The organism is Dietzia sp. NPDC055877 (assembly GCF_053615975.1).
In genome coordinates this window covers 1-55,548 of the sequence record NZ_JBSHCV010000008.1, presented here as the reverse complement: position 1 = coordinate 55,548, position 55,548 = coordinate 1, and the positions used below count along the sequence as shown (strand labels likewise).

Annotated in this window: 53 protein-coding genes and 1 riboswitch (1 of these 54 only partly in view); of the genes, 26 read left to right on the top strand and 27 right to left on the bottom strand. The window is 70.2% G+C overall.

Translation table 11 applies throughout. The features are described from left to right. Both pta and ACWGLC_RS10590 read left to right on the top strand, forming a co-directional pair. On the top strand, positions 1-377 hold the final stretch of the coding sequence (gene pta, locus ACWGLC_RS10595) for a phosphate acetyltransferase (RefSeq protein WP_452099936.1). The gene continues 1,981 nt to the left of window position 1, outside the view; the window shows 377 of its 2,358 coding nt (coding positions 1,982-2,358); its start codon lies beyond the left edge, outside the window; it ends in the stop codon at positions 375-377. Then, positions 374-1,591 carry an acetate/propionate family kinase gene (locus tag ACWGLC_RS10590; protein WP_452099875.1) on the top strand — a complete coding sequence of 406 codons (1,218 nt, stop codon included), beginning with the start codon at positions 374-376 and terminating at the stop codon, positions 1,589-1,591. Before pta ends, ACWGLC_RS10590 begins: the two co-directional genes overlap by 4 nt. Before the next feature lie 70 nt (positions 1,592-1,661). On the opposite strand, the gene ACWGLC_RS10585 is transcribed toward ACWGLC_RS10590, so the two are convergent. Genes ACWGLC_RS10585 through ACWGLC_RS10575 form a run of 3 tightly spaced genes read right to left on the bottom strand, consistent with a single transcriptional unit; the run spans position 1,662 to position 6,708 of the window. Beyond that, on the bottom strand, positions 1,662-4,160 hold the full coding sequence (locus ACWGLC_RS10585) for a tetratricopeptide repeat protein (RefSeq protein WP_452099874.1): 2,499 nt from the start codon (positions 4,158-4,160) through the stop codon (positions 1,662-1,664). Beyond that, on the bottom strand, positions 4,157-5,314 hold the full coding sequence (locus ACWGLC_RS10580; protein WP_452099873.1) for a glutamate ABC transporter substrate-binding protein: 1,158 nt from the start codon (positions 5,312-5,314) through the stop codon (positions 4,157-4,159). Before ACWGLC_RS10580 ends, ACWGLC_RS10585 begins: the two co-directional genes overlap by 4 nt. Then, positions 5,311-6,708: a hypothetical protein gene (locus tag ACWGLC_RS10575; protein WP_452099872.1), complete on the bottom strand. Its 1,398-nt coding sequence runs from the start codon at positions 6,706-6,708 to the stop codon at positions 5,311-5,313. The genes ACWGLC_RS10580 and ACWGLC_RS10575 overlap by 4 nt, the downstream gene beginning before the upstream one ends. Before the next feature lie 164 nt (positions 6,709-6,872). On the opposite strand from ACWGLC_RS10575, the gene ACWGLC_RS10570 reads away from it, so the two are divergent. Together ACWGLC_RS10570 and ACWGLC_RS10565 are read left to right on the top strand one after the other, a co-directional pair. After that, a complete protein-coding gene (locus ACWGLC_RS10570; protein ID WP_452099871.1) occupies positions 6,873-7,964 on the top strand; it encodes an NUDIX domain-containing protein in 1,092 nt (363 codons plus the stop codon). 132 nt (positions 7,965-8,096) lie between these two features. After that, positions 8,097-10,001 carry an alkaline phosphatase D family protein gene (locus ACWGLC_RS10565; RefSeq protein WP_452099870.1) on the top strand — a complete coding sequence of 635 codons (1,905 nt, stop codon included), beginning with the start codon at positions 8,097-8,099 and terminating at the stop codon, positions 9,999-10,001. Between the two features lie 164 nt (positions 10,002-10,165). Here ACWGLC_RS10565 and ACWGLC_RS10560 read toward each other — a convergent pair whose 3' ends face one another. Continuing rightward, positions 10,166-11,005 carry a thiamine phosphate synthase gene (locus tag ACWGLC_RS10560; protein WP_452099869.1) on the bottom strand — a complete coding sequence of 280 codons (840 nt, stop codon included), beginning with the start codon at positions 11,003-11,005 and terminating at the stop codon, positions 10,166-10,168. Positions 11,006-11,044: 39 nt separating this feature from the next. On the opposite strand from ACWGLC_RS10560, the gene thiO reads away from it, so the two are divergent. The 3 genes from thiO to thiG all read left to right on the top strand — a co-directional run bounded on the left by thiO (position 11,045) and on the right by thiG (position 13,408). After that, positions 11,045-12,262 (top strand): glycine oxidase ThiO, encoded by a 1,218-nt coding sequence (gene thiO / locus ACWGLC_RS10555; RefSeq protein ID WP_452099868.1) that lies wholly within the window; start codon positions 11,045-11,047, stop codon positions 12,260-12,262. Positions 12,263-12,303: 41 nt separating this feature from the next. After that, positions 12,304-12,504, top strand: a complete 201-nt coding sequence (gene thiS / locus ACWGLC_RS10550) for a sulfur carrier protein ThiS (RefSeq protein ID WP_295647725.1) — start codon at positions 12,304-12,306, stop codon at positions 12,502-12,504. Between the two features lie 133 nt (positions 12,505-12,637). Beyond that, positions 12,638-13,408 (top strand): thiazole synthase, encoded by a 771-nt coding sequence (gene thiG, locus ACWGLC_RS10545; RefSeq protein ID WP_295647757.1) that lies wholly within the window; start codon positions 12,638-12,640, stop codon positions 13,406-13,408. A 95-nt stretch (positions 13,409-13,503) separates the two neighbouring features. Here the strand turns inward: thiG and ACWGLC_RS10540 are convergent, their stop codons facing one another. After that, complete coding sequence (locus tag ACWGLC_RS10540) at positions 13,504-14,181, bottom strand: DUF1707 SHOCT-like domain-containing protein (protein ID WP_452099867.1); 678 nt, start codon at positions 14,179-14,181, stop codon at positions 13,504-13,506. 127 nt (positions 14,182-14,308) lie between these two features. Between ACWGLC_RS10540 and ACWGLC_RS10535 the strand changes: the two genes are divergently transcribed. Genes ACWGLC_RS10535 through ACWGLC_RS10525 form a run of 3 tightly spaced genes read left to right on the top strand, consistent with a single transcriptional unit; the run spans position 14,309 to position 16,584 of the window. After that, positions 14,309-14,860: a hypothetical protein gene (locus tag ACWGLC_RS10535; RefSeq protein ID WP_452099866.1), complete on the top strand. Its 552-nt coding sequence runs from the start codon at positions 14,309-14,311 to the stop codon at positions 14,858-14,860. A 48-nt stretch (positions 14,861-14,908) separates the two neighbouring features. After that, positions 14,909-15,823, top strand: coding sequence for an ABC transporter ATP-binding protein (locus ACWGLC_RS10530; protein WP_452099865.1), 915 nt, complete (start codon positions 14,909-14,911; stop codon positions 15,821-15,823). Next, positions 15,820-16,584, top strand: coding sequence for an ABC transporter permease (locus ACWGLC_RS10525; RefSeq protein ID WP_452099864.1), 765 nt, complete (start codon positions 15,820-15,822; stop codon positions 16,582-16,584). Before ACWGLC_RS10530 ends, ACWGLC_RS10525 begins: the two co-directional genes overlap by 4 nt. Before the next feature lie 398 nt (positions 16,585-16,982). Here ACWGLC_RS10525 and thiC read toward each other — a convergent pair whose 3' ends face one another. After that, a complete protein-coding gene (thiC, locus tag ACWGLC_RS10520; RefSeq protein ID WP_452099863.1) occupies positions 16,983-18,857 on the bottom strand; it encodes a phosphomethylpyrimidine synthase ThiC in 1,875 nt (624 codons plus the stop codon). Then, a riboswitch (TPP riboswitch) is annotated at positions 18,853-18,968 on the bottom strand. It overlaps the preceding gene by 5 nt. Before the next feature lie 78 nt (positions 18,969-19,046). On the opposite strand from thiC, the gene ACWGLC_RS10515 reads away from it, so the two are divergent. Beyond that, positions 19,047-19,343: a GNAT family N-acetyltransferase gene (locus ACWGLC_RS10515; RefSeq protein ID WP_230928530.1), complete on the top strand. Its 297-nt coding sequence runs from the start codon at positions 19,047-19,049 to the stop codon at positions 19,341-19,343. A gap of 88 nt (positions 19,344-19,431) precedes the next feature. Further along, on the top strand, positions 19,432-19,896 hold the full coding sequence (locus ACWGLC_RS10510) for a CD225/dispanin family protein (RefSeq protein WP_452099862.1): 465 nt from the start codon (positions 19,432-19,434) through the stop codon (positions 19,894-19,896). Positions 19,897-19,977: 81 nt separating this feature from the next. Here the strand turns inward: ACWGLC_RS10510 and ACWGLC_RS10505 are convergent, their stop codons facing one another. The 6 genes from ACWGLC_RS10505 to ACWGLC_RS10480 form a co-directional block, all read right to left on the bottom strand. Continuing rightward, complete coding sequence (locus tag ACWGLC_RS10505) at positions 19,978-22,368, bottom strand: arylsulfatase (RefSeq protein ID WP_452099861.1); 2,391 nt, start codon at positions 22,366-22,368, stop codon at positions 19,978-19,980. Between the two features lie 109 nt (positions 22,369-22,477). Further along, positions 22,478-22,894, bottom strand: a complete 417-nt coding sequence (locus ACWGLC_RS10500; RefSeq protein WP_452099860.1) for a CoA-binding protein — start codon at positions 22,892-22,894, stop codon at positions 22,478-22,480. Positions 22,895-23,180: 286 nt separating this feature from the next. Continuing rightward, positions 23,181-24,074: a polyphosphate kinase 2 gene (gene ppk2 / locus ACWGLC_RS10495; protein ID WP_452099859.1), complete on the bottom strand. Its 894-nt coding sequence runs from the start codon at positions 24,072-24,074 to the stop codon at positions 23,181-23,183. Between the two features lie 62 nt (positions 24,075-24,136). Then, positions 24,137-24,937: an exodeoxyribonuclease III gene (locus ACWGLC_RS10490; protein WP_452099858.1), complete on the bottom strand. Its 801-nt coding sequence runs from the start codon at positions 24,935-24,937 to the stop codon at positions 24,137-24,139. Positions 24,938-25,042: 105 nt separating this feature from the next. Then, a complete protein-coding gene (locus tag ACWGLC_RS10485; RefSeq protein WP_452099857.1) occupies positions 25,043-26,140 on the bottom strand; it encodes a GNAT family N-acetyltransferase in 1,098 nt (365 codons plus the stop codon). Continuing rightward, positions 26,133-26,810, bottom strand: a complete 678-nt coding sequence (locus ACWGLC_RS10480) for a peptide deformylase (RefSeq protein ID WP_452099856.1) — start codon at positions 26,808-26,810, stop codon at positions 26,133-26,135. The genes ACWGLC_RS10485 and ACWGLC_RS10480 overlap by 8 nt, the downstream gene beginning before the upstream one ends. Positions 26,811-26,970: 160 nt before the next feature. On the opposite strand from ACWGLC_RS10480, the gene ACWGLC_RS10475 reads away from it, so the two are divergent. The 3 genes from ACWGLC_RS10475 to ACWGLC_RS10465 all read left to right on the top strand — a co-directional run bounded on the left by ACWGLC_RS10475 (position 26,971) and on the right by ACWGLC_RS10465 (position 28,580). Then, positions 26,971-27,333 (top strand): DUF3263 domain-containing protein, encoded by a 363-nt coding sequence (locus tag ACWGLC_RS10475; RefSeq protein WP_452099855.1) that lies wholly within the window; start codon positions 26,971-26,973, stop codon positions 27,331-27,333. 15 nt (positions 27,334-27,348) lie between these two features. Beyond that, complete coding sequence (locus tag ACWGLC_RS10470) at positions 27,349-28,101, top strand: LytR C-terminal domain-containing protein (RefSeq protein ID WP_452099854.1); 753 nt, start codon at positions 27,349-27,351, stop codon at positions 28,099-28,101. A 122-nt stretch (positions 28,102-28,223) separates the two neighbouring features. After that, on the top strand, positions 28,224-28,580 hold the full coding sequence (locus tag ACWGLC_RS10465; RefSeq protein WP_452099853.1) for a hypothetical protein: 357 nt from the start codon (positions 28,224-28,226) through the stop codon (positions 28,578-28,580). A 140-nt stretch (positions 28,581-28,720) separates the two neighbouring features. Here ACWGLC_RS10465 and ACWGLC_RS10460 read toward each other — a convergent pair whose 3' ends face one another. From ACWGLC_RS10460 to ACWGLC_RS10425, 8 genes are all read right to left on the bottom strand, one after another. After that, positions 28,721-29,089 carry a cation:proton antiporter gene (locus tag ACWGLC_RS10460; RefSeq protein ID WP_452099852.1) on the bottom strand — a complete coding sequence of 123 codons (369 nt, stop codon included), beginning with the start codon at positions 29,087-29,089 and terminating at the stop codon, positions 28,721-28,723. Then, on the bottom strand, positions 29,086-29,379 hold the full coding sequence (locus tag ACWGLC_RS10455; protein WP_452099851.1) for a monovalent cation/H+ antiporter complex subunit F: 294 nt from the start codon (positions 29,377-29,379) through the stop codon (positions 29,086-29,088). The genes ACWGLC_RS10460 and ACWGLC_RS10455 overlap by 4 nt, the downstream gene beginning before the upstream one ends. After that, on the bottom strand, positions 29,376-30,005 hold the full coding sequence (locus ACWGLC_RS10450) for a Na+/H+ antiporter subunit E (protein WP_452099850.1): 630 nt from the start codon (positions 30,003-30,005) through the stop codon (positions 29,376-29,378). Before ACWGLC_RS10450 ends, ACWGLC_RS10455 begins: the two co-directional genes overlap by 4 nt. Before the next feature lies 1 nt (position 30,006). Beyond that, complete coding sequence (locus tag ACWGLC_RS10445) at positions 30,007-31,629, bottom strand: Na+/H+ antiporter subunit D (protein ID WP_452099849.1); 1,623 nt, start codon at positions 31,627-31,629, stop codon at positions 30,007-30,009. Continuing rightward, positions 31,629-32,219, bottom strand: a complete 591-nt coding sequence (locus ACWGLC_RS10440) for a Na(+)/H(+) antiporter subunit C (RefSeq protein ID WP_452099848.1) — start codon at positions 32,217-32,219, stop codon at positions 31,629-31,631. The genes ACWGLC_RS10445 and ACWGLC_RS10440 overlap by 1 nt, the downstream gene beginning before the upstream one ends. Continuing rightward, positions 32,216-35,260 carry a Na+/H+ antiporter subunit A gene (locus ACWGLC_RS10435; RefSeq protein WP_452099847.1) on the bottom strand — a complete coding sequence of 1,015 codons (3,045 nt, stop codon included), beginning with the start codon at positions 35,258-35,260 and terminating at the stop codon, positions 32,216-32,218. The genes ACWGLC_RS10440 and ACWGLC_RS10435 overlap by 4 nt, the downstream gene beginning before the upstream one ends. Positions 35,261-35,365: 105 nt before the next feature. Further along, complete coding sequence (locus tag ACWGLC_RS10430; protein WP_452099846.1) at positions 35,366-35,947, bottom strand: hypothetical protein; 582 nt, start codon at positions 35,945-35,947, stop codon at positions 35,366-35,368. 175 nt (positions 35,948-36,122) lie between these two features. Beyond that, complete coding sequence (locus tag ACWGLC_RS10425) at positions 36,123-36,617, bottom strand: TetR/AcrR family transcriptional regulator (protein ID WP_452099845.1); 495 nt, start codon at positions 36,615-36,617, stop codon at positions 36,123-36,125. Positions 36,618-36,662: 45 nt separating this feature from the next. On the opposite strand from ACWGLC_RS10425, the gene zapE reads away from it, so the two are divergent. Beyond that, on the top strand, positions 36,663-37,646 hold the full coding sequence (gene zapE, locus ACWGLC_RS10420) for a cell division protein ZapE (RefSeq protein WP_452099844.1): 984 nt from the start codon (positions 36,663-36,665) through the stop codon (positions 37,644-37,646). Positions 37,647-37,648: 2 nt separating this feature from the next. Here zapE and ACWGLC_RS10415 read toward each other — a convergent pair whose 3' ends face one another. From ACWGLC_RS10415 to ACWGLC_RS10405, 3 genes are all read right to left on the bottom strand, one after another. Further along, positions 37,649-40,006, bottom strand: coding sequence for an AAA family ATPase (locus ACWGLC_RS10415; RefSeq protein WP_452099843.1), 2,358 nt, complete (start codon positions 40,004-40,006; stop codon positions 37,649-37,651). Positions 40,007-40,107: 101 nt separating this feature from the next. Continuing rightward, the gene (locus tag ACWGLC_RS10410) at positions 40,108-41,334 is read right to left on the bottom strand and encodes an alpha/beta hydrolase (protein WP_452099842.1); all 1,227 of its coding nucleotides are present in this window, start codon (positions 41,332-41,334) and stop codon (positions 40,108-40,110) included. Between the two features lie 130 nt (positions 41,335-41,464). Then, entirely contained in the window at positions 41,465-42,928 is a 1,464-nt protein-coding gene (locus ACWGLC_RS10405; RefSeq protein ID WP_452099841.1) for a M20/M25/M40 family metallo-hydrolase, read from the bottom strand. 81 nt (positions 42,929-43,009) lie between these two features. On the opposite strand from ACWGLC_RS10405, the gene ACWGLC_RS10400 reads away from it, so the two are divergent. Further along, on the top strand, positions 43,010-43,696 hold the full coding sequence (locus ACWGLC_RS10400; protein WP_452099840.1) for a hypothetical protein: 687 nt from the start codon (positions 43,010-43,012) through the stop codon (positions 43,694-43,696). A 68-nt stretch (positions 43,697-43,764) separates the two neighbouring features. Here the strand turns inward: ACWGLC_RS10400 and ACWGLC_RS10395 are convergent, their stop codons facing one another. The 3 genes from ACWGLC_RS10395 to ACWGLC_RS10385 are packed head-to-tail and all read right to left on the bottom strand — an operon-like array spanning position 43,765 to position 45,566. Then, positions 43,765-44,487 (bottom strand): hypothetical protein, encoded by a 723-nt coding sequence (locus ACWGLC_RS10395; protein WP_452099839.1) that lies wholly within the window; start codon positions 44,485-44,487, stop codon positions 43,765-43,767. A gap of 7 nt (positions 44,488-44,494) precedes the next feature. Continuing rightward, positions 44,495-44,968 (bottom strand): SRPBCC family protein, encoded by a 474-nt coding sequence (locus ACWGLC_RS10390; protein ID WP_230928508.1) that lies wholly within the window; start codon positions 44,966-44,968, stop codon positions 44,495-44,497. Positions 44,969-45,020: 52 nt separating this feature from the next. Next, positions 45,021-45,566, bottom strand: coding sequence for an SRPBCC family protein (locus ACWGLC_RS10385; protein WP_452099838.1), 546 nt, complete (start codon positions 45,564-45,566; stop codon positions 45,021-45,023). Positions 45,567-45,820: 254 nt separating this feature from the next. Between ACWGLC_RS10385 and groL the strand changes: the two genes are divergently transcribed. The 7 genes from groL (at position 45,821) to ACWGLC_RS10350 (ending at position 51,368) form a co-directional block, all read left to right on the top strand. After that, the gene (gene groL, locus ACWGLC_RS10380) at positions 45,821-47,443 is read left to right on the top strand and encodes a chaperonin GroEL (RefSeq protein ID WP_452099837.1); all 1,623 of its coding nucleotides are present in this window, start codon (positions 45,821-45,823) and stop codon (positions 47,441-47,443) included. Between the two features lie 236 nt (positions 47,444-47,679). After that, positions 47,680-47,823, top strand: coding sequence for a hypothetical protein (locus ACWGLC_RS10375; protein WP_295647705.1), 144 nt, complete (start codon positions 47,680-47,682; stop codon positions 47,821-47,823). Between the two features lie 49 nt (positions 47,824-47,872). After that, positions 47,873-48,025 (top strand): hypothetical protein, encoded by a 153-nt coding sequence (locus ACWGLC_RS10370; RefSeq protein WP_452099836.1) that lies wholly within the window; start codon positions 47,873-47,875, stop codon positions 48,023-48,025. 453 nt (positions 48,026-48,478) lie between these two features. Then, on the top strand, positions 48,479-48,622 hold the full coding sequence (locus ACWGLC_RS10365) for a hypothetical protein (protein ID WP_452099835.1): 144 nt from the start codon (positions 48,479-48,481) through the stop codon (positions 48,620-48,622). Positions 48,623-48,738: 116 nt separating this feature from the next. After that, positions 48,739-48,900, top strand: a complete 162-nt coding sequence (locus ACWGLC_RS10360; RefSeq protein WP_452099834.1) for a hypothetical protein — start codon at positions 48,739-48,741, stop codon at positions 48,898-48,900. A 370-nt stretch (positions 48,901-49,270) separates the two neighbouring features. Continuing rightward, on the top strand, positions 49,271-50,389 hold the full coding sequence (locus ACWGLC_RS10355) for an alpha/beta hydrolase (RefSeq protein WP_452099833.1): 1,119 nt from the start codon (positions 49,271-49,273) through the stop codon (positions 50,387-50,389). A 106-nt stretch (positions 50,390-50,495) separates the two neighbouring features. Beyond that, a complete protein-coding gene (locus ACWGLC_RS10350) occupies positions 50,496-51,368 on the top strand; it encodes an alpha/beta fold hydrolase (RefSeq protein WP_452099832.1) in 873 nt (290 codons plus the stop codon). Positions 51,369-51,399: 31 nt separating this feature from the next. On the opposite strand, the gene ACWGLC_RS10345 is transcribed toward ACWGLC_RS10350, so the two are convergent. After that, positions 51,400-53,565: a prolyl oligopeptidase family serine peptidase gene (locus ACWGLC_RS10345; RefSeq protein ID WP_452099831.1), complete on the bottom strand. Its 2,166-nt coding sequence runs from the start codon at positions 53,563-53,565 to the stop codon at positions 51,400-51,402. Between the two features lie 184 nt (positions 53,566-53,749). On the opposite strand from ACWGLC_RS10345, the gene ACWGLC_RS10340 reads away from it, so the two are divergent. After that, positions 53,750-53,890, top strand: coding sequence for a hypothetical protein (locus tag ACWGLC_RS10340; protein WP_452099830.1), 141 nt, complete (start codon positions 53,750-53,752; stop codon positions 53,888-53,890). Between the two features lie 155 nt (positions 53,891-54,045). Beyond that, positions 54,046-55,437, top strand: a complete 1,392-nt coding sequence (lpdA, locus tag ACWGLC_RS10335) for a dihydrolipoyl dehydrogenase (RefSeq protein ID WP_452099829.1) — start codon at positions 54,046-54,048, stop codon at positions 55,435-55,437. Positions 55,438-55,548: the final 111 nt, after the last annotated feature.

Below are 55,548 nucleotides of genomic sequence, written 5' to 3'. Positions count from 1 at the left end.
ACTCGTCCGCCTCCGCGGCCGACCTCCTCGTGGACGGTCCATTGCAGTTCGACGCGGCCATCGACCCGACCGTCGCCAAGAAGAAGATGCCGGACTCCCCGGTCGCGGGCCGCGCCACGGTTCTGGTTTTTCCGGACCTCAACACCGGTAACAACACCTACAAGGCCGTACAGCGTACGGCGGGCGCGGTGGCGATCGGCCCGGTCCTGCAGGGCCTGCGCAAGCCGATCAACGACCTGTCCCGCGGCGCGCTGGTCGAGGACATCGTCAACACGGTCGCCATCACGGCAGTCCAGGCCCAGGGCGTCGCCGAGAACCCCGCCCCCTCCGGTGACACCTCCTCCGGCCCCGCCGACAAGAACGGAAGCCGCTCATGACCCGCGTGCTCGTCATCAACTCCGGATCGTCCTCGCTCAAGCTGCAGATCCTCGACACCGCCGGGGAAGAGGAACTCGCATGGGCCCTGGTCGAGCGGATCGGTGAGCCGACCGGCTCGCTCACGGTTCGCCGCACCGCGATGACCGGGGAGTCGGCCGACGAGCGCACCGCCGACGAGGCATTTCCGGACCACACCGCCGCCCTCGGCCGCGTCCTCGAGCTCGCCGGGGAGTTGCACGTCCACCCCACGGACCTGGGCGTCGAGGCGATCGGCCACCGCGTGGTCCACGGCGGGCCGGAGTTCCACCAGCCGGTCCTCGTGACCCCCGAGGTCGAGGCGGACATCGAGAAGCTCGAGCTCCTCGCCCCGCTTCACAATCCGGCCAACCTGCGTGGCATCCGCGTCGCCCGAGAGCTGCTCCCGGGCCTGCCGCACGTGGCGGTGTTCGACACCGGCTTCTTCCACACCCTGCCGGCCGCCGCCCACACGTACGCGATCGATCGCGAGACCTCCCGCCGCTGGGACCTGCGCCGCTACGGCTTCCACGGCACCAGCCACGAGTTCGTCTCCCGTCGGACGGCCGCCGTCCTCGACCGTCCCTACGACGAGCTCAACCAGATCGTCCTCCACCTCGGTAACGGCGCCTCGGCGTCGGCGATCGCTGCGGGCCGCGCCGTCGACACCTCCATGGGCCTGACGCCGCTGGAGGGCCTGGTCATGGGCACCCGCCCCGGCGACCTGGACCCGGGCCTGATCATCCACCTGATCCGGGACCGCGGGATGTCGCCGGGCGATGTCTCGACCCTGCTCAACCGCCAGTCCGGGTTGGAGGGCCTGTCGGGCGCGCGTGATTTCCGCGAGTTGCTCTCCCGTGTCGACGACAACGACGACGACGCCGTCCTCGCCTACGACGTGGTGATCCATCGCCTGCGCCGCTATATCGGCGGCTACTGGGCGGTGCTCGGTCAGGTCGACGCGATCACGTTCACGGCCGGCGTCGGCGAGAACGTCGCCCGGCTCCGCGCGGACGCGCTGTCCACGATGGGGGACTGGGGGGTGCAGATCGACGCGGAGGCCAACGAGAACGGTTCCGGCGAACGCCTCATCTCGGCTCCGGACAGCCGCGTGAAGGTGCTCGTCGTTCCCACTGACGAGGAGCTGGCGATCGCCCGCGCCTGCGACGACGTCCTCGGCCTCGGCCCCGACGCCTGACACCCTGGCCTGACCCGCCGACCTGGCCCCGGCCAGGTCGGCCCGTCGAACGTCGACACGTCCGAGGGCTCTAGAACAGGGTGCGCGGCCGGATGCTGTTGGCCTGATCCACCAGCCGGAACCGCTGCTGGCGGGTCTCGGTGGACCTGGCGAGCGTGCGCAGCACGGTCTCGGCGCCGCTGCGCAGCCCGAAGTCGGTGAACGGCACCCCCCGCATGAGCGGCGACGGCGACGGCTCGTTACCCGGCAGTTTGGTCCAGTCCAAGGCCGTGGTGAGCACGGTGAGCCGGATCTGGAAGGCGCGGTGCTCGCCGGCGGGCAGCGAGTTGACCCGCCGGGCGGCTTCGCGGAGGTGCGATTCCTCGGTCTCCTCCAGCGGCCGTCCCTGGCACAGCAACAGGATCGAGGTCAGGCTGGCCAGTGAGGAATAGCGGGAGCTGGGCGAGACCCGGTCGAGTTCGGCGATGGCGGCCGCGACCTCGCCGCGTCGCTGCAATTGCCGGGCCAGGCCGAATGCGGAGCTGATCACCGAGCGATCCACCGACCACACGGTTCGGTAGAAGTGCTCGCTGGAGCGGGCCCAGCGGTTGCGGTCGCTCTCGGGGCACACGTCGAGGATCAGCTCGGCGGTCGCGGCCAGTGCGAGCTTGGGGCCGTTCTCGCCCGGCATGGCGGTCAGCACCTGTTGGAACTTCGGGTAGGCCCCCACCGGGTTGCCCTTGAGGAGGTCGATCACCCCGACGTACCAGATCAGCCGCCATTCCGATGCCAGTCGGTCCGAGTTCGACTCCAGCAACGCCTCGGCGGCCGCGAGGTCCCCGCTGTCGAGGTAGGCGCGGGTGAGGGACATGATGACGCCCACGCTCTCCCGCGCCTCCGAATCTTCGGCGGAGTACAGCTCGAGCAGTGTGTCGATCCGCTGCTCGACGGAGGTGTACGAGGTGGCGGCGAGGATCCGGCTCGCGGGGTCGGTGGATTCCATGAGCGGCACGGGCAGGGCATCGACGAGCTCGGCCCCGGTGAGGGTCGTGTCGCGGGCGTGGCCGTCGACGAGGAAGTCGGTCGGCTCGACGGTGAACAAAGTGCCGAACGTCGATCGCTGGGGCGAGAACACCTGCGAGAACGCAGGGTGCGGAACCCCGGTACGTAGCGCCAACACCTCGCGCAGCACGCCCATGAGCTGCCCGGCCATGCCGGTCGCGCTGCGGAACCGCATGGTGGGGTCGTCGTTGGTGGAGCGCAGCAGGAACCGGTACAGGGAGTCGTACCGGCTGAAGACGGGCTCTTCGACGGGGGAGGGGATGCCGTGCGCGTACCGGCCGTCCACCACGGGCAGTCTCACGATCAGCGACGCCAGGGTGCGGCCGACGGTGTAGAGGTCGGAGGCGATCGTGGGGCCGGTCTCGGGGATCTCGGGCGCCTGGAAGCCGGGGGTGCCGTAGATGTGACCATAGTCGCCGACACCGGAGACGGCACCCATGTCGATCAGCTTCACGTGATCCTCGGTGAGCATGATGTTCTCGGGCTTGAGGTCGTTGTAGACCAGCCCCACCGAGTGCAGGTACGACAGGGCCTGGAGGACCTCGAGCACGTACGCGATGGCCTTCTCGACCGGCAGCACCCGCCCGGGCGCGGACCGCCGAACGTCCCGCAGGCTGGGGCCGCCGACGTACTCCATGACGATGTAGCCGCCGTGGGAGGGTGAGGTGGCCCAGTCGTCGTGGATGAAGTTGTAGATTCGCACGATCGACGGGTGGGACAGCTCGGCGAGGATCTCCCGCTCGGCGACGGCCACCTCCTGCGCCTCGGCCTGATCGGCGTGGAGCAGGCCCTTGAGGACGACCCACCGGTCGGAGACGTTGTGGTCGACCGCGAGGTAGATCCAGCCCATCCCGCCGTGCGCGAGCGCGCCGCGGACTTCGTACTGGTCGGCCACCAGGTCGCCGTAGCGCAGCTCGGGGCGGGGGAGACGACCGTTCGAGGCAGCACACTCGGCTTCGATCTCGTCGGGCGTGAGCATGGCCGAGGTGGGGTCCACCGGGATGATGTACGGCAGGTCGACCAGACCCTCGGCGGCCAGACTGGGCTTGTCCTCCGGCTTGTCGGGGTGGCGCAGCCGGAAGGGGCCGGTGCTCGACCGCTCGCCGGGGCTGGTGTCGGTCGTGCGGCTCGACGACGCCGGGCCGGGCACGGCTTCGGTGAGGGGCTCGGGGTCGTCGTCCTCGTGCCGGCGGCCGGGGTCGGTGTCCCCGAGGAAGCCGGTCATGGAGACCGCGCCCGTGACGTCCACGGTGCCGGTCGAGGGCATCGCGCCGGTGTGTTCCATCCCGCCGGTGGACGGCATCCACCCGGTCGCCTCCATCGCGCCGGTGTGTTCCATCCCCCCGGTGGACGAGATCCCACCGGTCGACGCCATTCCGCCCGACGCCCCGGCGCCCCCGGTCGCCGCTGTGCCCCCCGTGGCCTCGACGGAGCCGGTCACGGTGACGGCCTCCGTGTGCATCGTGGCCTGTGTGCCGACGCTGGGCTCGTCGCCCTCAGGCCCCTCATCCCACTTGCGGTAGCTCATTGCTGCGGCTCCGGGAGGTAGGTCGGCGCCGGCATGCCGGGGCTCGAGCCCAGGCCGGAGAGCCACGTCGAGTACATGCGGTTCCACGTGCCGTCGGCGCGGATCCGCGCGAGGGTCGAGTTGACCTGCCGGACCAGCCCGTCGGTGTTGTGGCTCGGCGTCGACTTGGCGATCCCCACCCCGTACGGCTCGGCCGCGAGCTGCGGGCCCACGATCTCCAGGTACGGGTCCTGGGCGGTGATGCCCACGAGGATCGCGTCGTCGGTGGTGATGGCGTCGACCTGGTTCTGTTGGATCGCCACCAGGCAGTCCGCCCACGTGTTGACCGACAGCACCGTGATCCGGTCCAGCTCCGCCCACAGCCGCGCGGCGGACGTGGTCCCGGAGGCCACGCAGACGCGCTTGCCCTCGAGATCCTCGAGGTCCTCGATCCCGGACCCGCGCACCGCCAACACCCGCTGATAGGCCTGGTAGTACGGGGCGGAGAAGGCCACCTGCTCTCGCCGCTCACACGTGATGGACATCGACCGGATGACCAGATCCACCTGGTTGTCCTCGAGCGCCTCGATGCGGTTCGCCGACGTCAGCGACCGGAACTCCACCTGGTCGGGATTGCCGAAGATGTCGTCGGCGATCTCTCGCGCCAGGTCCACGTCGAAGCCGGTCAGCTCGCCGGTGGCGGGGTCGCGGAAGGAGAACAGATTGGATCCCTGGTCCAGGCCCACGATGAGCCGCCCGCGCTCGATGATCTTGGGGACGCGTTCCTCCGGGTCGGCGTCGTCGGGCCGCAGGCTGGCGAGGGGATTACAGGAGTCGTCCTCCGCCGGCAGCTCACCCGGGATTCCGGTGCTGATCACGGCCCCCGCGGGTAGCGGCATCACCGCGTCGACGTCGGGGATCCCCGCGTCGGCCGAGTCGATCGACGTCGAGTCCGCGGGGGCGTCGGGGAGGCCGCCCTCGTCGTCGTCGACACCACAGGCGCTCGTCACCGCCAGCGCAGCCACCAGCGCACTCCCGACCAGCCCCCGCACGGCGCGGCCCACCACGACGCGGCCCCGCGCCGCGCCGCCCAACACATCGCCAACCCGCACCGCGCCGCCCCGCATCGCGCCGCCCAACACATCGCCAACCCGCACCACACCCCGCCGATTCACAGGTACTCCCTGATCCGCGGCGCGACCCCCACCACGACCGCGAACGCGGCGAGCGTGGACAGCGCCATGATGAGATCCGGCCCGGCCGACGACGTGCGGCGCGCCTTGTCGATCCGGGTGCGCAGCGTCTCCCGCGCCTCCTCGATGGCCTCTTGCATCGACTGGTCGAACTCGTCGAACGCCGCGCCCGAGTCGCCGGCCTCCTGCCCGGACGAGATGCTGATCGCGCCCTGGTAGTCGCCCTGCTGGTACAGCGAGTCGGCCCGGTTCTGGGCGGCCACCCACTGGTCGAGGAATTCGATCGCCGCGGTGACCGCACCGTTCTCGTCGAGGCTGATGTCGGCGCCGCCGCCGGGCTCGTCGTCGCCCAGGTAGACCGTGAGCGTGTCCCGCACCCCGCCCAGCGTGGCGGCGCGTTCGGCGGCCGAGCCCTCCGGATCGGTGCGCCGGACCAGGTTGAGCGTCTCCTGCGCGCGCACCTTCTGCGCGTTGATCCGCTGCCGGGTCAGCTCGTTCATCGGCGCCGCCCCCTCGGACAGCCCGCGCGCGTTGTCGTTCGCGGCGAGGAACCCGGCGATCATCGTCAGCAGCATCGTCGCCACCATGAGCAGCGACGCGAGCGCCAGCGCCGGATTGATCCGCCGCCCGGTGAGCCGCCACAGCCATTGCTGAAGCACCACCAGCACGGTGATCGCCAGCCCCAGCAGGAAGAACGACCCCCACGGCGGCGATGACCACTCCCGGTCCGACTCTCCCACGGATGTGGACTGCCGGTCGTACAGGTCGGCGGCGGCGGGCAGGATCGTGTCCTGCATCAGCGATGACGCCGACGCCAGGTACGCCGAGCCGACCGGATTGGCGACTCGGTTGTTGGTGCGCGCGGTCTCCACGAGCCCGGTGTAGGTGGCCAGCTGCGCGTTGATGTTGGCGAGCTGGTCGATGGATTCGGAGTCGGTGCGGTCGAGGCCCTGGGAGGCGGCGATGATCGCGGCCGACGAGGAGGCGATGGCCTGCAGGTAGCGGTCGCGCAGCTCGGCCGGCTCGATCCCGCCGGTGATGAACGCCGTGTTGGCCGCGGAGTCGGCGATGGTCAGCGAGCTGTACAGGGTCTGGGAGGCGTTGGCGACCGGCTCGACCTCCGCGAGCAGCGTCTCGTGGTGGCTCTGCCGCTGCGTGATGGTGCCGGACGCGACGATCCCGCCGGCCAGCACCGCGATGATCGCCAGCACCGCGAACACCGACATCCGCCCGGGCGTGGTGAGCACGTCCGACCACATCCGGGCCGCGCGCCGGCGCACGTGGCGGCGGGGTTGGACGAGCGTGGAGGACTCCGCTTCCGCGCCGGAACCGGTGCCGGCGGGGTACTTGGCTCGGGGCAGGGTGGGGGCGCTCATCGCGTGGTTCACCTCCCCGGTCCCGGCCCGCCGGGACGCGGATCCGACGGGAGTGTGTCCCAGGTTAGTGAAGTGGCGGCGCCGCGTCGGGCAGACTGGTCGGCGAGTAGGCAAGGTCGCGCCCGAACCGTGGGGCGGGCAGCGCGCAGGAAGGTGGTCGGCCGGTGGTCGTGCAAGAGGGAGACGGCAACGGCTGGGTGGTGTCCGACGCGGGCGACCGCCGGTGGGGGCGCTTCGGCGCGGCCGGGTTGTTGCTGCGCGCCGCCGACCCCACCGACCCCGACATCCCGCTGGTGTTGCTGCAGCACCGCGCGGTGTGGACGGCGTCGGGCGACACGTGGGCGCTGCCGGGCGGCGCGCGGGATTCGCACGAGGACGCGGCCGTGGCCGCGCTGCGCGAGACCGAGGAGGAGGCGGAGATCCGCCCCGCCGACGTGGTGGTCCGCGCCGAGCGGGTGACCTCCCGGATGCCGGGCACGGTCTGGCACCGCCCGGGGCTGGACATGCGGCATGTGGCGCGGGTGATGAGCCGCCTGCGCCCGGATCAGAACCACCCCGAGTCCGACGACGACAACGCCACCACCGACACCCGGTCCACGTCCGGGGCCGCGGCGCAGGCCTCCTCCGGGCAGCCCGATGCCCCCACGCGGGGCGGTTCACCGATCCCACCGCTCGTGCAGATATCCGAGGACCGGGTGGAGTGGACGTACACGACCGTCGTGGCGGACGCGCCCAGTGCACTGGAGACGGTGCCGAACAACGAGAGCCTCGAGCTGCGCTGGGTGCCCGAGACACTGGTCTCGGAGTTGCCGCTGATGCCCGCGTTCGCCGCCGCCTGGGCGGACGGATTGCGCACCGAGCCGGTCGAGCTGGTCGTGGACGTGGCCAACGTGCTGGGCTCGCGGCCCAACGGCTGGTGGAAGGACCGGGCCGGCGCCACCGCCACACTTCTCGACGAGCTGGGGGCCGGGATGCCCCGCACCCTCGAACTTCCGGCGGACGCCGGCGACCCGGTCCGTTTCGGCTGGGTGGCCCGCGCGCACGCCGTGATCGAGGGTGCCGCCCGCGCGGCCGAGCACTCCGGGCCGTTCGTCGTGCACCGCGCCGCCGGCGAGGGCGACGACTCGATCGTCGACCTGGCCGCCGAGCTGGATGGCGGGCCTCGACGAGTGGTGGTCGTGACGGCCGATCGGGGACTGCGGGCCCGGTTGCCCGAGGGCGTTGTCGTCGTCGGGCCCCGCGCCCTACTCGGCTGACCCGCGCTCGTTCCACGCTGACCTTCCACGCTCGTCGCGCGCCGCCTATCCGCGCCGCTCACCTGCCCGGGGCCGCCCCTTCCCACCCCGATCCGAGGGCCGTCCGCGTCGCGCGCGTGCACACTGGTCGGCATGAGTCCGCGTCCCGAGATCCTCGTCGGCCCGCTGCTGCGGTACGTCGACGCCACCGATGCCACGGTGTGGGTCGAGGTGTCCGCCCCGTGCAGGGTGACAATCCGTGCCGGCGGCGAGGAGGTCACCGAGGCGAGCTGGGGCGTGTTCGGGCATCACTTCGCGATCCTGCACCTGCGGCAGCTGCGCGCGGGCGTCGAGACGCCGTACGAGCTGCAGCTCGACGGCCGGACCGTCTGGCCGCTCGATCCGGACCGACCCAGCGTGATCCGCACGCCGCGCGCCGACGACACGGTGCGGCTGGCGTTCGGCTCGTGCCGGCGCGGCGAGAGCCAGACCCCGGCGGCGCTGCGCAAGATCGGGGCGGACGCGCTGGTGGCGCTGTCGCATCAGATGGCCCACACCGACCACGACAACTGGCCCGACGCGATGCTGCTGCTCGGCGACCAGGTGTACGCCGACATCCCCAGCCGTGAGATCGCCGAGCGGCTGGCCGAGCGTCGGCGCGCGGGTGGCGGCCCGCAGGCGGTGCGCGACTCGGCCGGGGCGGGCGGCGACCGCGACGTCTCCGGCGAGATCTGCGACTTCGAGGAGTACTCGTGGCTGTACCACGAGTCGTGGCGGGACCCGGACGTGCGCTGGCTACTGTCGACGGTGCCCAGCTGCATGATCCTCGACGATCACGACCTGCGCGACGACTGGAACTCCTCGCACTCGTGGCGCCGCGAGATGACCGCGCAGCCGTGGTGGCGCGACCGGGTGATCGGGGCGTTCGCCAGCTACTTCGTCTACCAACACCTCGGCAACCTGGCGCCGGACGAGCTCGACGAGAACTCCGTCTACCAGGCGATCAGGACGGCCGACTCGGACGCCGAGCGCGAGCGGATCCTGTCCGACTTCGCCGTGGCCGCCGACTGCGAGCGGGGCGCCTCCCAGTGGAGTTTCAAGCGCGACTTCGGCCGGGTGCGCGTCGTGATGCTCGACGTGCGCGCCTCCCGCCACCTCGAGCCCGGGGATCGCCGCGTGATGGACGACGGCGAGTGGGAGTGGACGCGCCGCGCCTGCCTGGACGCGGACGTGGACCATCTGGTGATCGGCTCGTCGTTGCCAGCGTTCATGCTGCCGGCGCTGCATCACGTGGAGGGTTGGAACGAGGTGACGGCGCGGGATCGGCCGAACAAGCCGGTCAGCGCGCGGGTCGGGGAGTGGATACGACTGACGGTCGACCTCGAGCACTGGGCCGCGTTCCGCAGCAGCTTCGACGACCTCGTCGGCCTGCTCACCGAGGTCGCGGCTCGCGAGGGCGGGCGCGCGCCGGCATCGATCCTCATGCTCGGCGGCGACGTCCACTGCTCCTACCTCGAGGAGATCGACCTCACCGCCCCGGCCGCGGCCGACTCGCCGACGCGTGTACACCAGCTGGTCATGTCGCCGTTCCGGAATCCGCTGCACCAGCCCATCCGCGTGGTGAACCGCCTGTCGGTGCGGGAGCCGGTGCCCGCGCTCACGCGCCGTCTGGCCCGAGCGGTCGGCGTGCGCGAACCCGCCGTGCGGTGGCGGGTGACGGACGGGGTGTGGTTCGACAACGGCGTCATGACCCTCGTCCTGCGCGGCCGTCGCGCGTCCGTGCAGGTCGACCACGCCGTCGTGGAGTGGCCCGCACGCGGCCTCGGGAAGCTGCTGACGCTGGTGCCGAACCTGGCGCCGGACTCGTGGGGCCGGCGCGGTGGCGGCGGGGCCGAGGGTGGCGAGCGCGGCGGTGGCGAGCGGGGCGGTGAGCGCGGCGGTGGCGCACCGCGGCAGGGCGGGACGAGCCCGAGGGCACGACGACAAGACGGCGATTCCCTCGAGCGCAAGCCACGTCAGGTGCTTCGTCGCACGGTGACCAAGGATCTCACCGGGTAGCGGAAGCGTTTCGCGCCCCGCCCGGGAACTTTGTCTGCATGGCTGCGAGAAGCGTCGGCACCACGTTGAGGATCGAGGCGAATCTTCGCAGTGGTGCCAACAAGGTTTCGCCAGCGGCCAGCGGCCGGCAGCCGGGCGGTCCGGCGGGCTGCGGTCGTGGGCGGTCAGCCGAGGGCGTCGCGCAACCGGCGGGCGGCGGCAGTGGGGTCGGCGGCGTCGGTGATCGCGCGGACCACCACGGCCCGGCTCGCGCCCGCGGCCAGCACCTCGCCCAGGTTGTCGGAATCGATCCCGCCGATCGCGAACCACGGCTTCCCCGCCGCAGTCGCGCCCGCGACAATGCCTGCCGCCGCAGCCGCGCCCGCGTCAATGCCTGCCCCCGCGTCAGCATCCGCGTCAGCGCCCGCACCTGCTCCAGTCTCCGCGCCCGCACCTGCACGGCTGCCGAGCCCGGCGGCGTGCCGCACCAGCTCCAGCCCGGGAGCGTGCCGTCCCGGCTTGGTGGGCGTGGGCCAGACGGGCCCGGTGCAGAAGTAATCGAACAGCGGGTCCGCGGCGGCGGCGTCGACCTCGTCGGACGCATGGCAGGAGATGCCGAGAATCATGTCGTCGCCGATGATCCGGCGCGCCCATTCCTCCGGGAGGTCGTCCTGGCCGATGTGCAGGATGTCGGCGCCGGCGGCCGCGGCGATGTCGGCGCGATCGTTGACCGACAGCAGCGCGCCATGGGCGTCGCACACCTCGCGCATGACGGCCAGAGCCTGAAGCTCGTGCCCGGCCTCCAGCGGACCCTGCTCCCGCTCACCGCCCGAGTTCTTGTCCCGTAGCTGCACGAGGTCCACCCCGCCGGCCAGCGCGGCGGTAACGTCACGCCGCAGCGCCGGATACTCGCCCGTCCAGCCCTGCTCGCGGGCCTGATCGTCGAGATGCCGTCGCGCGTCAATACAGAGGTAGAGGCGGGCATCGGCGAGGCGGGCGCGAAGGCTGGCGGCGCGGGAGGTCATGGGCTCAACCGTAGGCCACGCCCCACTAGGCTGGCCGTCATGAACGCGCCCGACCCCATCGCCGACCCAGCGGCCGCCGAGGCCATCCGCGAGACCGCCGACGATGCCGATACCGGCGCCGCCGGTGTCGGGGCCCGCCGGGTCGTGGTGATCGGCGGCTCGGTGATCGGCCTGGCCTGCGCCTGGACGATCGCCCGCTCGGGCCTGGCCTCCGAGGTCGTGGTCCACGAGCCCGACGACTCCGGCCCCGACGGCGTCCCCACCTCCGGCGCGGGCTGGGTGGCCGGCGGGATGCTCGCCCCGTTCAGTGAGGCCTGGCCGGGCGAGGAGTCCGTCTTCGCGCTGGGTGTGGCCTCACTGCGCCGATGGCCGGAGATGCTGAGCGCACTGGAACCGCACACGCCGCCCGGCCCGCCGATCCGCAGTGCCACCCACACGCACATGCTCGCCGTGGACGACGCGGACGCGCGCGACCTGGACATGGCGATGTCGTGGGCGTTGGGCAACGACGTCGTCGTCGGGGGAATCAACGACGCCGACCTGCGGCGCGTCACCCGCCGCGAACTGCGCGAGGCCGAGCCCTCCCTGGCGCGCGTCGCGCGCGCCGCCTACCGGATGGACTCCGAGGGCGCCGTCGACAACCGGATCCTGCTCGCCGCGCTGACCCGGGCCTGCCGCGCAGAGGGGGTGACGTGGGTGCGCAAGGAGGTGACCTCGCTGGACGACGACATCGACGCCGACCGCGTCGTCCTGGCCGCGGGCTCCGGCTCCGCGGTTCTCGCCGGGCTGCCGATCCGGCCCGTCAAGGGGGAGGTCCTGCGGCTGCGGGCCAGGCCCGGCTGCGAGGACCCACCGCGGGGAGTTGTCCGGGCGTTCGTGCGGGGGCGGCCGCTGTACCTCGTGCCGCGCGACGGCGGACTCGTGGTGGGCGCCACGCAGTACGAGCACGGCGATGACCGGCAGGTCACCGTGGCCGGCGTGCGCGACCTGCTGGCCGACGCCGAGACGATCTTCCCCGGCATCGGCGAGTACGAACTGGCGGAGATGATCGCCGGGCTACGGCCCATGACGCCGGACAACCTGCCGATCCTCGGCGTCGACCCCGACGACCCGCGGCTCATCCACGCCACCGGGCACGGCCGCAACGGAATCGCACTGACCCCGATCACCGCGGCCACCGTGGCGGCAGAACTGCAGGGGGCGCCCGTCCCGGAGGCGGCGCGGGCGGCCCGGGCCGACAGGTTCCGCCGCGGGTGACTACCGTGGTGGACAGGCACTTGTCGTATCCAGGAGGCTTCATGATCGTCACCGTCAACGGTGAGGACCGCACGCTCACCGACGGCGCCACCGTCCGCACCCTGGTCACCGCGATGGACCTGCCCGACGATGGTGTGGCCATCGCTGTGAACGGCATGGTTGTGCCCGGCTCGAGCTGGGACGACACCCCGCTGGGCGCCGGCGCGGAGGTGGACATCCTCACGGCGGTCCAGGGTGGCTGACCCGGCCGGCGCCGCCGCAGTCTCCGCCGCAGGTTCCGGGTCGAGTTCCGTGTCGAGTTCGGTGGCGGGTTCCGTGGCCACCGCGCCGAGCGGGGCGTCCCTCGACCCGAACGTCGCCTCGCAGGTCGCCGCGGTGCTGGACTCGCCGCTGGTGATCGCGGGCGAGGAGATCAGCTCGCGGCTCATCACCGGCACGGGCGGGGCCGGAAACCAGGAGGTGTTGCGCGAGGCGCTCATCGCCTCCGGCACCGCGCTGACGACCGTCTCGATCCGTAAGGTCGACATGCGGCTGGGCGCCGGCGGGCCGGGCCTGCTGGGGATGCTGCGCGAGCTCGGCATACGCGCCCTACCCAACACGGCCGGCTGCCGGGGCGCGGCCGAGGCGGTCAAGACCGCCCGGTTGGCTCGCGAGGCGCTGGGCACCAATTGGGTCAAGCTCGAGGTGATCGCCGACGAGCGCACCCTGTTGCCGGATGCGATCGAACTCGTCGAGGCGGCGGAAGACCTGGTCGATGACGGTTTCGTCGTCCTGCCCTACACCACCGACGACCCCGTGCTCGCCCGCCGTCTCGAGGACGTGGGCTGCGCGGCGGTCATGCCGCTGGGCGCGCCGATCGGCACCGGGCTGGGCATCTCCAACCCGCACAACCTGGAGATGATCGTCGAGCGTGCCGGCGTGCCGGTGATCTGCGACGCCGGGATCGGCACCGCCTCCGATGCGGCCCTGGCCATGGAGCTCGGCTGCGACGGCGTCCTGCTGGCCACCGCCGTGACCCGGGCCGAGAACCCGCCGCTCATGGCCGCCGCGATGCGCGAGGCCGTCCGTGCCGGGCACGCCGCCAGGCTGGCCGGCCGCATCCCCAAGCGGTTCTGGGCGCAGGCCTCGAGCCCGCCGATCGACTGACGCTCCGGGCGGGGCCCGGCGTGCCCGGCGGGGTGGGTGCGTCGGCGCCGGTCAGCGAGGCCGGTCCACCGCCGGAGCGGGTGCGTCGGCGCCGGTCAGCGCTCCGGGCGCGGCACGCGTCGCACCCCGACGCCGCCCATCAGCGCCAGGCCGGTCACCCGGACGGTCGGCGCTCCGGGCGGGGCCTGCCGTACCGGCCGCGGGTCCTCCTTCCAGGTGCTTCGGTCCTCGGCGAACCCGCCCATCAGGCCGAACCCGTCCATCACGAGGTGGATGTCGTCGGGGACGATGATCTCGATCCCGCCCCACACGGCGAACGCGCGGATGGTGGTCTCCCGCGACTGCAGGTCGGCCTCCCGCAGGTCGATCGAGATGCCGCCCATGACCGCCACCGCGGTGTGGGAGTCGGCGATGGTCCACACGGCGGAGCGCTCGCATCCGCTCATCACCGCCACCGACGCGCTGGTGCCGGGCTGGCCGCTCACGCGGTTCGCGGGCATCCAGTCGTGGCGCGGCTCGGGGCGCACGTCGGACTCTGGAGCCGGTCGGGGGTCGAACTGCCGCCGGGCCGGCGAGAGGTCGACCGTCAGCTCAGCGAGGTCGGCCCGGAACAGTGCCCGGTAGGCCTGGGTGGTGCGTTCGTCGAACTCGGCGACGGTGAGCCGACCCTCGGAGAAGGCCTCCTGCAGGATCCGGGCGGTCTCGTGGCGCTCGGCATCCGAGGCCCGCACCGCGGTGATGTGGTCGGGGTCCGAGGTGGCGTCGTCGTCCATGCTGAGAGTTTAGGCTCCGCAAGCCGGGCCGCGGGCCCGGTGCGCATCGGATACCCGTTCACTGCCACCGCCGTGCCCCGCGTCGAGAACCGCCGATCGGCGAGGAGAATGCAGCATAATAAGGACCGTGAACATTGCCACGAATCCTGTTCCGGGACCGCTGCGACGCCGCGTGCGCGGAACGAGATTCGTCCCGGTCGCGTCACTGGCTGTCCTCCTGACGAGCGGGTGCGTTGTCTCGGAGGTCACGCACACGCAGAACGGCGAGACCGTCACCGAGAGCGTGAGCGAGGCGCCGAACACCGAGGACATCGATCCGTGCGGACTGGATGAGTCGTTCCTGGTCGGACTCTCCTTGGATCCCGCCGACCTGGTTCGGGGTCGAGGGGCCAGTTCCTCGCCCACGTGCACCTGGGAGGAGGGCCCGTACAGCGAGACCAGTCTCTATTACTGGGTCGAGGGCCAGACCCCTGCGGACCCGGCGAACGAGGTCACAACCCTGGATAACGGCCAAGAAGTCGAGGTCTTCTACGATTCGCCGGGCATGGCGAGGTACATCCTGCGGAACGACGACCTGACGTTGAATGTCAACTACTCGGCCCCCGCATCCCTCGAGCCCACGGCGCCCGAGGGAGTGGCCGCGGTGATGGACCAACTCCTGTTGATGTACGGCGGTTGATGAAGGGCGGCTCCCTGTCACGCCGCCGGGGCAGGCACACTGGACCCCATGATCGAGGTACGGAATCTCACCAAACGCTTCGGCGCGGCCACCGCCGTCGACGACCTCTCCTTCTCGGTGCGACCAGGTGTCGTCACCGGATTCCTCGGCCCGAACGGGGCCGGAAAGTCCACGACGATGCGCATGATCGTCGGTCTTGACACTCCTACTTCAGGGGAAGCGCTGGTCAACGGTGTCTCGTTCCGGGAGCTGGACGCTCCCGCGCGGACGGTGGGCTGTCTGCTCGACGCGTCCTGGACCCACGCCAACCGTTCCGCCGGCTCACATCTGAAGATGATCGCCGCGGCGGCGGACATTCCCGTCTCGCGAGTCGACGAGGTGCTGACCCTGGTCGGTCTCGCCGACGTCGCCGGTCGAAAGGTCGGCGGTTACTCACTGGGTATGCGCCAGCGCCTGGGCCTGGCCACGGCCATGCTCGGCGATCCCGAGATCCTCATGTTCGACGAGCCAGTCAACGGCCTGGACCCGGAGGGCATCCTCTGGATCCGCCGGTTCATGCACGCCCGCGCGGCGGAGGGCCGCACGGTGCTGGTGTCCTCGCATCTGCTGTCGGAGATGGCGCAGACCGCGCAGGACCTCGTGGTGATCGGCCGCGGTCAGCTGCGCGCCCAGACGTCGGTCGAGGAGTTCCTCTCCCAGGCCAGCTCGGCGGTCGTTCTGCGTACCCCGCACGTTGACGAGTTCGCGTCGGCGGCGCGCGAGGAGGGGGTCAATGCCAACTTCGACGCGCAGCAGGGCGTGTTTCTGATCGACGGTCAGAGCGCCCGCCAGGTGGGCGATCTCGCCGCCAGCCTGGGGATCACGATCCACGAACTACACGAGAAGCGGGCGTCGCTGGAGGAGGCCTTCATGGCCCTCACCGACCAGGACGTCGAGTACCACGGTCAGGAGTCCGCCCGATGAACCTTCTCAAGTCCGAGTGGATCAAGGTCACCACCACCAAGAGCGCCTACTGGCTGTACGGGATCGGGATCGCCCTCGCGCTGGGGATCGCCGTTCTCCTGGGCCAGCTCGAGCAGTCCTCGGGCGGCGAGCCGGTCGCGGGCGCACCGGGTGGCGGGAGCTCACCGCTGTTCGCGATCACAGGCGTCAGCGCCTTCACGGTGCTGCTGGTGTGGATCGCGGCGATCGTCGCGGTCACCGGCGAGTACCGCTACCACACGATCCGGTCGACCTTCCTGGTCACGCCCGCGCGGTGGCCGGCCGTGGTGGCCAAGACGGTGCTGTTCGTCGTGCTGTCGATGATCGTGGTGGCCGTCGCGGTGATCGTCTCGCTTCTCGTGGCGGGCGTGCTGTCCGGCAACGACGAGTGGACCCCGTTCTCCGGAGAGGGGCTGACGCTGCTGTGGCGCTTCCCGGTTTATTCCGCGCTGGGCACGGTCGCGGTGATGGGCCTGGCGTACCTGATGCGTAACGCGGCCGGCACGATCTCGTTGTTCCTCGTGTGGATCCTGGCGGTCGAGGGCATGGTCTCGCTGATCCCCAGGATCGGCCAGGATATCGCCGCCTGGATGCCGTTCTCCAACGGTGACTACTGGACGCAGGGCGAAGCCATGCGCGGGTTCGTCACCTGGGGCCAGTGGCCGGCGTTCGCCTGGTTCGCCGCGGTGTGTATTGCCCTGTGGGTCGTGGGGTTGGTGGTGACCCTGCGCCGCGACGCCTGATCCCGGCCCCCGCGGCCCCGCCGCCGCCCACCCCCGCCGCTCTGCCGCCGCCCAGCCTCTGCCGGCGTCCCGCAGCCGCCCCGCCGGCCGGTAGGTACGACTTACGCGCCCGGAACGCCCGATCTTGGTGCACTTACGCGCCCGGAATGGACCATTCCGGGCGCGTAAGTGCAGGTGATGTGTGCATTCCCGGCGCGCACGTCCCGCCGGGGCCGGGCCGAAGCTGGGCGGGGCTTGCGCGGACCACATTCCGCCGAGTGGTCTGACCCGCTCACAATTTCCCAGGGCAGGTCCCGGCGTCAGCATGATTTGCGACCACGCGAGACAGAACGGTCGGCAGCCGGTTAGCTCGAGCTGGCGCCGGGCCGTCGCCCCGCCGGGCCGGCGGCTGGGCAGGGTCAGGCGCCGCTGAGGGGCAGATAGACGCGCCCGCCGGCGTCGGCGAACTCCGCGGACTTCTCCGCCATCCCCGCCTCGATCGCCTCCACTGTCTCCAGCCCGTGCTCGGCGGCGTAGTCGCGGATGTCCTGCGAGATGCGCATCGAGCAGAACTTCGGGCCGCACATCGAGCAGAAGAGGGCGGTCTTGGCGGGTTCGGCCGGCAGGGTCTCGTCGTGGAACTCCCGAGCGGTGTCCGGATCGAGGGCCAGCGCGAACTGATCCTTCCACCGGAACTCGAACCGGGCGCGGCTCAGCTCGTCATCGCGCTCCTGCGCGCGCGGATGCCCCTTGGCCAGGTCGGCCGAATGGGCGGCGATCTTGTAGGTGATCACGCCGGTCTTGACGTCGTCCAGGTTCGGCAGCCCGAGGTGCTCCTTGGGCGTGACATAGCAGAGCATCGCGGTGCCGGCCTCGGCGATCCGGGCGGCCCCGATCGCGCTGGTGATGTGGTCGTACCCCGGCGCGATGTCGGTGGCCAGCGGCCCGAGCGTGTAGAACGGTGCCTCCTCGCACCACTGCTCCTCGAGTCGCACGTTCTCCACGATCTTGTCCATCGGCACGTGGCCGGGCCCCTCGATCATCACCTGCACGCCGTGCGCCTTGGCGATCCGCGTGAGCTCGCCGAGGGTCCGTAGTTCGGCGAACTGGGCCTCGTCGTTGGCGTCCGCGATCGACCCGGGCCGGAGCCCGTCCCCCAGAGAGAACGTGACGTCGTAGCGCGCAAGGATCTCGCACAGCTCGGCGAAGTGGGAGTAGAGGAACGACTCCCGGTGATGGGCCAGGCACCACGCGGCCATGATCGACCCGCCCCGCGAGACGATCCCCGTGACCCTCGTGGCCGCCAGCGGGACGTACCGCAACAACACCCCGGCGTGGACGGTCATGTAGTCCACGCCCTGCTCGCACTGCTCGATCACGGTGTCGCGGTACAGCTCCCACGTCAGCGCGGCCGGGTCGCCGTTCACCTTCTCCAGCGCCTGATAGATCGGCACGGTGCCCACCGGTACGGGCGAGTTCCGCAGGATCCACTCCCGGGTGGCGTGGATGTCCTTGCCGGTGGACAGGTCCATGATCGTGTCGGCGCCCCAGCGGGTGGCCCACACCATCTTCTCTACCTCTTCGGCGATCGAGCTGGTCACCGCCGAGTTCCCGATGTTGGCGTTGATCTTGGTCATGAAGCGTTTGCCGATGATCATCGGCTCGCTCTCCGGGTGGCGGTGGTTGGCGGGGATGACGGCCCGGCCCGCGGCCACCTCCTCGCGGACGAGCTCCACGTCGACGCCCTCACGTGCGGCGATGAACCGCATCTCCGGCGTGATCAGACCGGCACGCGCCCACGCGAGTTGGGTGCGGACCAGGGGCGCAGGCGCAGGCGCGGGAGCGCCCGACGACGTGGCTGCGGGCGACGGTGACGAGTGTGACGACGACGCCGTCACCGACGACGCCGTCACCGACGACGCCGTCACCGACGACGCCGACACCGACACGGGAACCGGCCGCGGGTGTGGCCATTCCTCACGGGTGCGGGGCAGGCCCACCGCGAGATCGTGGCAGTCGGCGGCGGTGGTGTAGCCGGTGTACGGGCCCGAGGTGTCGTAGACGTCAAACGAGGTGCCGTCGGTCAGCTCGATCCTGCGGGCCGGCACCTGCATGGTGACGCCCGAGCCAGCGGGGTTGTTCTCGGTGAACGGGGGCGGGGTGGTGGCGTTGTCGTCGTCGTACCCCGGTGCCTCTACACCCAGGTACGTCTTGCGGCTCGCATAGATGGGGCCGCACGTCACGTCCTCGACAGAAGTAGAGGGGCGTGCGTCAGTAGATGCGTGATCAACCATGAGATTTCCAGAACTCCCTACGCCGGCATGATCCGGACAGGTTCTACGGTCGACGACCCGGCCGGTCGTCCTCTCAGCCCGCGCTCCGAGGCGGGCTCCCGTGTGGATGGGTTATGAAGTTGTGCCGTCCGAGGGTAGCGCGGGGAGTAGGGTCTCCGGAAGTAGCACCGTCGGCCCGAAGGAGTCGAGATGTCCACCGCCACGTCGTTGAAGCTGGTCCACAACTCGGATCGCGATCGGTTCGAACTGTGGGACGACGAGACGTTCATGGGGCTCGTCGGCTATGAGATGGACGGCGAGGTCTTCATCCTTCTCCACACCGTCATCGAGGAGCGATTCGGGCAGCAGGGCATCGCGCGGCTGCTGGTCAGCCTGGTGCTCACCCGGATGCGGCTCGACGGGGCCAGGATCCGTCCCGTGTGCAGCTACGTGCGGCGCTTCCTCGTCCGGTTCCCCGAGTATCAGCTACTCGTCGCGGCCAACTGACGCGCGCGGGTCTCATGCGCGCGGCTGAGACGCAGGTGGCGGGCGTAGTCTGGGCGTTCGAGTGAACCGCCACGAACGAAGGATCGACATGACCTACCCGCCCCAGGGTGACAACTCCGGCCAGGACAACGGCTACACCGACTACTCGTCGCAGACCGGGTACAACGCGCAGTCCGCGTACGGGCAGGGGGCGCCCGGCCAGTCGGGCTACGGGCAGTCGGGTTTCGGCCAGCCGGGCTACGCCCAGGCCGACTACGCCGCACAGAACCCGTCGTTCGGCAGCGCGGGTGCGACGCAGATCGGTCCGCCATCGAACGTGGGATGGGCGGTCGCCTCGATCCTGTTCTTCTGGCCGCTGTCGTTCGTCGCGATGACCCGCGCACTGCAGGTCTACCCGCTGTGGGCGGCTGGCCGGCACGCCGAGGCGGAGGCGGCCAGCGCGACCGCCAAGAAGCTCGGGATGATCTCGCTGGCCCTGGTGGTACTGCTGATCGTGCTCTACGTGGTGTTCATCTTCGTCCTGGTCGGCGCGGCTGCGACGGCCGGGTACTGACCCGAGACGCCGTCTGACGACGAAGGACGGGGCTGCTCCGGGTACGGAACCCGGGGCAGCCCCTTCTGTTGTGTGGCCGCCCTATTGCGTGGCCGCGCCCATCGTCCGGATGACATCGAGGAGCTGAGACGGCGCGTCCGGCGAGAACGCACCAGGCCGGATGGTCACGGTCTCCCACGTGCCCGAGTAGGGGAACATGCCGTGCGCACGGTAGAGGTCGGCGGACACCGGTGATCGGTGCATCCGGCCCGCCGAGATCCCGCTGAACGGCACCAGCCACGACAGCTGCGTCAACTCGATCCCCTCCGCGACCGGGACACCGTCGATCTCGAGAGCCACGATCCACCTGCTTCTGCCCGGAGCGTCGACGCGGAGGCCGAACCGTGTCGCGCCCGCCGGTATGTCGGCCGGCTCCGAGGTCAGGGCCCGGCCCCAGGCGTTCTGCTCCACCTGAAGGGCGCCGTCCTTCACGAAGAGGACCACGCCCGCCTCCTGGCCTCCATGGGCGTAAAGAACTCCCTCGTCACTGGCCCGGAAGCCGTCCGCGCCCAGCGCCACCTCGACGGTGAACCCGCGGCCGTCGATGAGCTGACTCGCCCGGAACCGCTCGAGCGGCGGGGTCTCCGGGACCATCACGGTCTCCACCGCCAGACGCTGCTCGGCCGGGTCACGCTGGAAGAAGTGCAGCGGACTGCCGTTGGACATCGGATACACCATGTTGTCCCGGGCCGCCGTCTCCCAGCGGGCCACGAGATCGGCCACCACCTCCGGGTGCTGGTCGGCCACGTTCTCGAGCTGCACCGCGTCGCTCTCGGGTCGGAAGAGCTCCCATCGGTCCGCGGAGAACGGCGTCGCCTTGGCGTGGCGGGCCACCAGCTCGAACTCGCCGGCGTAGTACGCGCGCTCACCGAGGCACTCGTAGTACTGGTCGCCGTGACTGCTCGGCGCGTCGGCGTCCTTCAGCGCCGCCACCATCGAGGAGCCGTCCAGCGGCCGCGCTTCCCGGCCCGCCCGGCTCCTCGGAATCTCCACCCCTGCCAGCTCGGCCACGGTCGGAAAGATGTCCGTGACATGCGCGTACTGGTGGCGGATGGCGCCGTCGTCGTCGTTCTCTTCTCCCAGTTCCCCGAGCCCGGCGGGCCAGGACATCACACACGACACCTGGTGCCCGCCCCGGTACGTACTGAACTTATGGCGCCGGAACGGGGTGTTGGCGACCGTCGCCCACGCCGAGGAATAGTGTGGCCAGGAGGCGGGGCCGCCGAGCTCGTCGATCCGGCCGATCTCCTCCGCGATGCGCTCCTCGGTGGTGAGGGTGCGGCTGCGGTCGAGGTTGGCGAGGAAGTTGAACATGCCGACGGTGCCTCCGGAACCCCCGGTGGCCGCGCCGTTGTCGGAGAAGAAGACGAAGATCGTGTTCTCCAGCCGGCCGAGGCGGCGTTGGATCTCGCGGATGCGGCCCACCGACTCGTCGATGCTCACGACCATGGCCGCGTAGTTCTCCATGTGGCGGGCGGCAAGCCGCTTGCCGTCGTCCGACAGCGAGTCCCACTCGACGACGTCCGGTCCAAGCTCCTCGTCCATCGGTCCGGTCCCGGCGGCGGCCGGCACCACGCCCAGATCATCCTGCCGGTGGCGGCGCTCGGCGCGGATCTGATCCCAGCCCGCGTCGTAACGGCCCCGGAAATCCTCGGCCGCGCCGTCCTTGATGTGCATCGGGCTGTGGACCGCCGCGTGCGCGTAGTACATCATCAGCGGCTTGCCGGGATCCGAGGCGTGGGTCTCGGCGATCATCTGCACGGCGCGGTCGGTGAGGTCGTCGGTGAGGTAGTAGCCCTCCGGGTACTCCTCGACGTGGACCGGACTGTTGCCCTCGTACAGCTGGGACGGCGCGTGCAGGTTGGCCTGGGCTTCGAGGAAGCCGTAGTACTGGTCGAAGCCGCGCTGCAGGGGCCACGAATGCCGGTTACCGGACGCGTGCATGTCCTGCTCGCGGCACAGGTGCCACTTGCCGATCGCCATGGTGGCGTAGCCGGCGTCGCGGAAGGCCTCGGCCATGGACGGCTGGTTGGGGGCCAGTTCGGCGGCATAGCCGGGAAAGCCGGTGTCCACGTTCGCGACCGCTCCCATCCCGACCGCGTGCGAGTTGCAGCCGGTCATCAGCGCGGCCCGGGTGGGCGAGCAGGTGGGGGTGACGTGGAAATCGGTCAGTCGGGCGCCCTCCGCGGCCACGGCATCCAGGTTCGGGGTGGGGATCTCCGAGCCGAACGCACCGATGTCCGAGTAGCCCATGTCGTCCACGAGCATGACGATCACGTCCGGTGCCCCGCCGGGTCCCCGTCGGTCGGGACGCGGGCGTGCGGGCCACGCCGGCTGCGCGGAACCCAGGTCCTCCGTGGTGGTGCCGGCGAATCCGGCTGGGGCCCCGAACTCGCCTGAGGGGGAGGGGGAAGCGTCGTTCGCACTCGTCATGACGGCGATCGTATACACGTTCTGCCGAACTTGTAGACATTTGTCTACAGATGGGCCGTGAAGCGCCTGGAGCGTGACTCCACGGAGTGAGACCCTCCGGGTTCAGCCGTCAGATCAGGCCCAGCCGCGGAGCCTCGATCGCGGGGCAGGTGTCCATGACGACGTCGAGGCCGGCATCCTTCGCGCGCTGCGCCGCGGCCTCGTCGATCACGCCCTGCTGCAGCCAGACGGCCTTCGCACCCCTGGCGATGGCGTCGTCCACCACCGCACCGGCGAGCTGGGAGTTCACGAACACGTCCACCACGTCGATCTCACCGGGGACCGACGCGAGATCCGGGTATCCCTGCTGGCCGTAGACGGTCTCGGCCTTGGGGTGAACGGGCACGATCTGATGGCCCAGGTCCCGGACGTACCCCGCGATCCCGTAGGCGGTGCGCTCGGTGTTGGTGGACAGGCCGACGACGGCCCAACGGCCCTTGTCGGACAGCAGACGCTTGATGACATCGCGATCATTCAGATGGCTCATACCCCGTGCAATGCCCCGCGGCCGGCAGACATTCCCGAGCGTCGGCGTCGGCGGTGTGCCCCGAATCCGCAGTTTGATTGCACCACTGCGAAATCCAGGTCGATTCCTCGCAGTGACTACGTCAAGAATCGCCATGGTGTCGACAAACCAGTCGCCGATCGTGGGAAGGCAGGCTCAGTCAGTCCCCGACGGGTTCTGTGCGCGGGGCGCTTCCTTCGCAGGCTCAGTCAGTCCCCGACGGGTTTTGTGCGCGGGGGCATCGCTTCGCTCGCTGGCGCTCGCTGCGCTAGTCCCCGACGGCATCCTTGCCGCGCTGGACGATCTTGCCGTCCGGGGCGAACACCACCTGCGAGTCCTTCTCCGGATAGTCGAACTGGTTGAGGAAGTAGCGCATCGCGTTGATGCGGGCCCGCTTCTTGTCGTTGGACTTGATGGTGATCCACGGCGCGTGGTCGGTGTCCGTGCGCCGGAACATCTCCTCCTTGGCGTCCGTGTACTTGTCCCACTTGTCGAGGGACTCCAGGTCCATGGGCGAGAGTTTCCAGCGCCGCACCGGGTCGAGCTGGCGGATCGCGAACCGGGTCTTCTGCTCCTCGCGGGTGACGGAGAACCAGAACTTGGTCACCCCGATTCCCGATTCGACCAGCATCTTCTCGAACATCGGAGCCTGCTCCATGAACGTCTCGTACTGCGAATCCGTGCAGAATCCCATCACCCGTTCGACGCCGGCCCGGTTGTACCAGGACCGGTCGAACAGGACGAGCTCACCGCGGCTGGGCAGGTGGCTGACGTAGCGCTGGAAGTACCACTGGTGCATCTCGGTTTCGGTGGGCTTGATCAGCGCCACCGTGCGTGACTGCCGGATGTTGATGTACTCGGTGAACCGCTTGATCGTGCCGCCCTTGCCGGCGGCGTCGCGACCCTCGAACACGATGATCTGCCGGTGCCCGGTCTCGGCCTGCCACCGCTGGAACTTGAGCAGCTCGATCTGCAGCAGGTACTTCTCGACCTCGTACTGGTTCCGGTCCATCCGGTCGTCGTACGGGTAGTTCTCCCGCCACGTGTCCACGGCCCGGCCATTGATGTCGATGAGGTCGGGATCCTCGCCGTGGTCGTCGCGAACCGTGTAGCCCTCGGCGCGGAGCCGATCGATGTAGTGACGCAGCTGGAACGTGGACATGCGGTCGATCTCCTGGCGTGAGGTGGTGTCGAGCGTTTCAGGCGACTCGGGGGCGGCAGGGTCTAGTCGAGGTCCACCACGACGGGGGCGTGGTCCGAGGCGCCCTTGCCCTTGCGCTCCTCGCGATCGATGCTCGCGCCGGTGACGCGGGCGGCCAGTGCGGGGGAGTGCAGCTGGAAGTCGATCCGCATGCCCTTGCGCTTGGGAAAGCTCAGCCCCGTGTAGTCCCAGTACGTGTAGACGCCGGGCCCGGGCGTGTATTCGCGGGTGACCTCGCGGAAGCCGGCGCCGTCGAACGCGGCGAACGCCAGCCGCTCGGGATCGGAGACGTGGGTCTTGCCCTCGAAGACCTCCATGTCCCACACGTCCTCGTTCTGCGGCGCCACGTTCCAGTCGCCGACCAGCGCGATCTGCGCGCTCGAGTCGGCGGCCACCTCGGCGGCCGCGTGATCGCGCAGCCGGGCCAGCCACTCGAGTTTGTAGGTGTAGTGGGGGTCGGCGAGCTCGCGGCCGTTGGGCACGTAGAGGCTGTACACGCGGACGCCGTCGCAGACCGCGGAGATCGCGCGCGCCTCGGGATCCTGCGAGACCTCGGGGTCCTTGTGGAAGCCGGGCATCCCGTCGAAGCCGATCTGCACGTCCTCCAGGCCGACGCGCGAGGCCACGGCGACGCCGTTCCACTGACTCAGACCGTGGTGTGCGACCTGGTAACCGATCTCCTCGAACGCCTCATGCGGGAACTGATCGTCCTTGCACTTGGTCTCCTGCATGGCCAGGACGTCGACATCGGATCGTTCGAGCCAGGACACCACCCGGTCACGACGAGCACGGATGGAGTTGACGTTCCAGGTGGCCAGGCGCATGGGCACCAGTCTATTACCCGTCCTCGTGCGGCGAGTGGTGCGTGGGAGAACACACGGGGACGACCACGGGACACGGCCCCGGGTCCGTCGCCCCGCGGGAGTGGATCAGGAGGGGTCGACGACGACGAGGTGCCGTAGCGAATGGTGCGGCTGCAGGCCGAGTTTGGTCCACAGCCCCCGTCCGGCGGTGTTGTCCGCGAAGACGTGGAGGTGACACTCGGTCGCCCCGAGGCCCAGGCCCCAGTCGACGAGCGAGCCGGTGACGATCTCGGCCAGGCCCCGGCGCCGATGGCCCGCGGCGGTCTGGACGCAGGACACGGCGATCCGGGGCGCCCCGTCGGGCCCGGCGGTCACGGCGCCGCGGGCGATCGCGGCCAGTTCGCCACCGTCGGAGAGGCGGGCGAACACGGTGTGCCCGCCGGGGGCGGGGTCGCCGTCCGAGGCGTCGGCGGTGGCGAGCATCGCGGGCCGCACGCGCTCGGGGTCCAGGTCGGCGGTGGCGTGGTAGAGCTCCAGCCAGTCGTCGCCGGGGGTCTCGGCCAGCGTCACGGCGGGCCGGGAGTCGGCGGGGAACGCCGCGTCCACGATGCCCAGCAGCTCGCGGCTGTCCGCGGTGCACAGCATCAGCTCGCGGTCGGCCCGGAGGCGGGCCGGGTCGACGGGCTGACCGTCGAGCAGCATCTGTTCGGTCCTGACCAGCCGGTCCACGTCCACGATCCGCAGCGGCAGTCCGCGCGCGGCGTACCAGTCGCGGACCCCGTCGAGCCGGGCGCAGCTGGCCCACGGCAGCACCGGCACGGCGGAGTCGCGGCGGTACGACCAGTCGTCGCCGGCCCGGCAGAACCAGCCGTCGACGAGCTCGTACTCGGTGCCCGGCCAGGCCAGCGCGCCCGCGTACTCGTGCGCGCGGATCTCGCGGGCGCGTACCGGCCGCGGCGGCAGCACCTTGAGCACGGCGATGTCGGCGTCCGGGATCCGGACCTCCTCGCCGGACTCGCGGCGCACGACCAGCTCCGGCTCGAGCGTCACCACGTGGCCGATCACGTCGGTGTACAGGTGTGAGGTCTCGCCGGGAGCGAGATGACGGCGCACCGTCACCCGCTCGCCGACGGCCACCTCGCGACCGTTGTTCCAGCGCGATCGGCCTGATAGCCCACGGTCGGAGTGAGCCGGGTCCGGGGAACCGTGCGGCTGCTCAGCCATGAAGCGGGCTGGCGGTGTCGTCGTCGTAGTCGTCGTCCGCACCGTCCTCGTCGGCGAAGGGGTCCGGGTCACGCGACGGGTCCCAGCTGAGGCCCGGCACGCCCCAGCCCTCGTCGCGGATGTGCCGCTTGGCGGCCTTGCGGTTCCGACCGATCAGGTGGTCGGTGTACAGGAAGCCGTCGAGGTGGCCCACCTCGTGCTGGAGGCAGCGGGCGAACAGGCCGTACCCCTCGACCGACACCGGCTCGCCGTGCTCGTCGGTGCCGGTGACCCGGGCCCACCAAGCGCGCCCGCGCGGGAAGTTCACGCCCGGAACGGACAGGCAGCCCTCCAGGTCCTCCTCGGGGTCGGGCATGGTCTCGGGGATCTCCGAGGTCTCCAGCACCGGGTTCACCACGCAGCCGCGCCGCGTGATCCACCCGCCGCGCGCCTCGACCTCCTCGCGGGACAGGCTGCCCCCGTCCTCGGTGTCCAGGTCGGGACAGTCGAAGACGAACAGGCGCTTACCCACGCCGATCTGGTTGGCGGCCAGGCCCACCCCGTTGGCGGCGTCCATCGTGTCGTACATGTCCTGCACGAGCGCGGCGAGCTCCTCGGGGGACTCGGAGACGGGCTCGGTCGGGGCGTGAAGGGCGGGGTCGCCGAGGATGACGATGGGACGGATTGCCATGGGCACAGATTCTAGTGCGCACCTGGCCTGTTCTCCCTTTCGCGTCTGGCAGGGTGTCGTAGCGGTGTGGTTCACTACGGGGGAATCACAACGGTGTGATCCGAGCGCAGGGTCGGCGCGGCCATGGTGCCAGCGCATCGCGAACCGAGGAGGCACGCACATGGGTCGAGCGGCCGCTACGGCACACGACGCGCAGGTCGGGGACGGGCAGGCTGGGAGCGGGCAGGCTGAGAGCGAGCAGTACGTGAGCGAACTCCACGCGGCCGACCCCGTGCTGTCGGATCGGGACCAGGCGATGCTCGAGTTCGAGCGCCAGTGGTGGAAGTTCGCCGGCTCCAAGGAGGAGGCGATCCGGCAGAAGTTCGACATGTCGGGCACCCGCTACTTCCAGATCCTCAACGACCTGATCGACCGGCCCGAGGCCCTGGCCACCGACCCGCTCCTCGTCAAGCGGCTGCGCCGCATGCGCAGCAGCAGGCAGAAGGCGCGCGCGGCCCGCAACCTGGGAATGCGCCTCGACTGACCTACACTCGGGCGCGTGAACACCCAGTCCGAGAACCCGCAGTACGACGACCGGCAGTTCGACGCGGAGCACGGCGGCGCCTACGCCGCCGGCTACGACGCCGACCCGAACGCGCAGGGTGACGGCCCCTACGCCGACGAGCCGAGCGGCCCGCCGTACCGGGCCATCGCGATGGTGCTGCTGTCCGCGGTGGTGCTGGCGATCGGCGTGGGATTGGTGCAGCTGTTCGGTGGCGACGACGACGAGGGCGTCAGCGCCGTCGAGGAGAGCACCTCCCAGGTCGAGCAGAACGGCCAGAACGGCCAGGGCGCCGAGGGGCAGGGGGCCGCTGGTCAGGGCTCCGACGGCCAGCCCGCTCCGGGCGATGGCGAGCCGCTGCCCCCGGGCGCGGACCAGGAACCCGCAGCCCCGGCCGACCCGGCCTCGGGGGAGAACGGCCAGCAGGGGCAGGCCCCCGACGCCGGCGCCCCGGCCGCGACCGCGGTACCCGTGCAGATCTACAACAACAGCACCGTCACCGGCCTCGCGGGCCGGACCGGTGAGCAGCTGCGGGAATCCGGATTCGCGGTGGGCGACGTGGCCAACATGCCGTCCAACCGGGGTGTCGTGGCGGAGTCGACCGCCTTCTACGGGACCGGCCCGGGCGAGCAGCAGGCCGCGCAGGCCATCGCGGGCCAGCTCGGCATCTCCGCCAAGCCGCGCCCCGCGGACATGGCCGCGGACGCTCCGGGCGTGATCGTGATCGTCACCCAGGACCTCGACCGCTGAGGCCTGTCGTCCCCCATGGCCTCGGGCGCGAAGGCCTGAGGATATGATGAGTTGACGGATTCCGCCGCGCGGGATCCGTGCACTGTAGAGACTTGCAGCCTCCCGAGATCGAAGGAGCCCCCATGGCCCCGCGTCAGACCGCCCGCCGCCTCCTGGTCGCGGCTCCCGCACTCGCCCTCGCGCTGGGCCTGGCCGCGTGCAGCCCGCCCAACGAGCAGCCTGCCGATCCGGACGCGCCGTACACGCTTCCCAGCTACACGCTCGATCCCACCACCGCCACCACCACGTCGCCGGCCCCCGAGTCCGCCGGTGGCGTCGACGCCTCCGAGGAGGAGTGGCTGGAGGGCACCCCGACCCCCACCACCAACCCGGGCCTGGGCCTCGATGGTGACCCGGTCGGCGTCGACGAGGCCGACGGCGTCGATGGCCCGGTGGTCCCGGAGGCCGAGCGCCAGCCGGGCGGCGTCGCCGGCAACTGATCTCTTCTGCGCCGGGCGTCGGCCCGGCAGCGGGCTGCGGCCCAGCGCCGAAGCGAGCCCCGTCTCCGGGTGGAGGCGGGGCTCGGGTCTTTCCCGGCTACCGGGTTATCGGCCGGGGATAGCCAGCGCGGGCTGTACGGCTAGCGGCGGAAGCGGGGGTCGCTCGCCCGCTTGGTGTACTTCTCCAGAACCGGCGCCTCGTGGGTGATGGTGCCGTCCTCGACGCTCTCTCGGTAGGCGACGTTGCCCACGCGGTTGGCGATCACCGGCGCGGTACACACGGCGACGATGGCGGCGAGCACGAGCATGCCGAGGTCGGAACTCGGGAAGATCCGGATCCCGGCGCCGAAGAGGATGAGGACCAGGCCGAGCACCTGGGGCTTGGCCGCCGGGTGCATGCGGCTGAGGGTGTCGCGGAACCGCAGGAGCCCGATGGCGCTGGCGAGCGTCAGCAGGGCCCCGGCGAGCACGAACAGGGCGGAGATGATCTCGCGGGGGTCGTCGGTCATGACTTGGGCTCCTCGGGCACTCCGGTGGTGTCGCTGACGCGGAAGCGGGCCACGGACACCGAACCGAGGAACGCGACCAGCGCGAGGGCGACGAGCGCGGCGGCGCCGGTGGTGTCCTTGGTCCAGGCGATGTAGACGCCGAGCCCGCCCTGGGCGACGGCGGCCAGCATGTCCAGTGAGATCATGCGGTCGAGCGTGTTGGGGCCGCCGACGAGCCGAACCATCGTGACGAACAGGGCGGCGGTCAGCGCGATGACGGTCAGGGTCCACAGGACCAGGGTGAAGCTCATCGGGGCACCTCCTGGCCCGCGGCGGGGCCCGGGTTCCTCGGGCCGGTCTTCTGTGGCCCGCTGTCGGCGGGCGCGGTGTAGTGCTCGGGGTTCGGGTGCCAGTCCTCGGGCCGTTCGAACGCCCGCTGGAACAGCTGCTCGACGTGCCCGGTCTGGCGGTAGAAGGCCTCGACCGCTTTGTCGGTACCGGCGTCCAGGACGTGGATGTAGACGTACCGGGCCACCGGGTCCACCCGGACCACGATGCCACCGGGCATCAGGTTGAGGGAGTTCACCGCGAGCGCGAGCGTGAAGTCGGATTTCAGTCGCATCGGGGCCCGCAGCACGGCCGGTTCCGGCGGTGCTGCCGGCCGGACCGACTGCCACGCGACGATCACCGAGGAGCGGACCAGGTAGTAGCCCACCATGATGACCAGCCACGCCGTGGAGATCGGGCGCAGCAGGCCCTCCACCGGGACCCGGGGCAGCGGCAGGACCGTCATGATGATCACGGCCACGCCCAGCCCGGCCACGATGGTCCCGAGCTCGAACGAGCCCCACAAGAGCGTCCACGCGAAGGCCAGCCACAGGGTCATGAAGACGCGTGAGCCGAACACGCGCGCGTCCATCTTCACCTTCTTGGTCATGTCAGCGCACCCCCGTCACGTTGCCGACGTACCGGCCGGGCGTCTCGTCCGTCGGGACGGTGTAGACGTACTCGCCGCGTTCCATCAGGCTCTCCGCGGCGCGGTCCGTCACGGCGAGCAGCGGGCCGGCGAACACGGTCATCAGGAGAGAGACCACGATGAGTGCCACGGTCGGGGCGAGCATGCTCATCGGCATCTTGCCCACGTCGTCGCGCTCGTCGAACTCGACGTACTCGTCCGACGGCAGCAGTGCGAGCGGCTTGGCGAGCGCCAGGGCACCCTCGGGGGCGTCCGCGCGGGGCCGCCAGAACGCCTTGGACCAGACGCGGGCCACCACGTAGAGGGTGAGCAGGCTGGTCGCCATCGCGCCGCCGATGAGGATCCAGTTGAGTGGTCCGCCGACCTCGGCGCCGGCCTGGACCACGGCGAGCTTGCCGATGAACCCGGAGAACGGCGGGATTCCGCCGAGGTTGAAGGCCGGGACGAGGAACGTGACCGCTAGGACCGGGCTGAGCACGGCCATGGAGCCGAGGCGCCGGAGCGAGGACGACCCCGCCTGCCGCTCGATGAGGCCCACGACCAGGAACAGCGTGGTCTGGACGATGATGTGATGGCCGACGTAGTAGATCGCGGCGCTGAGCCCCGACTCGGTGGACAGCGCCACCCCGAACACCATGTAGCCGATGTGACTGACCAGGGTGAACGACAGTATTCGTTTGATGTCGGATTGGGCGATCGCGCCGAGGATGCCCACGACCATCGTCAGCAGCCCGGCGACGAGCAGGACGTTGTCCATGCTGCCGCCCGCGAAGACCAGGGTGTGGAAGCGGATGATCGCGTAGACGCCGACCTTGGTGAGCAACCCCGCGAACACGGCGGTGACGGGCGCGGGTGCGGTGGGGTAGGAGTCCGGCAGCCAGGTGGACAGCGGGAAGACGGCCGCCTTGATGCCGAAGGCCACGAGGAACACGGCGAAGATGGTGTTCCGCAGCCCGTCCGGGACGTCCGCCATCCGGGTGGCCAGCTGCGCCAGGTTGAGGGTGCCGGCGGCCGAGTACGTCAGACCGATGCCGAGCAGGAAGACCATCGACGACACCATCGACACGACGGTGTAGGAGACACCGGCGCGGACCCGCTCCTGGCTGGCGCCCAGGGTGAGGAGCACGTATGAGGCGGCGAGCAGGATCTCGAAGCCGACGAACAGGTTGAACAGGTCGCCGGCGATGAACGCGCCGTTCAGACCTGCCGCCAGTGCGAGGTAGGTGGGCAGGAAGATCGACGTGGGCTGGTCGCCGTCGCCGTCGCGGACACCCTGCCCGACGGCGTAGATGATGACGGTCAGCAGCACCACGGCCGCGACGCACAGCATCAGCGCGCTGAGGCGGTCCGCGACCAGTGAGATCCCGACCGGTGCGTCCCACCCGCCCACCTGGACGACGTGCATGCCGTGTTGATCGGTCAGCACCAGCAGGAGACCGGAGATCACCAGCAGGATGAACAGCGTGGTGATCGTGATGATGTTCTGCACGTGCGGGCGGCGCGAGACCACCAGGCACAGTGCCGCGGCGAGCAGCGGAAGCAGAAATACGGACGGGATGAGGTAACCGAAGAGATCAGCGGACATTACTGGTTCTCCTCCTCGTCGTCCTTGGTGAGCTTCTTTCGCAGTGCTTCCACCCGGGCGTCCGCCTCCGCACGCGCTTGGGCCTCCGCGCGGGCCTCGGCCTCGTACTCGGCTTCGGCCTCCTCGAGGTCCTCGTCGTCGTAGTCGACGTGCTCACCGAGCTCGGTGGGCATGCCGGTGGTCGGGTCGTCGGAGGCGTCGCGGTCCGGGGCGGACGAGGCGTCCATGGGCGACCGCTTGGCGATCTTCGCGTCCTCGGCATCGTCCGCGACCTCGTCCACGGTGGTGAACTGGTACGAGCGGTAGGCCAGCGCGAGGATGAACGCGCCGACGCCGGCCGTGATGACGATCGCGGTGAGGATCATCGCGTGCGACAACGGATCGGAATCCACCGTGTTGTCGCCCCAGCCGCGGCCCCGGATCGGCGGGTTTCCGGGGGCGCCGCCGGCGGCGAGGATCAGCAGGTTGACGCCGTTGGACATGATCATGATGCCCAACAGGATCTTGATGATGGCCCGCTCCAGGAGCAGGTAGACCCCGGCGGCGCAGAGGATGCCGGCCAGGAGCAGGAGTGCGAAGTCGGCGGTCATGGCATCCCCTCCGGCGTGACGCCCTGGTTCTCTGCGGCCTCGTAGCGCTCGGCGCGGCGGGCGGACAGATCGGACCGCGGCCCGGGGAAGTCCACCCCGGGGACGCGGCGCAGGGCTGCGGTGGACGGTGAATCGGTGGCGTCGACGTAGATGGCGCGCAGCTCCTCGAGGTCCTCCTCGTTGAGGTCGAGTCTGGCGCCGAGACTGCGGAGGATGTCCAGGACCAGGCCCACGACGATGAGGTAGACGCCGGCGTCGAAGAAGAGGGCCGTGACCAGCTTGACGTGGCCGAACACCGGCATGGTCCACTCGATCGTGGCGCTGGACAGCGGGGGCGCCCCGAAGGCCATCGAGGCCGCCGCGGTGCCTGCGGCGAGCAGGAGGCCCGCGCCCAGGATGCGGCCGGCGTCGAACGGGATGGCCTCGCCGAGCTCGTAGCGGCCGCCGGCGAGGTAGCGCAGTACCAGCGCGAGGCCGGCCACGAGTCCACCCGCGAAGCCGCCGCCGGGATTGTTGTGTCCGGCGAAGAAGAAGAACAGGCTCAGCACCATCATCGTGGGGAAGATGAGCCGGGTGGTGACCTCGAGGACCAGCGAGCGGGCACGCGGGTCGCGGACCGTGGCGCCCACGAGCCAGCGGCCGGGGGAGGCGCCGGGCGCCTCGATGACGATGCGGGCGGCCTCCATGCCGCGGCGACCCGAGAGCGTCTTGTCGGCGTCCGCGATGCGGGGTCCGGAACCGTAGCGCCGGTTGCGGAAGACGAGGCTGGCCACGCCGGTGGCCGCGACCAGCAGCACCGTGATCTCGCCCAGGGTGTCCCAGGCGCGGATGTCGACGAGCGTGACGTTGACGGCGTTGGAGCCGTTGCCGATCCGGTAGGCGATGTCCGCGAAGACGGTGGACACTGCCGGGTCCTGGCGGGCGTTGATGGCGTATGCGCCGACGATGATCACCAGCAGGCCCACGCCGATGCCGAGCCAGGCGCGCAGGCGCCGGAAACCGTTGGACAGCGGGACCTCGGCGGGCATGGTGCGCAGGACCAGGACGAACGCGACCATCATCAGGGTCTCGACGAGGACCTGGGTCAGCGCCAGGTCCGGGGCGCCGTGGAACGCGAAGACCACGGCCACGCCGTAGCCGGTCACGGACATCGCGATGACGGCCGCCAGACGATTGCGCAGCAGGGTGGCCGCGATGGCTGCGATCGTCATGGGGATCATGACGATCAGCACGACCGGGTTGCTCGACAGCTCCATCTGCAGCCCCTCGCGGGTGCCGACGAGGAGCGAGACCAGCGGGAACATCACGAGCGTGAAGAGGATGATCCCGAGGGTCAGCGGGAGCGAGCCGCGCTGGGTGGAGCCGGTCAGGCGCAGGGAGAGCACGTCGAAGAAGCGCAGGACCGCGTCGTAGATGCGGTCGGCGTTACCGAGGGCGGGCGACTGGAACTTCAGGCGCTCGACGGTCCGCTGGGCGACGTAGAGCATCATGCCCAGCACGTAGACGACGAACGTCAGCGCCAGCGGGATGCCGATGCCGTGCCACAGGCCCAGGTGGTAGGTCTCCCCGGCGGCCCAGGGACTGCCGGGCGGGAACGCCGTGTCGACGAAGCGCGAGAGCAGCGACTCGACGGGGGCGGACCACAGGCCCAGCACCAGGCCGGCCGTGGCGAGAACCGCGGGCACCGACAGGAAGAACACTCCGGCCGGCCGCGACTCGGCGACCGCGGGGCTCGCCTTGCCGTCGAAGATCCGCTTGGTGCGGAACGCGCCCATGACCAGGCGGGCCGTGTAGGAGAACGTGAGGATGGAGCCCACCACGAGGCCGGCGGTGACGACGAGCGACGGCATGCCGTGCAGCCGGCCCTCGTCGAGGACGGTGGCGAACGCGGCCTCCTTGCCGACGAACCCGAGGAACGGCGGCAGGCCGGCCATCGACGCGGCGGCGAGGGTGAAGAACACCGCGAGGGCGGGGCGCTTGCGGCCGAGCCCGGACAGTTCGCGGATCTCGCGGGTCCCGGTGGTCTTGTCGATCACGCCGACGGACATGAACAGCGCCGATTTGAACAGCGAGTGCGCCAGCAGCATCGTCAGCCCGGCGAGCATGGTGTCGCGCGAGCCGATACCCACCAGGGTCAGTAGGAAGCCCAGCTGGGAGACGGTGCCGAAGGCCAGCACCAGTTTGAGGTCGCTCTCGCGGAGCGCCCGCCAGCCCGCCATGAGCAGGGAGACCAGGCCCAGGCCGACGAGCGGCAACTGCCACGTGGACGAGCCCGACAGGCCCGGGCTCATGGCGGCGACCAGGAAGACGCCGGCCTTGACCATCGCCGCGGAGTGCAGGTAGGCACTGACCGGGGTCGGTGCGGTCATGGCGCCCGGGAGCCAGAAATGCAGCGGCGCGATGGCGGACTTGCTGGTCGCGCCCACGATCACCAGTCCCAACGCCCAGTGCACGAGTGCGCCGGAAGGCGGCGAGGCCACGATGTCGCTGAGCAGGTACGACCCGGTCTCCTGGGCCAGGATGATCATGCCGACGAGCATCGCCAGCCCGCCGAGCGTGGTGACCAGCAGTGCCTGGGCGGCTGCCCGGCGGGACGATGCACGCTCCGCGTAGTGGCCGACCAGCAGGAAGCTCAGGACGGAGGTGATCTCCCAGAAGATGTAGAGCAGGATCAGGTTGTCGGCCACCACGAGGCCGAACATGACGCCGGCGAAGGCCACCATCTCCGCCGCGAAGAGGTGCAGGCGGGGCTCGGAATCATCGAAATACCAGGTGCAGTAGAAGAGCACGAGGGCGCCGACGCCGAGCGCGATGAGCGCCATCAACGCTGATAGCGCGTCCATCCGCAGGTCGAGCGCGAGATGGATGGCGGGAGCCCATTGGAGGGTCTCCGTGGGAGTAGTGTCCAGGTTGGCCGCCACCCACACCGTGCTGAGGGCGGGCACCATGGCCAGTAGCGGGAACGCTCGGCGTCCGAGCCGCAACACCAAGGGGATCGCGATCAGGGCGGCCACGGCGTGGGCCGCGAGAATCACGATCACCGGCGGCTCCTCTCCTTGCGTCGATCGGACGACGACATGTGGACGGACCCGCCTTTCAGGGACGGGTAGCCGGTGGTCGACCGGGGCGTGGTTTCTGTGGCTACTTTACAGAACAGTGTTTCGTGCTGGTCGTCCGCGCAGGTGAAGCCTGGTGGCCGCGTTGAGTAGAGCCGCGATCGACGCCTCGGACGAGCTCTGGCCGAAGCCCATCGCCCACGCCTCGCGGCGCCCGCAGGTGGCGCGCAGGATGGTGCACCACGACGTGTTGCCGGCGAAGGTGGTGCCCTCGTGGCGGTGGCCCTCGTACTGGTGGAACCGCTCGATCTCGACGCGCGCACCGACGCGGCCCAGCATCTCGGACATCGCCGTGAGGTCCCCGCACGAGGAGGTGGTCAGGCGGCGGGTGGTGAAGTCACCGGGCGCGTCCTCCGGGCCCCGCGTGGCCAGGATCGCCTCGTAGGCGGTGATCCCGCGCCCGAGCGGGCGGCGGGAGAAGTCGGCCAGGTGGAAGTGGTCGGAGGAGGGGGCGAAGGTGTCGACCATCGTCCGCCAGTCCATGCCGGCCGCCTCGTCGGCGAACCCCCGAGGGAGACGACGACGATAACGCTCGGTGAAGGGACTTCGCGCACCGGCCGGTGCGGCGACGGACGCGGTGGTCCGAGGGTACGGGTGTGCGGAGGCGTTCATGGTTCTCTCGTGTCTCTCGACGTCGGTGCGGCGACCGACGGAGGACGAGCAAACACGCAACGGGGATGCCGGTCTGTCAGACCCCGTTACGTCCGATTACTACGAGTAGATTCCGCATGGCCCGCACTCTAGCCGCGCCCGGGCCGGACCGGCAAGGACCACGGACCGCCGTAGATCAGTGGAGCACGAGGGTTCGCAGGATCCGACCCTCGAGGCGGTCGAGCAGCTCGGACGCGCCGGATGCGGGATCCGGATGGGACCGCGATCGCATCAGCTCGATGGCGGCCTCTCTGGAGAAGAGGCATTCGGCCAGTTCGCGCCGCTGTTCGGCCGCGCAGTCGGCGTCCAGCGCCAGAGCCAGCCGCGCGCGAACATGATCCCGCCGCGTGGCGGCGAGATCGGCGAGGTACGTATCGATCACCGCCGCTGGATCGGCGTCGGCGTGGCTGTCCAGAAGGTCATGGAAGACCGCTCGTGACTGCGCGGTGAGGTACTCGGATACGGCGGTGATCAGGTTCGCGCGGGTTCGGTAGTAGTACGAGGTCGACCCTTTTGCGATGCCGAGCTCTCGGTCGATCGCCTGGTGGGTGAGGGCGTGGCTGCCTCCGCGGGAGGCGAGCGTGATCGCAGCCCGGCAGATCTGGTCTCGTCGCGAGGGGCGATTGGTCATGCCCGCACCCTATCCATTGACCCTCTAGCAATATAGAGTCGGGGCATGTGGAAGACGCCGACCGATGCGCGACCGCTGGATTCAGTCCGACTCTCCACACGTCAGCGCGAGGTGCAGGACTCGATGAGCGGGCGGGACAACGTCTACGTCTTCGGCCCGCCGGGAACCGGCAAGACGACCTTGCTCGACGCGGTGCATCGGGCGACGAGGCGCTCGGTGAGATGGCATTGTGCGGAGTTCTTCCGGGCGGTCCACGACGAACTTCCTCGGCAGGGAAGGGATCTGGACGCCACGGTGAAGACGCTGACAGGGAAGGCCGGCGCCGTGTTCTTCGACGAGTTCCACGTCCACGATGTCGCCGACGCGATCTACCTGCATCGCGCCCTGGCCTGGTGGGACTCCCGCCGGGTGCGGGTGGTCGCCACCTCGAACTACGTGCCGGAGGGGCTTCTTCCCAACCCCCTGCTCCACGACGCTGCCCAGCCCGTCATCGCGCGGATCCGGTCACATTTCGACGTGATCGACCTCGATGAGGGGGTCGACCACCGCGCCGGCGCCACCGGGCGGGAAGGCGGGTTCGCCTCCGGCAAGTGGTTGTCCCTCGTCTCGCACGGGCAGGCGAACGGATCGCTCGTCCTGGGCGGCCGAGCGCTGCCGGTCCTACCCCGCCCGGTCGGGACGCGCGCCATCGAGACGACGTTCACCGCATTGTGCGAGAGCCCGTGGTCGACAAGTGATTACCTGGTGCTTCTCGCGGGCCGGGAACCTCTCGTCCTCCACGACGTCCCCCATCCCGCAGAAGTCGGTCGTGAACCGGGGCAGCGGCTGGCCAACCTCGTGGACGTCGCCTACGACCGGGACGTTCCACTGACCATCCATTCCCCCGGAGTGCCCGATGACCTCCGCTCGTCGGCGTTCCCACCGTTGGACGTCGATCGAACCGTCAGTCGTCTTTCCAGCCTCGGCACAGCTCACGATCAGACCCCGGCTCACGGAGAGGCCCCGCCCGGCCACGACTCCGCGCCGTAGGGTCAGCTCTCCCGCCGGTCGGCATACTGCCGCAGGTTCTCGACCTGGCCCGGGTCGAGTGAGGGTTTGACCGCGTCCCGTGCGCGGGCCACGTCCTCGGCGGTGACCTCGGCCGCGTCGATGTCGCGGCGCATCGCGGTGAGCGCGGACTCGCGCAGCAGTGCGGCGCAGTCGGCCGCGGAGTAGCCGTCGAGCTCCTCGGCCACCCGGGCCAGATCCACGTCCTCCGCGAGTGGGACGTTCCGGCCGGCCGCGCGGAGGATGTCGGCGCGGGCCTCGGCGTCCGGCGGCGGCACGAACACCAGGCGCTCGAGCCGCCCGGGCCGCAGCAGGGCGGGGTCGATGAGCTCGGGGCGGTTGGTCGCACCGAGGATCACCACGTCGTCGAGCGGCTCCGCGCCGTCGAGCTCGGTGAGCAGGGCCGCGACCACGCGGTCGCCGACCCCGGAGTCGCCGGTCTGGCCGCGGCGCGGGGCCAGCGCGTCGATCTCGTCGAGGAACACCAGCGACGGGGCGGAATCGCGGGCCTTGCGGAACAGGTCGCGTACCGCCTTCTCCGACGAGCCCACCCACTTGTCCATGAGCTCGGCGCCCTTCACCATGTGCACCGTCAGGCGCCCGCTCGCCGCCAGAGCCCGGACGACAAAGGTCTTACCGCAGCCGGGAGGCCCGTACAGCAGCACGCCCTTGGGCGGCTGCACGCCGAGGCGCTCGAACGAGTCCCGGTGCTGCAGCGGCCACAGCACCGTCTCGGTGAGGGCCTGCCGCACCTCCTCCATGTCGCCCACGTCGTCAAGGGTGATCGAGCCCAGGCTCAGCTCCTCGGTGCCCGACCGGGACAGCGGACGGATCACGCTGACCGCGCCGATCAGGTCCTCCTGCTCCAGCCGCGCGTCGACCGCGGTGGTGGCCGCGGAGGCCGTCGAATCAGGGTCCGCGGAATCAGGGTCCGTGGCGGGGGATTCCGTGGCCCGGGCGGCCGCGCGCAGTGCTGCCTCCCGGGTGAGGGCGCGCAGGTCGCCGGCCACGTAGCCGGGGGTTCTCTCGGCGACGGCGGTCAGGTCGAGTTCGCCGGCGGGCACGTCCCGCAGCATCACCTCGAGCAGCGCTGCGCGGTCCGCGGCGTCGGGCAGCGGTAGATCCAGGACCCGGTCGCAGATCTCGGGCTCGCGCAGTCGGGCGTCGGCCTCCTCGGGCCGGACACACGTGGCCACCAGCACGGAACCCGGGTGCGCCACGACCGACCGCAGCCGGTCCAGGATCAGCGTCGACACCGGCTCGGTCTCGGCGGGCAGGAGCGCGTCGATGTCCGTGACCAGCAGTACGCCGCCGTTCTCGCGGGTCCGCTCGGCGGCGGCACGGACCGCCTCCAGACGCGCGGCGGGGTCGATCGCGCCGATGGACGGGCCGTCGATCACCTCGAGGCGGCGGTCGCCGGTGACCGACCGGACCATCGTCGCCTTGCCCACCCCGGGCGGGCCCGCGACCAGCACCCCGAGGTGAGGTGAGGTGCCGAGGGAGCGCAGCAGTTCCGCTCGGTCCAGGGCGAGAGACAGCCACTGTGCGAGGACCTCGGCCTGGTCCGCGACGCCCACCAGGTCCTCGCGGGCGACGGCGGCGATGGCCTCCGAGTCGCCGCCGGGTGCGCCCCCGGGTGACGGCGCGCTGCCGGAAGCCGATCCGCCCGGGGAACCCGAGGGGCGGGAGTTCATGGACGCCGCACCGCCGGTGAACGAGTGCGGGGTGGGGGTCGTCGTCGTCGAACCGGGCCGGGCTCCCAGGGCCGGCGCGGCGCCGTGGCCACCCGCCTCGATCACCGCGGTGGTGGGCTGCACCGACACGACCCCGTCCGGCACGGTCGCGGTGACGGTGAGCAGCTCGGTGCTCCACTGCGCGCCCATGGAGTTGCGCAGGGTGCGGGTGGTGTCGGCGGTGGGGAAGTCGGGGCCCAGGTCGCGGGGGAGCAGCGTGACGGAATCGCCCACGCGCACCACCTTGCCCAGCAACGCCGAACGCAGTACCCGCTCGGCCACGCCCCGGCCCGCCGGCGGTAACCCCTGCACCTCGATGCTCTGCGCGCCCGTGACCTGCGCGGCCCGCACGGTCACGCGCGCGTCCTCGCCGAGTCCGCAGTTCGCGGCCACGACCTCGTCCACGACGAGCACCCCACTCGGCGAGCCGGCGGCGGCCGCCGCCACGACCGCGCCGGTGGTGCGCGCGCCGACGATCTCGATGGCGTCCCACTCGCGCATGCCGAGAGCGAGAATCACCTCCGGGTGCGCCCGCACGATTCCGCGGCGGGAGTCGGCGGCTGAGGCCGTCAGACGCAGGGTCAGGTCCAGATCCGGGCGCGGGTTCACGCATAGAAGCCTAACGGCGGCCCGCCGGTCAGGGCGGGCCGCCGTCAGGGGCGAACGAGGTGGGCCGTCGGCCCCGTGGTGTCAGTGCACCGGGGCGAAGATCACGCGCCGACCGAGCGCTTGATCGAGTTCCAGGCGACCGGGATCTGCTTGGAGTAGTACGACCAGTTGTGCATGCCGGTGGGCAGGTGGTCGATGTCCGCGGGGATGCCCAGGTCGGCCAGGCGCCGGTCCGCGGCGTGGGTGCACTGGCCCGTGGCCTGCTCGAGCGCCATCCCGGCGACGAAGTTGGCGGCGTCGTTGTTGTACGCGGCCCAGTCGCCCGGGTTGGCCACGCCGGTGCCCGAGGACATGTAGATGGCCTTGCCGCGCAGTTTCTCGGCGTTGATCATCGCGTCGTGGGCGACCCACTGCTCGTTGCCGGGCTCACCCCACATGTTGTTCAGCGTCGCGCCGCGGCTCTCGACGGTGAAGCGGGTGAGGATCTGGCCCAGCGCGTCGGTGGAGTAGCAGCCGGAGACGCCGAACACGCCCTTGTACAGGTCGGGGTGGCGGGTCGCCATGGTCACGGCCGCTCCCGCGCCCATGGAGATGCCGCCGATCGCGCGGTTGGTGTTGGAGCTGATGCGCGGCTCGAGCAGCCGCGGAAGGTCGCCGGTGATGAACTTCTCCCACTTGCTGATGCCCAGCACGGGGTCCTGCTGGTTCCAGTCCGACCACATGGAGCCCTGGCCGCCGGTCGGGATGACGAGGTTGACGTTCTCGTTCGCGAACTGCTCCTTCGCGCCCCACTGCATGAAGCCGCTGGGCAGTTCGGAGCCGACGCCGTCGAGCAGGTAGAGGAACGGTGCGCCCGGGTTGGCGGCGCGGTAGACCTCGACCGTGATGCCGCGTTTCATGTCCCCGGAGTCGATGAGCCACCGCTCGTAGCGGCCGTCCACCACAGGCTCACCGACGATCTTCGTCTCGGTGATGTTCGGGTTGGGCTGCGGCGACGGCGGCGGCGGGCCGGCGAACATGTTGGGCGAGAAGCCGAGTGTGTTGGCGATACCCATCATCGACGAGCCCGAGGAGCCGGGCAGGTTGCCGAAGTACAGCAACTGACTCAGGCTCTCGGGGGATAACGTCCCGAGTGCGTCGTTGGCGACCGACTCCGGACTGAGGGTGCCGACCTCCTGCGCGTTAGCGATCGACGGTGTGAGGCCGGCCGCCAGCGCGGTGGCGGCGGCGGTGGCGATCAGTGCGCGGCCGGCGCGACGCATGAGCGGGACGCGGCTCGCGGTGGTGCGCTGATCGGCACCGGTGTTCTCTGCACTCGGGACGGACATGGCAGCTCCTGACGGTCGGCGGCAGCGGGCGTTGCCGCCCCATTAGTCACTATCGCCACATCTCATCACACCGTTACTGCGTTCGCACCTGCAGGTTTGCGGGTGCCGGCCGCCGACGGCGCCGGGGGGCTCACCGATAGCGCTGGAGGAACGCCGCCTCGGCGAGCGCGATCCGTTCGATCTCGCGCGGATCGACGCTCTCGTCGGGGGAGTGGATCGCGGCGGCCGGGTCCTCGACGCCGAACAGTGCGATGCTCGCCTCCGGGTGCGCCTGCTGCAGCGCCGTGCACAGCGGGATCGAACCGCCGGAACCGATCTCGGCGACCTCGCCCGCCCCGTACGCCTGCGCGAGACACTCCGAGAGCAGCTCGTGCACCGGGTCGGTCCGCCCGGCCGCGACCGAGCGGAACGGGTGCCCCACGGCCTCGGTCTCCACGGTTACCCGCGCGTTCCACGGGCGCCGCCGCTCGATGTGTTCGACGAGCGTGCGCTGCGCCTCGACCGGGTCCATGCCGGGCGGGACGCGCAGGTTCACCAGGGCGCGGGCGCGGGGCTGGACCGCGGCGATGGCCCCCTCGACCGGCGGGCAGTCGATCCCCAGGACGGTCGCCGTGGGCCGCGACCACACCAGGTCCGCGACGGGCGCCGCCGAGGACAACTCCACGCCGTCGAGTACGCCGGCGTCGCCCCGGAACGTCTCCTCCGGGTAGGCCTGCCCGTCCCATTCGCCGCTGAAGTCCAGGCCGTCGACGGTGGTGGCGCCGGTGGCGGGATCGCGCAGCGAGGCCAGGATCGAGACCAGCGCCGCGAGGGCGTCGGGTGCTGCGCCGCCGAACTGTCCGGAGTGGACCCCGGCCTCCATGGTGTCGACGACGACAACGACGTTCGCGATGCCGCGCAGACTGGTGGTGAGCGTCGGCACGCCCGCCGCCACGTTGCCCGAGTCGACGATCAGGATGGCGTCCGCCTCCACGAGATCGGGCCGCTCGGCCACCAGATCGTCGAGCCCGCCACCGCCGGTCTCCTCGGAGCCCTCCACCACGAGGCGGATGCCCAGGCCGTCGAGCGGATCCGGACCGGTGTCGGTGGGGGCGGTCGCGGCCGCCTCGTCGTCATCCCCCTCCCCCGAGCCCGCGGCGGCGAGGGCCCGCAGCGCGGTGAGGTGCACGACCAGGTTGCCCTTACAGTCGGCGGCCCCGCGGCCGTACCAGCGGCCGCCGCGCTCGGTCAGTTCCCACGGCGAACTGGTCCACGCCGCCGGATCGCCCGCGGGCTGCACGTCGTAATGGCTATACAGCAGCACCGTGGGGCGGCCGGGCGCCGCGGGACGGTGGGCGAACACGGCCCTGGAGCCGTCCGAGGTCTCGACGACCTCGACCGAGTCCGGACCGAGCCCCGGCACCGGTAGTTCACCGAGTATCTCCCGGACCAGCTCGCAGGCCTCGGCGCACGCGTCCGGCTCCGCCTCGTGCACCGACGGCAGTGCCACGAGCGCGGACAGGTCGGCACGCGCCCGATCCATCTGCGCGGTGACCGCGGCGGCCAGCGGGGCGAGGTCGGGGTGAGGATCGGTGAACGCGGGGGAGTCGGCCATGGGGTCAGGATAGTGGCGCTATACGACACACGGCGGCAGGTGAACGCAAAGTGAACGGAGAGTGACGTATGGTGGTGAATTATGAGCTATGTGATTGTGGTCACTCCCGCTGAGGCGGAGCTTCGTGACGTCGACAGTGTGGATGCGCTTCCCGATCACGTGCGGGCCGATCTGGAAGGGCTGCGCGACGAGATCTGTGCGCGCTTCCCGGCGGCGGATGCGATCGGCGAGACCGGGGCGCTGTCGGCCCGGCCGGTCATCGAGGGCGTGGGCGTCGTCATCCGCCCCGAGGTCCTGACCCGGCCGCTCGTTGTGAACGCGGTCATGCGGTACGCGGCGCCCCGCCAGCTCCTGGTGACCGCGCCGGAACTGGGTCTGGTCGCGGATCCGCGGGACCGTATCGAGATCGATGTGCACCGGCGCCCCACGGTGGTGGGTGCGGCGATCACCGACCACGCGGTGCGCGGTCGGCCCTTCGGCACCCTGCCGTGGGTCAGTCGCGAGCTGCTGGGACAGCTGCTCGAGGCGCTCGAGGTGGACGGCGATCGGCTGGAGCTGGAGGGCGACACCGAGCGTTGGTTCCTCTACGAGCGGGTGGGCGGGGTGCTCGAGGTCTCCGTCGCGGATGGACCCGACGTCCCGGTCCGGCGGCGCACCCTCACCTCACACGACCTGGGCACCGCGGCGGACGCGGGGTGGGCCTGGGCGCGCTGCGACATCGACTGGCCCGCGTTCTTCGGTGGTGCCGGCGAGGCCACCGCGGCCTGACCTTCAGGCCGGGCGGAGCGGGGTCGGCCGGCTCGATCTGGCCCCGGCCCGCGTGGCCCGGGCGGGTCCTAGACCGAGTTCTCGAATCGTAGGGACGCCACCACGGCGTCGATCGTCTCGCTGGGCACGGTGCCGGGCTCGCCCTCGTCGGCCATGAGCACAAAGACGAGCGAGGCGTCCCCGCCGTCCGGCGTCCGGGTGGACACCGCGATGGTGTCGAACCGGATTGTGGGCGGGGTACAGATGTTGCGCGGCGGGCGGACCTCGCCCCGGAGCGAGACGTACCAGGCCGGCACCCCGGACACCCCGATGCTGCGTGCCTCGGGCACGGGCACCTCGGCCCCGGCCTGGGTGAAGCGTCGGTCGATCGAATCGGCCATCGCGCGCGACGCCGACTCCGCCTGCTCGCGGGCGTCGCCGGGCAAGGCCGTCTGGCTGACGCCGGACAGGACCCGGAAGCTCATCCCCGCCAGCGGGCAGTAGCCGGGGTCCGCGATCGCGTTGGCGACGGTGACGTAGCCCGACCCCCAGTCGCTACCGGCGTCCGGGCCGGACCCGGTGTCGCCGTACGGGTCGCCGACCTCCCATTCCGGCGGCACGGAGTAGATCAGTCCGGACGTGCTGCGGACGTCCTTCCAGTCGGGCGGCGGCGGCCCGTCGGCCAGGGCCGGCCCGGGCTGCTCACGGTCCGGCGAGTCCGACCCGTCGGACTCGCGGGAGAGCAGGGCGCAGCTCGTCAGTGACGCCACCAGGGAGCCGGCGACGACGGCGGCCGCAGCAGCCCGGACCATCGGGTTCTCAGCCCTGTTCGACGAGCGTCTTGATGCGCTGGAGGGAGAGCGAGACGCCCTCGCCCATCTCCGAGGTGAACGACGGCTGCCCGCCGAAGAGCTTGTCGGTGAGGAACTTCGAGATGAACGTCAGGCCCTCGGGGACCTCACGCCTCTCGGTCAGGCGGGTGCCGCCGTTCGCGGTGGGCTCGAGCTCGAAGACCCAGATCGTGGTGTTCTCGGAGATGCGGTTGGCGAACCTGCGACCGGGCTCGAACTCCACCACGCGGCTGGTGGTGGGCCAGAACACCGGTCCGCGCTTGTTGATGTTCAGCGCCCAAGTCCCCTTGGTGGTGCGTCCGCCCGGGGTGATGACCTTGACGGCCTGGCTGCTCCACTGGGGCGCGTTGCGGACGTCGGAGATAACCTCCCAGACGCGCGCCGGCGGGGCGTCGATCTCGATGGAACTCTCGATGCCGGCAGGGGTGTTCGCGGTGGTCATGTGGTGCCTTCCTGGTGGTTCGGGGGAGGTGGGCCGGCAGTGTGCGCCGGGGTCAGGACTGTTCGGCCAGGGCCTTGATGCGACGGAGGGAGCCGGAGGAGGACGACGACGGCGACGACGGCGTTGATGATGATGACGACGACGAGCCGCGTGTTCCGCCACGGCCCCCGGGCAGTGCGCTGGTGAGCTTGCGCACCGCGGCCACCAGGGCGGCGGGCGGCTCGCTGCGCTCGGTGAGGCGGGTGCCGCCGGACGGGGTGGGCTCGAGCTCGAAGATCCACTGCGTGCCGTGTCCGCCGGTGCGGTTGGCGAAGCGGCGCTCGGGCTGGAAGTCGACGACGCGGCTGGTGGTGGGCCAGAAGACCGGTCCCTGTCGGTTGATGTTGAACGAACGGGTCCCGAGGGCCGTCGGCCCGGAGGTGGCCAGGACCTTGCGCGCCTGGGTGCTCCACCGCGGAGCGTTGCGGACCTCGGAGACGAGCTCCCACACCCGGGCCGGAGGGGCGTCGATCTCGATCGATCGCCCGCGCGGCGTCCCGGTCTCGGGGGCGGGGGTGTGGTCGGTGGACATCGGGCCCTCCATCGGGGTCTGGGTCACGGCGTTTCGATGGTAGGGCAGTGCCGGCCCGGGTGGCGGTCGTTCGCCGGTCGCGAACACCTGCCCGGAGCCTTTGCACTCGATGGGGGCGAGTGCTAGAAAAGCGATTGGCACTCGGTTACCCTGAGTGCCAGCAATACCTGAACGAGAAGGTCGCAAGGTGAGGGGCGGATCCGACACGGTCCGCGCCGTCCGTCGCGGGCACCGATGTGACCACACGCGTGTCACCCCATACCCGGAGGATGATTCACCCCATGGCAAAGATGATCGCGTTCGACGAAGAGGCCCGGCGCGGCCTGGAGAGCGGTCTCAATCAGCTCGCCGACGCCGTCAAGGTCACCCTCGGCCCCAAGGGCCGCAACGTCGTGCTGGAGAAGAAGTGGGGCGCCCCCACGATCACCAACGACGGTGTCTCCATCGCCAAGGAGATCGAGCTCGAGGACGCCTACGAGAAGATCGGTGCCGAGCTCGTCAAGGAGGTCGCCAAGAAGACCGACGACGTCGCTGGCGACGGCACCACCACCGCCACCGTTCTCGCCCAGGCGCTCGTGCGCGAGGGCCTGCGCAACGTCGCCGCCGGTGCCAACCCCATGGGCATCAAGCGCGGCATCGAGAAGGCCGTCGAGGCCGTCACCGCTCACCTGATCGACTCCGCCAAGGAGATCGAGACCAAGGAGCAGATCGCCGCGACCGCCGGCATCTCCGCCGCTGACCCGGCCATCGGCGAGCTCATCGCCCAGGCCATGGACAAGGTCGGCAAGGAGGGCGTGATCACGGTCGAGGAGTCGCAGACCTTCGGCCTGGACCTCGAGCTCACCGAGGGTATGCGCTTCGACAAGGGCTACATCTCGCAGTACTTCATGACGGATCCGGAGCGCCAGGAGGCGGTCATGGAGGATCCGTACGTCCTGCTGGTCTCGGGCAAGGTCTCCACCGTCAAGGACCTGCTCCCGCTGCTCGAGAAGGTCATCGGCGAGAACAAGTCGCTGCTGATCATCGCTGAGGACGTCGAGGGCGAGGCCCTGTCGACCCTGGTCGTCAACAAGATCCGTGGCACCTTCAAGTCCGTCGCCGTCAAGGCCCCGGGCTTCGGCGACCGCCGCAAGGCCATGCTGCAGGACATCGCCATCCTCACCGGTGGCCAGGTCATCTCCGAGGAGGTCGGCCTCTCGCTCGAGACCGCCGACGTCTCCATGCTGGGTAAGGCCCGCAAGGTCGTCGTGACCAAGGACGAGACCACCATCGTCGAGGGTGCGGGCGACCAGGGCCAGATCGAGGGCCGGGTCAACCAGATCCGCGCCGAGATCGAGAACTCCGACTCGGACTACGACCGCGAGAAGCTGCAGGAGCGCCTCGCCAAGCTCGCCGGCGGCGTGGCCGTCATCAAGGCGGGCGCGGCCACCGAGGTCGAGCTCAAGGAGCGCAAGCACCGCATCGAGGACGCCGTCCGCAACGCGAAGGCTGCCGTCGAGGAGGGCATCGTCGCCGGCGGTGGCGTCGCCCTGGTGAAGTCCGAGGCCGCGATCGAGGGTCTGTCGCTGCAGGCCGAGGAGGCCACCGGTGCGAACATCGTCAAGTTCGCGCTGAGCGCCCCGCTCAAGCAGATCGCCCTCAACGCCGGCCTCGAGCCGGGCGTCGTGGCCGAGAAGGTCCGTAACCTGCCGGGCTCCGAGGGGCTCAACGCCGCCACCGGCGAGTACCAGGACCTCCTTGAGGCCGGCATCAACGACCCGGTCAAGGTGACCCGCTCGGCGCTGCAGAACGCCGCGTCGATCGCCGCGCTGTTCCTCACCACCGAGGCCGTCGTGGCCGACAAGCCGGAGCCCGCCGCGCCGGCGATGCCGGGTGGCGACGAGATGGGCGGCATGGGCTTCTGATCCAGCCCTGACGCGCGCTCGCTAGAGCGATAGCCCTGTGGCCCCGTACCGGAGATCCGGTACGGGGCCACAGGCCATTTTGTCACGGGAACGTCATCTGAACGATCCTGTGTAAAAGGGCTATGACCTGGTGTTACATGTTCGTTGCGCCTCTGGAGGTGATTGGTCGGGGTCGATAGCGTCGTGGTCAGGCGCCCAGGACCGGCGCTGATCAACCCATTGTGAACGGAGACCCCATGCCGAACTTCGGTCAGCTGTCAGACCTCATCGGAGGAGTGACGGACATTCTCGGAGCCTTGACGTTCTTCACGGGTTCGCTCGCCGGGGAGGGCGGAGTCGGCGACTTCGTAGACGCCCTGTCCAGCATCAGCGCGAACTAACGACGACCACCCGATCTGGGCCATCACAACGACACAGGAGCGGTACACGATGAATCTCGAATTCGGATCCCTGGCGGGCGTCAGCGGCGCGCTCGGCCTCCTGACGGATTTCCTCGGAGGGTTCGGAGACCTGTTCTCCGGGCTCGAGTACTTCACGGGCGGAGACTTCGAGGAGGCACTGGCCGGAGGGTTCATGCGGTGACCTGACGCTGGCGACATGGCCACATCTCGAAATTCGGGGTGTGGCCCTCGTCTATTTTTCAGTGCACGGGAGCGCGAGGCCCCGGTCGCCGCCAAGCTCCAAAAGGCCCCCAAAGTGCTTTGTTAAGAGAACGTTTAACATTAATTGTTGGGGGACTAACGATGAACGGCGCGAACCCGCCCGGCCTCGCGCCCCGCTACATGCAAGGTTAGCCTTTCCTGACTTCGTTGCACTCAGTGCATCGCCGCAGCTAGGCGGCCACCTGAGAACTTGATTAAAGCGGTGGTTTAGGTCACATTTCCCCGCGGGAGAATGTATTGTTATCTCGAGCCAGCAGCGAGACGGGGATCACAATTGACTCTGGATTCGCTCAGACTATTCTGGCCAAGGTCCCGAAAGCAGGGGCTTGACGCGGCCCCGGGGACCGGGGCGAAACGATAAAGGGAGATACACATGCCTGACTTCAGTGCGATCAGCTCGCTCATCGGCGGCATCAAGAACATCCTCGACGGTGTCACCGGTTTCGCCGGCTCGCTCGCGGGCGACAGCTTCGACACCGTGCTCGGCAGCCTCGAGGTCTCCGACGCCGCTGCGTGATCTTCGGGTTCTTCCGAAGCTGATTCGCAGAGTCCGCCCCGGCTGCGGCGTATAGCAGTCACCCCCCAAGCATCGGCCCCGGATCGATCCGGGCCACGTACTTCAAGGAGAACAACATGGACCTCGATCTCGGTTCGCTCGGCGGCGTCATCGGCAAGGACGGCACCTTCGGCATCCTCAGCGATCTGCTCGGCAACGTCGACAAGTTCGTCAAGGCTGCCGGCTACTTCACCGGTGAGGGCTTCCAGGAGGCTCTCGCCGGCGGCTTCATGAAGTGAGCTGACCCGGTCAGTGGGTGAGGGCGTCGGGATCATCCCGGCGCCCTCACCGCATTTGATGGACATGTCGCTGTGCCTCCGACCTGCAGCCCCGACGCGGTGTATGGGGATCTGCTAATAAATGTAACGAGCGCACGTCGTTCGTCGATACTGATGACGTGAGCCGCGCAGAGGCTCCACGGTTTTCCTCGGCCATCACGGCTATGGGACCCTCGTGGTCGCCACTGCGGGCAAGAACTACAGTTCCGTGAGGTCCTCCGAATCCAGTTGGAGTGGCCTGTGGGGCTTGTGTGACCAGTGGGAAACGGGTTAACTCTTTGCTAAGAGTCGGCACGGGTCTGTGAACATCGAGAAGTAAGGCGTCGAAAATATGCGTTCAGTCAAGCGGTTCGGCACGAAGGTCGCGACCGCGGCCCTCGCGGCCGCCATGGTCCCCGTCGTCGCCACGGGCACGGCACAGGCCCAGGGTGGAACCATCAACTACACCAAGGCCACGGCCGGCAACAAGGTCGTCGAGACCGAGCTGGCGGACGGACGTCTGATCGTCTCGGTGTGGTCGGACGCCATGCAGCAGGAAGTGCCGAACATCGTCCAGCGTCCCCGCGACGGTAACGCGGGCGCTCCGGTGCTGTACCTCGTCAACGGCGCCGGCGGCGGCGAGGACTCCGCCACCTGGCAGGCGCAGTCCAACGTCAAGCAGTTCATGGGTGACAAGGACGCCTGGACCGTCACCCCGATCGGTGGCGCCTTCTCGTACTACACCGACTGGCAGAAGCCGGACCCCAACGTCCAGACCCGCTACGCCAGCGACACCCACCCGATGAGGTTCGAGACGTACCTCGCCGAGGAGCTCCCGAACCTCTTCGAGGGCGCGTACGGCGGCAACTACGAGGGGCGCAAGCGTGGCCTCGCCGCCATCTCGATGACCGCCACCTCGGTCCTGACGATCGCGCAGAAGCACCCGGGCAAGTTCCAGGCCATCGGCTCGTACTCGGGTTGTGCCGAGACCTCCACGCCGATCGGCCACGAGTTCATCAACATCGTCACCGGCATGCGCGGCGGGGCAGACCTGAACAACATGTGGGGCCCGTTCCCGGGCGAGCCTGTCGCGGGGACCAACAGCTGGTTCGACAACGATCCGGTCTGGGGCGCCTGGCGCTTCGAGGAGCAGCGCGACAACGGCACCCTGCCCGCCATGTTCATCTCGACCGGCAACGGCCTGCCCGGGCCGCACGAGAACCTCGAGAACTGGCGCCTGAAGGGCAACGGCGTCGCCCTGGCCAACCAGGCCGTCGTCGGCGGCATCATCGAGGCGGCCACCCAGTACTGCACCGCTAACCTGGCCCGCCGCTTCGGCGAGCTGGGGATCCCGGCCCACTTCGACTTCGCGCCCAACGGCACGCACTCGTGGGGCTACTGGGAGGACGACCTCGCGCAGTCCTGGCCCATGATGGCCAACGCCATGGGCGCTCGCTGGGGCGAGATCTGATCGGCTGACGCCGCAGCGCACCGCGCAGCTCGCAAGGACCCCGTCTCACCCGCTTCGGGTGGGGCGGGGTTCTTTCACGTTCAGGCCAGTCCGGCATTCTGTACGCATGACCAAGACCGAAGGCCCGCAGCGGGTCGAGCTGTCGCACCCCGACGGCAGCACCAGTCCACTGCTGATCGTCCCCGCGGCCCGGCGAGACGAGAACCGCCCCGCAGTCCTGGTGCTGCCCGGCATCGCCGTCGGCGCCCGGTACTACCTCCCGCTTGCCCGAGCCCTCGCCGACGCCGACGCCGGCGTGGACGTGGCCATCACGGAGCTGCGCGGTCAGGGCGAGAGCACCCACCGCATCGGCCGCAGCGGCGGCGCCGCCGGCTACCACGAGAGTGCTGGCGAGGACGTCCCGCTCGCGGTGGAGGCCATGCAGCGCGAGCTCGGCCCCCGCCCGGTCGTGCTCCTCGGACATAGCATGGGCGCCCAGATCGGCGTCTACCACCTCGCCCGCCGGGACCCCCGCGTCGTGGGGCTGATCGCCGTGGCCGCACAGTCCCCGTTCCATCGCGGCTATCCCCGCGAGTTCGGCCGCAAGCTGCGCCTGGGGTCGATCGTCATGCCGATCGTCGGCCGTGTGGCCGGCCACGTGCCCGGCCAGTTCTTCGGTGCCACCGGCCGCGTCCCTGCGGACCGGGTGCGCGACTGGGCCCGCCTCGCCGCCACCGGCGTCATGCAGCCGGCGCGCGCCGACCTGGACTACATCGACGGCCTCGCCCGCGTCACCGTCCCGGCGCTGGCGGTCGTGATCGCCGACGACCCCCTCGCCCCGGAAAGCGCCGCCCGCAACCTGCTCGCTTTGCTACCGGCAGCGCGCACGACGCTCGAGTCGGAGCCGCAGCCACTCGGCCACAACACGTGGGCGCGCCGCCCCGACGAGATCGTCGCGCGGGTCCTGGCGTGGATCGACCGTGAGGTCACCACCGCGTAGACGGTGCCCGCGGGGGCGGGTGCCACCCCGATCACGACGACGACAACCGCCGCCGGAAGAACTCGTACGTCAGGACCGCCTTTCGGGCCTCCTGCGAGTTGTCCGCGGCGCCGGCGTGGCCGCCCTCGACGTTCTCGTAGTACTCCACGTGATGCCCGGCGGCCTCGAGCGCGGCCGTCATCTTGCGGGCATGGCCCGGGTGGACGCGGTCGTCCCGGGTCGACGTGGTCATGAGCACCGGCGGGTAGGTGACCTCCGAGGCGGGCCGGATGTGCTGGTACGGCGAGTACGCGCCCAGGAAGTCGTCCCAGTCGGCCGAGTCGGGGTCGCCGTACTCGGCCATCCACGAGGCGCCAGCCAACAGCAGGTGATATCGCTTCATGTCGAGCAGGGGCACCGCGATCGCCAGCGCCGCGAACAGCTGCGGGTAGCGGGTGAGCATGACGCCCATGAGCAGGCCGCCGTTGGAGCCGCCCGTCGCGCCGAGCTGCTCGCGGGTGGTGACGCCCGAGTCGACGAGCGCGCGGGCCACGGCGGCGAAGTCCTCGTAGGCGCGGGGCCGCTTCTCCCGCACGGCGGCCTGGTGCCACTGCGGCCCGTACTCGCCGCCACCGCGGATGCCGGCCACCACGTAGACGCCACCCTCCTCGAGCCACAGTGCGCCCCTCAGCGCGGCGTAGGACGGGCGCATGGACACCGTGAACCCGCCGTAGCCGTACAGGATCGTCGGCCGCGGGCCATCAGGGCCGGGGCCGCGCATGACCGTGTACGGCACCTCGGTCCCGTCGTCGCTGACCGCCGTGTGTCGGGTGACCTCCACGCCGGACGTGTCGAAGCGGTCCGGGGTCGAGCCGAGCGTCGTGGTGGAGCCGTCGGCCCGCAGCAACACCAGGGACGGCGGCACGATCGGTCCCGACACCGCCAGCACCGCATCGTCCGGGTGGGGCGACCCGCCGTCGACGGACTGGTCGGAGTGCCGGTCGAGCGAGAGGACGTCGATCGACACGTGCTCGGGCAGTCCCTCGACCGGCAACCTCCGCCACCCGTCGGCCGCGGTCGACGGACCTGCGTCTGATCCTCCGGTGGTGTCGGTGCCGGTGTCGGGGATCGCGAACGCCTCGAGCCGGGACTCCGTGTCCTCGAGGATCGTCAGCACCACCCGGCCGCGGCCCCACGACACGTCCTCGACCGTCGTCGACGGGGTGGGGGAGAACAACACCGTCGGCTCGGGCAGCCGGGACGGGTCGTCGTCGAGCGCCGTCCACGGCACCACCAGAACCGACCCGCCGGGATACGTGCCGCCGGCGATCTCCACCTCCGTCCGCGGGCGCAGCGTCAACCACGGCCCGCTCGAGCCCACGCGGCAATCCTCGGGCACCGGGAGCTGCAACGGCTTCTCGGTCTCCGGATGGCCGCCCGGGCGCCAGAACCACTCCTGGGAGGTATGGAAATCGGGAGAGCGGCTGGCGACGAGACGCCCGGTGTCGATGTCATATCCGGCGCCGACGGCGACGTCGTCGTCGTACCCCTCGAAGATCACCGGCGCCCCCGTCGGATCGGAACCGCGGCGCCACAGGCGCACCACCCGCGCGTACCCCGAGCTCGTCGCATCGGCCCCGGCCGGATCCAACGGCGCCGCCAATACCAGCGTGTCCCGATCCACCCACGACACCGAGCACTTGGCCTCCGGCAGATGGAACCCGCCCTCCGACGCCGGCACGAACCGACGCTCGACGAGATCGAACTCGCGGACCTCCACCGCGTCGGCCCCGCCCCGCGACAGGCGGATCAACGCCCGGTCGTCCTCGGGGCGGCGCACGACGGTCCCCGCGTACACCCAGTTGACGTCCTCCTCGCGGGCGAGCGCGTCCACGTCCACGAGCGTCTCCCACGCCGGATGATCCGACGCCGGCGCGCCCTGCTCCAACACCGACCACGGCACCCGGCGCCACAACCCGCGGGGGTGCTCGCGGTCCTTCCACACCGTGTACGCATAACGGCCCCGCAACACCGGCCACGCGATACGGTCCGTGGCGTCCAGGATCCCCTTCGCGCGGGTGTAGGAGGCCTCCGCGTGCTCGCCGACGGCCAGGTCGGCCAGGGTGCGATCACTGCGCTCGGCGACCCAGGCCAGGGAGGCGGCGCTGTCGATGTCCTCCAGGTGGAGGTACGGATCAGAGGGTGTGGAGGTGCTCATGATCTCGATGATGCCGTGGCCGCTGGAAGTGGCGAGAAAGGGGAGGGGTGAGCGCGACAACTAATTCGCTCAGGGTCTTGTTACCTGGACAATCGCTAAGTACCCTGTTCGATGAGCGTGGGTCGCCTGACCCGGCCATTCTCGATTGCACTCGGGAATGCATTCGATAAACGGAGACACACAAATGGGTTCCATCACCGACATCTTCAGCGGTTCCACCGGCGGCTCCGGCAGCTCCGCCGACAAGATCACGGACCAGATCGCGGAGACCATCGGCGAGGTCGTCGCCAACGCCGTCAAGTCGATCCTGGGCAACATGTCCTGATCTGCCGCCGAGGCACTGACGCCGCCCCTCCTCCCGCGGAGTGGGCGGCGTCAGTCTATTTTCTGCAGCCTTCGCTCGCCGCGGGTTTCCACTTTCGGGTGTCTTCCCGGCCGCATGAGGTGCCTCGCCCGCCGGATACGCATACCCTGTGTGTCGTGGCTGACACTCATTTCGATCTCATCGTCCTCGGCGCGGGCCCCGGTGGCTACGTCGCCGCCATCCGTGCCTCGCAGCTCGGCCTCAAGGTGGCCGTGGTCGAGGAGAAATACTGGGGCGGCGTGTGCCTCAACGTGGGCTGTATCCCCTCCAAGGCCCTGCTGCGTAATGCCGAGCTCGCGCACACCGTTCTCAAGGACGGCAAGACGTTCGGCATCTCCGGGGACGTGTCCTTCGACTTCGGTGCGGCGTTCGATCGCAGCCGCAAGGTCTCCGACGGCATCGTCAAGGGCGTCCACTTCCTCATGAAGAAGAACAAGGTTACGGAGATCAACGGCTACGGCACGTTTGTCGACGCCAAGACGGTCGAGGTCGACGGCACGAAGTACACGTTCGACAACTGCATCATCGCCTCCGGTTCGGTCGTCAAGACGCTGCCCGGGATCGAGCTCAGCGAGAACGTCGTCAGCTACGAGGAGCAGATCCTCAGCCGCGAGCTGCCCAAGTCGATTGTGATCGTCGGTGCCGGGGCGATCGGCATGGAGTTCGCCTACGTCATGGCCAACTACGACGTGGATGTCACGATCGTCGAGTTCATGGACCGCGTCCTGCCGAACGAGGACGAGGACGTCTCCAAGGAGATGGTCAAGCACTACAAGAAGCTCGGCGTGAAGCTCCTGACCGGCCACAAGACAACCAAGGTCACCGACAACGGCGACTCGGTCGAGGTGCAGATCGAGAAGAACGACGGCGGGGACACCCAGACCCTGACTGTCGACAAGGTCCTCATGGCCATCGGCTTCGCCCCGCGCGTCGAGGGCTTCGGGCTCGAGAACACCGGGGTCGAGCTCACCGACCGCGGCGCGATCGACATCGACGACCATATGCGCACCAACGTGGACGGCATCTACGCGATCGGCGACGTCACCGCGAAGCTGCAGCTCGCGCACGTCGCGGAGGCGCAGGGCGTCGTGGCGGCCGAGACCATGGCCGGTGCGGACACCCAGACCCTCGGCGACTACCGGATGATGCCGCGCGCCACCTTCTGCCAGCCGCAGGTCGCCTCGTTCGGGCTAACCGAGGCGCAGGCCAAGGACGAGGGCTACGACGTGAAGGTCGCCAAGTTCCCGTTCTCCGCGAACGGCAAGGCCCACGGGCTCGGCCACGCGGTCGGCTTCGTCAAGGTCATCGCCGACTCCACGCACGGCGAGCTGCTGGGCGCCCACCTCATCGGCCCGGACGTCTCGGAGCTGCTGCCCGAGCTGACACTGGCGCAGATGTGGGACCTCACCGCTGAGGACATCGGCCGCAACGTGCACACGCACCCGACGCTGTCCGAGGCCATGAAGGAAGCCGTCCACGGCATCGCCGGCCACATGATCAACCTCTGACGGGCCCCTCCCGCCACCCCGTTCAACGAGAAGAGCGTTCCGCGCACTCCCTACTCGGCGGTCTCAGGGAGCCAGCGCAACACCGTTGATGAGTTCGTTCATCTTGACATG

Excerpts from the sequence above, each read along its gene's own strand:
- ACWGLC_RS10590 (WP_452099875.1), top strand. The coding sequence starts at position 374 with ATGACCCGCGTGCTCGTCATCAACTCCGGATCGTCCTCGCTCAAGCTG.
- ACWGLC_RS10585 (WP_452099874.1), bottom strand. The coding sequence starts at position 4,160 with ATGAGCTACCGCAAGTGGGATGAGGGGCCTGAGGGCGACGAGCCCAGC.
- ACWGLC_RS10575 (WP_452099872.1), bottom strand. The coding sequence starts at position 6,708 with ATGAGCGCCCCCACCCTGCCCCGAGCCAAGTACCCCGCCGGCACCGGT.
- ACWGLC_RS10565 (WP_452099870.1), top strand. The coding sequence starts at position 8,097 with ATGAGTCCGCGTCCCGAGATCCTCGTCGGCCCGCTGCTGCGGTACGTC.
- ACWGLC_RS10560 (WP_452099869.1), bottom strand. The coding sequence starts at position 11,005 with ATGACCTCCCGCGCCGCCAGCCTTCGCGCCCGCCTCGCCGATGCCCGC.
- thiO (WP_452099868.1), top strand. The coding sequence starts at position 11,045 with ATGAACGCGCCCGACCCCATCGCCGACCCAGCGGCCGCCGAGGCCATC.
- thiS (WP_295647725.1), top strand. The coding sequence starts at position 12,304 with ATGATCGTCACCGTCAACGGTGAGGACCGCACGCTCACCGACGGCGCC.
- ACWGLC_RS10540 (WP_452099867.1), bottom strand. The coding sequence starts at position 14,181 with ATGGACGACGACGCCACCTCGGACCCCGACCACATCACCGCGGTGCGG.
- ACWGLC_RS10530 (WP_452099865.1), top strand. The coding sequence starts at position 14,909 with ATGATCGAGGTACGGAATCTCACCAAACGCTTCGGCGCGGCCACCGCC.
- ACWGLC_RS10525 (WP_452099864.1), top strand. The coding sequence starts at position 15,820 with ATGAACCTTCTCAAGTCCGAGTGGATCAAGGTCACCACCACCAAGAGC.
- thiC (WP_452099863.1), bottom strand. The coding sequence starts at position 18,857 with ATGGTTGATCACGCATCTACTGACGCACGCCCCTCTACTTCTGTCGAG.
- ACWGLC_RS10515 (WP_230928530.1), top strand. The coding sequence starts at position 19,047 with ATGTCCACCGCCACGTCGTTGAAGCTGGTCCACAACTCGGATCGCGAT.
- ACWGLC_RS10510 (WP_452099862.1), top strand. The coding sequence starts at position 19,432 with ATGACCTACCCGCCCCAGGGTGACAACTCCGGCCAGGACAACGGCTAC.
- ACWGLC_RS10505 (WP_452099861.1), bottom strand. The coding sequence starts at position 22,368 with ATGACGAGTGCGAACGACGCTTCCCCCTCCCCCTCAGGCGAGTTCGGG.
- ACWGLC_RS10500 (WP_452099860.1), bottom strand. The coding sequence starts at position 22,894 with ATGAGCCATCTGAATGATCGCGATGTCATCAAGCGTCTGCTGTCCGAC.
- ppk2 (WP_452099859.1), bottom strand. The coding sequence starts at position 24,074 with ATGTCCACGTTCCAGCTGCGTCACTACATCGATCGGCTCCGCGCCGAG.
- ACWGLC_RS10490 (WP_452099858.1), bottom strand. The coding sequence starts at position 24,937 with ATGCGCCTGGCCACCTGGAACGTCAACTCCATCCGTGCTCGTCGTGAC.
- ACWGLC_RS10485 (WP_452099857.1), bottom strand. The coding sequence starts at position 26,140 with ATGGCTGAGCAGCCGCACGGTTCCCCGGACCCGGCTCACTCCGACCGT.
- ACWGLC_RS10480 (WP_452099856.1), bottom strand. The coding sequence starts at position 26,810 with ATGGCAATCCGTCCCATCGTCATCCTCGGCGACCCCGCCCTTCACGCC.
- ACWGLC_RS10475 (WP_452099855.1), top strand. The coding sequence starts at position 26,971 with ATGGGTCGAGCGGCCGCTACGGCACACGACGCGCAGGTCGGGGACGGG.
- ACWGLC_RS10465 (WP_452099853.1), top strand. The coding sequence starts at position 28,224 with ATGGCCCCGCGTCAGACCGCCCGCCGCCTCCTGGTCGCGGCTCCCGCA.
- ACWGLC_RS10460 (WP_452099852.1), bottom strand. The coding sequence starts at position 29,089 with ATGACCGACGACCCCCGCGAGATCATCTCCGCCCTGTTCGTGCTCGCC.
- ACWGLC_RS10455 (WP_452099851.1), bottom strand. The coding sequence starts at position 29,379 with ATGAGCTTCACCCTGGTCCTGTGGACCCTGACCGTCATCGCGCTGACC.
- ACWGLC_RS10450 (WP_452099850.1), bottom strand. The coding sequence starts at position 30,005 with ATGACCAAGAAGGTGAAGATGGACGCGCGCGTGTTCGGCTCACGCGTC.
- ACWGLC_RS10445 (WP_452099849.1), bottom strand. The coding sequence starts at position 31,629 with ATGTCCGCTGATCTCTTCGGTTACCTCATCCCGTCCGTATTTCTGCTT.
- ACWGLC_RS10440 (WP_452099848.1), bottom strand. The coding sequence starts at position 32,219 with ATGACCGCCGACTTCGCACTCCTGCTCCTGGCCGGCATCCTCTGCGCC.
- ACWGLC_RS10430 (WP_452099846.1), bottom strand. The coding sequence starts at position 35,947 with ATGAACGCCTCCGCACACCCGTACCCTCGGACCACCGCGTCCGTCGCC.
- ACWGLC_RS10425 (WP_452099845.1), bottom strand. The coding sequence starts at position 36,617 with ATGACCAATCGCCCCTCGCGACGAGACCAGATCTGCCGGGCTGCGATC.
- zapE (WP_452099844.1), top strand. The coding sequence starts at position 36,663 with ATGTGGAAGACGCCGACCGATGCGCGACCGCTGGATTCAGTCCGACTC.
- ACWGLC_RS10410 (WP_452099842.1), bottom strand. The coding sequence starts at position 41,334 with ATGTCCGTCCCGAGTGCAGAGAACACCGGTGCCGATCAGCGCACCACC.
- ACWGLC_RS10405 (WP_452099841.1), bottom strand. The coding sequence starts at position 42,928 with ATGGCCGACTCCCCCGCGTTCACCGATCCTCACCCCGACCTCGCCCCG.
- ACWGLC_RS10400 (WP_452099840.1), top strand. The coding sequence starts at position 43,010 with ATGAGCTATGTGATTGTGGTCACTCCCGCTGAGGCGGAGCTTCGTGAC.
- ACWGLC_RS10395 (WP_452099839.1), bottom strand. The coding sequence starts at position 44,487 with ATGGTCCGGGCTGCTGCGGCCGCCGTCGTCGCCGGCTCCCTGGTGGCG.
- ACWGLC_RS10390 (WP_230928508.1), bottom strand. The coding sequence starts at position 44,968 with ATGACCACCGCGAACACCCCTGCCGGCATCGAGAGTTCCATCGAGATC.
- groL (WP_452099837.1), top strand. The coding sequence starts at position 45,821 with ATGGCAAAGATGATCGCGTTCGACGAAGAGGCCCGGCGCGGCCTGGAG.
- ACWGLC_RS10375 (WP_295647705.1), top strand. The coding sequence starts at position 47,680 with ATGCCGAACTTCGGTCAGCTGTCAGACCTCATCGGAGGAGTGACGGAC.
- ACWGLC_RS10370 (WP_452099836.1), top strand. The coding sequence starts at position 47,873 with ATGAATCTCGAATTCGGATCCCTGGCGGGCGTCAGCGGCGCGCTCGGC.
- ACWGLC_RS10365 (WP_452099835.1), top strand. The coding sequence starts at position 48,479 with ATGCCTGACTTCAGTGCGATCAGCTCGCTCATCGGCGGCATCAAGAAC.
- ACWGLC_RS10360 (WP_452099834.1), top strand. The coding sequence starts at position 48,739 with ATGGACCTCGATCTCGGTTCGCTCGGCGGCGTCATCGGCAAGGACGGC.
- ACWGLC_RS10355 (WP_452099833.1), top strand. The coding sequence starts at position 49,271 with ATGCGTTCAGTCAAGCGGTTCGGCACGAAGGTCGCGACCGCGGCCCTC.
- ACWGLC_RS10350 (WP_452099832.1), top strand. The coding sequence starts at position 50,496 with ATGACCAAGACCGAAGGCCCGCAGCGGGTCGAGCTGTCGCACCCCGAC.
- ACWGLC_RS10345 (WP_452099831.1), bottom strand. The coding sequence starts at position 53,565 with ATGAGCACCTCCACACCCTCTGATCCGTACCTCCACCTGGAGGACATC.
- ACWGLC_RS10340 (WP_452099830.1), top strand. The coding sequence starts at position 53,750 with ATGGGTTCCATCACCGACATCTTCAGCGGTTCCACCGGCGGCTCCGGC.